The organism is Acinetobacter sp. YH12120, from assembly GCF_013418795.1.
In the GTDB taxonomy this organism is placed as follows: Bacteria; Pseudomonadota; Gammaproteobacteria; order Pseudomonadales; family Moraxellaceae; genus Acinetobacter; species Acinetobacter towneri.
Window position 1 is genome coordinate 57,672 of the sequence record NZ_VPBI01000003.1, and the last position, 57,671, is coordinate 115,342.

General features: G+C 43.0%; 56 protein-coding genes and 1 riboswitch (2 of these 57 cut by a window edge). Of the genes, 23 read left to right on the forward strand and 33 right to left on the reverse strand.

Going from position 1 to position 57,671, the window contains the following annotated elements:
- The 13 genes from FTU58_RS03245 to FTU58_RS03305 form a co-directional block, all read right to left on the reverse strand.
- Window positions 1-100 carry the 5' portion of a phosphoglycolate phosphatase gene (locus tag FTU58_RS03245; protein WP_180062038.1) on the reverse strand. The gene continues 572 nt to the left of window position 1, outside the view, so the window shows 100 of its 672 coding nt (coding positions 1-100); its start codon is at window positions 98-100; its stop codon lies beyond the left edge, outside the window.
- A 61-nt stretch (window positions 101-161) separates the two neighbouring features.
- A complete protein-coding gene (locus FTU58_RS03250; RefSeq protein WP_179994906.1) occupies window positions 162-812 on the reverse strand; it encodes an FHA domain-containing protein in 651 nt (216 codons plus the stop codon).
- Between the two features lie 69 nt (window positions 813-881).
- Window positions 882-3,137, reverse strand: coding sequence for a type II secretion system secretin GspD (gene gspD / locus FTU58_RS03255; protein WP_131260972.1), 2,256 nt, complete (start codon window positions 3,135-3,137; stop codon window positions 882-884).
- 60 nt (window positions 3,138-3,197) lie between these two features.
- A complete protein-coding gene (locus FTU58_RS03260; RefSeq protein ID WP_004975757.1) occupies window positions 3,198-4,037 on the reverse strand; it encodes a type II secretion system protein N in 840 nt (279 codons plus the stop codon).
- The gene (gene gspN / locus FTU58_RS03265) at window positions 4,037-4,777 is read right to left on the reverse strand and encodes a type II secretion system protein N (RefSeq protein ID WP_180062039.1); all 741 of its coding nucleotides are present in this window, start codon (window positions 4,775-4,777) and stop codon (window positions 4,037-4,039) included. The genes FTU58_RS03260 and gspN overlap by 1 nt, the downstream gene beginning before the upstream one ends.
- A 162-nt stretch (window positions 4,778-4,939) precedes the next feature.
- Window positions 4,940-5,266, reverse strand: a complete 327-nt coding sequence (locus FTU58_RS03270; RefSeq protein WP_004975751.1) for an H-NS family nucleoid-associated regulatory protein — start codon at window positions 5,264-5,266, stop codon at window positions 4,940-4,942.
- Window positions 5,267-5,411: 145 nt separating this feature from the next.
- A complete protein-coding gene (locus tag FTU58_RS03275) occupies window positions 5,412-5,843 on the reverse strand; it encodes a thioesterase family protein (RefSeq protein ID WP_004975749.1) in 432 nt (143 codons plus the stop codon).
- A 9-nt stretch (window positions 5,844-5,852) separates the two neighbouring features.
- The gene (locus FTU58_RS03280; RefSeq protein WP_180037701.1) at window positions 5,853-7,046 is read right to left on the reverse strand and encodes a heme biosynthesis protein HemY; all 1,194 of its coding nucleotides are present in this window, start codon (window positions 7,044-7,046) and stop codon (window positions 5,853-5,855) included.
- A complete protein-coding gene (locus FTU58_RS03285) occupies window positions 7,047-7,883 on the reverse strand; it encodes a hypothetical protein (RefSeq protein ID WP_004975747.1) in 837 nt (278 codons plus the stop codon).
- Window positions 7,880-8,659, reverse strand: coding sequence for a uroporphyrinogen-III synthase (locus tag FTU58_RS03290; RefSeq protein ID WP_004975746.1), 780 nt, complete (start codon window positions 8,657-8,659; stop codon window positions 7,880-7,882). The genes FTU58_RS03285 and FTU58_RS03290 overlap by 4 nt, the downstream gene beginning before the upstream one ends.
- Before the next feature lie 21 nt (window positions 8,660-8,680).
- Window positions 8,681-9,601, reverse strand: a complete 921-nt coding sequence (hemC, locus tag FTU58_RS03295) for a hydroxymethylbilane synthase (RefSeq protein WP_096901970.1) — start codon at window positions 9,599-9,601, stop codon at window positions 8,681-8,683.
- A 122-nt stretch (window positions 9,602-9,723) separates the two neighbouring features.
- A complete protein-coding gene (locus tag FTU58_RS03300) occupies window positions 9,724-10,464 on the reverse strand; it encodes a LytTR family DNA-binding domain-containing protein (protein WP_004975743.1) in 741 nt (246 codons plus the stop codon).
- A 70-nt stretch (window positions 10,465-10,534) separates the two neighbouring features.
- On the reverse strand, window positions 10,535-11,689 hold the full coding sequence (locus tag FTU58_RS03305; RefSeq protein WP_180062040.1) for a sensor histidine kinase: 1,155 nt from the start codon (window positions 11,687-11,689) through the stop codon (window positions 10,535-10,537).
- Between FTU58_RS03305 and argH the strand changes: the two genes are divergently transcribed.
- Together argH and FTU58_RS03315 are read left to right on the forward strand one after the other, a co-directional pair.
- The gene (gene argH, locus FTU58_RS03310; protein WP_180060483.1) at window positions 11,680-13,110 is read left to right on the forward strand and encodes an argininosuccinate lyase; all 1,431 of its coding nucleotides are present in this window, start codon (window positions 11,680-11,682) and stop codon (window positions 13,108-13,110) included. The genes FTU58_RS03305 and argH overlap by 10 nt on opposite strands.
- A gap of 14 nt (window positions 13,111-13,124) precedes the next feature.
- Window positions 13,125-13,397, forward strand: a complete 273-nt coding sequence (locus FTU58_RS03315; RefSeq protein WP_004975738.1) for an oxidative damage protection protein — start codon at window positions 13,125-13,127, stop codon at window positions 13,395-13,397.
- A 527-nt stretch (window positions 13,398-13,924) separates the two neighbouring features.
- On the opposite strand, the gene phoU is transcribed toward FTU58_RS03315, so the two are convergent.
- Entirely contained in the window at window positions 13,925-14,647 is a 723-nt protein-coding gene (gene phoU / locus FTU58_RS03320; protein ID WP_004975736.1) for a phosphate signaling complex protein PhoU, read from the reverse strand.
- A 450-nt stretch (window positions 14,648-15,097) separates the two neighbouring features.
- Complete coding sequence (locus tag FTU58_RS03325; protein WP_180062041.1) at window positions 15,098-16,435, reverse strand: TolC family outer membrane protein; 1,338 nt, start codon at window positions 16,433-16,435, stop codon at window positions 15,098-15,100.
- Between the two features lie 432 nt (window positions 16,436-16,867).
- Between FTU58_RS03325 and FTU58_RS03330 the strand changes: the two genes are divergently transcribed.
- From FTU58_RS03330 to FTU58_RS03360, 7 genes are all read left to right on the forward strand, one after another.
- On the forward strand, window positions 16,868-17,932 hold the full coding sequence (locus FTU58_RS03330; protein WP_004975731.1) for a hypothetical protein: 1,065 nt from the start codon (window positions 16,868-16,870) through the stop codon (window positions 17,930-17,932).
- A 99-nt stretch (window positions 17,933-18,031) separates the two neighbouring features.
- Window positions 18,032-18,179, forward strand: a riboswitch (TPP riboswitch).
- 102 nt (window positions 18,180-18,281) lie between these two features.
- The gene (gene thiC / locus FTU58_RS03335; protein WP_179988993.1) at window positions 18,282-20,177 is read left to right on the forward strand and encodes a phosphomethylpyrimidine synthase ThiC; all 1,896 of its coding nucleotides are present in this window, start codon (window positions 18,282-18,284) and stop codon (window positions 20,175-20,177) included.
- A gap of 77 nt (window positions 20,178-20,254) precedes the next feature.
- Window positions 20,255-20,875, forward strand: a complete 621-nt coding sequence (locus FTU58_RS03340) for an NUDIX domain-containing protein (protein WP_004975729.1) — start codon at window positions 20,255-20,257, stop codon at window positions 20,873-20,875.
- A gap of 10 nt (window positions 20,876-20,885) precedes the next feature.
- Window positions 20,886-21,692, forward strand: coding sequence for a 3',5'-cyclic-AMP phosphodiesterase (gene cpdA, locus FTU58_RS03345; protein ID WP_004975727.1), 807 nt, complete (start codon window positions 20,886-20,888; stop codon window positions 21,690-21,692).
- 213 nt (window positions 21,693-21,905) lie between these two features.
- Window positions 21,906-22,433, forward strand: a complete 528-nt coding sequence (dksA, locus tag FTU58_RS03350) for an RNA polymerase-binding protein DksA (RefSeq protein ID WP_004975725.1) — start codon at window positions 21,906-21,908, stop codon at window positions 22,431-22,433.
- 2 nt (window positions 22,434-22,435) lie between these two features.
- Complete coding sequence (gluQRS, locus tag FTU58_RS03355; RefSeq protein ID WP_004975723.1) at window positions 22,436-23,365, forward strand: tRNA glutamyl-Q(34) synthetase GluQRS; 930 nt, start codon at window positions 22,436-22,438, stop codon at window positions 23,363-23,365.
- Between the two features lie 52 nt (window positions 23,366-23,417).
- Window positions 23,418-23,657 (forward strand): zinc-ribbon domain-containing protein, encoded by a 240-nt coding sequence (locus tag FTU58_RS03360; RefSeq protein WP_104852920.1) that lies wholly within the window; start codon window positions 23,418-23,420, stop codon window positions 23,655-23,657.
- Between the two features lie 11 nt (window positions 23,658-23,668).
- Here the strand turns inward: FTU58_RS03360 and ftsW are convergent, their stop codons facing one another.
- From ftsW to FTU58_RS03385, 5 genes are all read right to left on the reverse strand, one after another.
- On the reverse strand, window positions 23,669-24,865 hold the full coding sequence (gene ftsW / locus FTU58_RS03365) for a putative lipid II flippase FtsW (RefSeq protein ID WP_004975720.1): 1,197 nt from the start codon (window positions 24,863-24,865) through the stop codon (window positions 23,669-23,671).
- Window positions 24,866-24,884: 19 nt separating this feature from the next.
- Window positions 24,885-26,231 carry a UDP-N-acetylmuramoyl-L-alanine--D-glutamate ligase gene (gene murD, locus FTU58_RS03370; protein ID WP_026438396.1) on the reverse strand — a complete coding sequence of 449 codons (1,347 nt, stop codon included), beginning with the start codon at window positions 26,229-26,231 and terminating at the stop codon, window positions 24,885-24,887.
- A 171-nt stretch (window positions 26,232-26,402) separates the two neighbouring features.
- Window positions 26,403-26,654 carry a DUF6587 family protein gene (locus tag FTU58_RS03375; protein WP_180062042.1) on the reverse strand — a complete coding sequence of 84 codons (252 nt, stop codon included), beginning with the start codon at window positions 26,652-26,654 and terminating at the stop codon, window positions 26,403-26,405.
- 32 nt (window positions 26,655-26,686) lie between these two features.
- Window positions 26,687-28,543: a ferrous iron transporter B gene (locus tag FTU58_RS03380; protein ID WP_180062043.1), complete on the reverse strand. Its 1,857-nt coding sequence runs from the start codon at window positions 28,541-28,543 to the stop codon at window positions 26,687-26,689.
- Window positions 28,540-28,800 (reverse strand): FeoA family protein, encoded by a 261-nt coding sequence (locus FTU58_RS03385; RefSeq protein ID WP_004975713.1) that lies wholly within the window; start codon window positions 28,798-28,800, stop codon window positions 28,540-28,542. The genes FTU58_RS03380 and FTU58_RS03385 overlap by 4 nt, the downstream gene beginning before the upstream one ends.
- A gap of 185 nt (window positions 28,801-28,985) precedes the next feature.
- Between FTU58_RS03385 and xerD the strand changes: the two genes are divergently transcribed.
- The 4 genes from xerD (at window position 28,986) to thrC (ending at window position 33,570) form a co-directional block, all read left to right on the forward strand.
- Window positions 28,986-29,903, forward strand: a complete 918-nt coding sequence (gene xerD, locus FTU58_RS03390; RefSeq protein WP_004975712.1) for a site-specific tyrosine recombinase XerD — start codon at window positions 28,986-28,988, stop codon at window positions 29,901-29,903.
- Window positions 29,904-30,053: 150 nt separating this feature from the next.
- Entirely contained in the window at window positions 30,054-30,869 is an 816-nt protein-coding gene (locus tag FTU58_RS03395; RefSeq protein WP_004975709.1) for a DsbC family protein, read from the forward strand.
- Window positions 30,870-31,068: 199 nt separating this feature from the next.
- Window positions 31,069-32,373 carry a homoserine dehydrogenase gene (locus FTU58_RS03400; protein WP_004975708.1) on the forward strand — a complete coding sequence of 435 codons (1,305 nt, stop codon included), beginning with the start codon at window positions 31,069-31,071 and terminating at the stop codon, window positions 32,371-32,373.
- Between the two features lie 57 nt (window positions 32,374-32,430).
- Complete coding sequence (gene thrC / locus FTU58_RS03405) at window positions 32,431-33,570, forward strand: threonine synthase (protein ID WP_004975706.1); 1,140 nt, start codon at window positions 32,431-32,433, stop codon at window positions 33,568-33,570.
- A gap of 120 nt (window positions 33,571-33,690) precedes the next feature.
- On the opposite strand, the gene FTU58_RS03410 is transcribed toward thrC, so the two are convergent.
- Complete coding sequence (locus FTU58_RS03410; protein ID WP_131260992.1) at window positions 33,691-34,782, reverse strand: serine hydrolase; 1,092 nt, start codon at window positions 34,780-34,782, stop codon at window positions 33,691-33,693.
- 215 nt (window positions 34,783-34,997) lie between these two features.
- Here FTU58_RS03410 and FTU58_RS03415 point away from each other — a divergent pair, with 215 nt between their 5' ends.
- From FTU58_RS03415 to FTU58_RS03425, 3 genes are all read left to right on the forward strand, one after another.
- Window positions 34,998-35,633 carry a response regulator gene (locus FTU58_RS03415; protein ID WP_004975702.1) on the forward strand — a complete coding sequence of 212 codons (636 nt, stop codon included), beginning with the start codon at window positions 34,998-35,000 and terminating at the stop codon, window positions 35,631-35,633.
- 40 nt (window positions 35,634-35,673) lie between these two features.
- On the forward strand, window positions 35,674-37,236 hold the full coding sequence (locus FTU58_RS03420; RefSeq protein WP_004975700.1) for a PAS domain-containing sensor histidine kinase: 1,563 nt from the start codon (window positions 35,674-35,676) through the stop codon (window positions 37,234-37,236).
- A gap of 69 nt (window positions 37,237-37,305) precedes the next feature.
- A complete protein-coding gene (locus FTU58_RS03425) occupies window positions 37,306-38,739 on the forward strand; it encodes a sigma-54 dependent transcriptional regulator (RefSeq protein WP_179988997.1) in 1,434 nt (477 codons plus the stop codon).
- Window positions 38,740-38,788: 49 nt separating this feature from the next.
- Here FTU58_RS03425 and FTU58_RS03430 read toward each other — a convergent pair whose 3' ends face one another.
- The 4 genes from FTU58_RS03430 to lptF form a co-directional block, all read right to left on the reverse strand.
- On the reverse strand, window positions 38,789-39,952 hold the full coding sequence (locus tag FTU58_RS03430; protein ID WP_004975690.1) for a S41 family peptidase: 1,164 nt from the start codon (window positions 39,950-39,952) through the stop codon (window positions 38,789-38,791).
- A 24-nt stretch (window positions 39,953-39,976) separates the two neighbouring features.
- A complete protein-coding gene (gpmI, locus tag FTU58_RS03435; protein WP_004975686.1) occupies window positions 39,977-41,524 on the reverse strand; it encodes a 2,3-bisphosphoglycerate-independent phosphoglycerate mutase in 1,548 nt (515 codons plus the stop codon).
- Window positions 41,525-41,669: 145 nt separating this feature from the next.
- Window positions 41,670-42,740: an LPS export ABC transporter permease LptG gene (lptG, locus tag FTU58_RS03440; protein ID WP_004975683.1), complete on the reverse strand. Its 1,071-nt coding sequence runs from the start codon at window positions 42,738-42,740 to the stop codon at window positions 41,670-41,672.
- Between the two features lies 1 nt (window position 42,741).
- Window positions 42,742-43,842 (reverse strand): LPS export ABC transporter permease LptF, encoded by a 1,101-nt coding sequence (lptF, locus tag FTU58_RS03445; protein ID WP_004975682.1) that lies wholly within the window; start codon window positions 43,840-43,842, stop codon window positions 42,742-42,744.
- 158 nt (window positions 43,843-44,000) lie between these two features.
- On the opposite strand from lptF, the gene FTU58_RS03450 reads away from it, so the two are divergent.
- The 4 genes from FTU58_RS03450 to FTU58_RS03465 all read left to right on the forward strand — a co-directional run bounded on the left by FTU58_RS03450 (window position 44,001) and on the right by FTU58_RS03465 (window position 46,882).
- Window positions 44,001-45,449 carry a leucyl aminopeptidase gene (locus FTU58_RS03450; protein WP_180037725.1) on the forward strand — a complete coding sequence of 483 codons (1,449 nt, stop codon included), beginning with the start codon at window positions 44,001-44,003 and terminating at the stop codon, window positions 45,447-45,449.
- On the forward strand, window positions 45,442-45,849 hold the full coding sequence (locus FTU58_RS03455; protein ID WP_131260997.1) for a DNA polymerase III subunit chi: 408 nt from the start codon (window positions 45,442-45,444) through the stop codon (window positions 45,847-45,849). Before FTU58_RS03450 ends, FTU58_RS03455 begins: the two co-directional genes overlap by 8 nt.
- 48 nt (window positions 45,850-45,897) lie before the next feature.
- Entirely contained in the window at window positions 45,898-46,518 is a 621-nt protein-coding gene (locus FTU58_RS03460) for a hypothetical protein (RefSeq protein WP_004975677.1), read from the forward strand.
- Window positions 46,519-46,663: 145 nt separating this feature from the next.
- Window positions 46,664-46,882, forward strand: coding sequence for a hypothetical protein (locus tag FTU58_RS03465; protein WP_096901968.1), 219 nt, complete (start codon window positions 46,664-46,666; stop codon window positions 46,880-46,882).
- 108 nt (window positions 46,883-46,990) lie between these two features.
- On the opposite strand, the gene FTU58_RS03470 is transcribed toward FTU58_RS03465, so the two are convergent.
- The 7 genes from FTU58_RS03470 to glnK form a co-directional block, all read right to left on the reverse strand.
- On the reverse strand, window positions 46,991-47,536 hold the full coding sequence (locus tag FTU58_RS03470; RefSeq protein WP_004975673.1) for a VTT domain-containing protein: 546 nt from the start codon (window positions 47,534-47,536) through the stop codon (window positions 46,991-46,993).
- A 123-nt stretch (window positions 47,537-47,659) separates the two neighbouring features.
- On the reverse strand, window positions 47,660-48,319 hold the full coding sequence (locus FTU58_RS03475) for a riboflavin synthase (protein ID WP_104852910.1): 660 nt from the start codon (window positions 48,317-48,319) through the stop codon (window positions 47,660-47,662).
- 34 nt (window positions 48,320-48,353) lie between these two features.
- The gene (locus FTU58_RS03480; RefSeq protein WP_004975669.1) at window positions 48,354-49,646 is read right to left on the reverse strand and encodes a DNA adenine methylase; all 1,293 of its coding nucleotides are present in this window, start codon (window positions 49,644-49,646) and stop codon (window positions 48,354-48,356) included.
- Window positions 49,643-50,746, reverse strand: coding sequence for a bifunctional diaminohydroxyphosphoribosylaminopyrimidine deaminase/5-amino-6-(5-phosphoribosylamino)uracil reductase RibD (ribD, locus tag FTU58_RS03485; RefSeq protein ID WP_154321290.1), 1,104 nt, complete (start codon window positions 50,744-50,746; stop codon window positions 49,643-49,645). The genes FTU58_RS03480 and ribD overlap by 4 nt, the downstream gene beginning before the upstream one ends.
- 36 nt (window positions 50,747-50,782) lie before the next feature.
- Window positions 50,783-51,241 (reverse strand): transcriptional regulator NrdR, encoded by a 459-nt coding sequence (gene nrdR / locus FTU58_RS03490; RefSeq protein WP_096902237.1) that lies wholly within the window; start codon window positions 51,239-51,241, stop codon window positions 50,783-50,785.
- A gap of 139 nt (window positions 51,242-51,380) precedes the next feature.
- Window positions 51,381-52,790: an ammonium transporter gene (locus FTU58_RS03495; protein WP_167845702.1), complete on the reverse strand. Its 1,410-nt coding sequence runs from the start codon at window positions 52,788-52,790 to the stop codon at window positions 51,381-51,383.
- Between the two features lie 62 nt (window positions 52,791-52,852).
- Window positions 52,853-53,191 carry a P-II family nitrogen regulator gene (gene glnK / locus FTU58_RS03500; protein WP_004650081.1) on the reverse strand — a complete coding sequence of 113 codons (339 nt, stop codon included), beginning with the start codon at window positions 53,189-53,191 and terminating at the stop codon, window positions 52,853-52,855.
- A 276-nt stretch (window positions 53,192-53,467) separates the two neighbouring features.
- Between glnK and FTU58_RS03505 the strand changes: the two genes are divergently transcribed.
- Both FTU58_RS03505 and FTU58_RS03510 read left to right on the forward strand, forming a co-directional pair.
- The gene (locus tag FTU58_RS03505; protein WP_180062044.1) at window positions 53,468-53,695 is read left to right on the forward strand and encodes an accessory factor UbiK family protein; all 228 of its coding nucleotides are present in this window, start codon (window positions 53,468-53,470) and stop codon (window positions 53,693-53,695) included.
- 73 nt (window positions 53,696-53,768) lie between these two features.
- Entirely contained in the window at window positions 53,769-55,256 is a 1,488-nt protein-coding gene (locus FTU58_RS03510; protein ID WP_004975658.1) for a YifB family Mg chelatase-like AAA ATPase, read from the forward strand.
- Window positions 55,257-55,410: 154 nt separating this feature from the next.
- On the opposite strand, the gene FTU58_RS03515 is transcribed toward FTU58_RS03510, so the two are convergent.
- A complete protein-coding gene (locus FTU58_RS03515; protein WP_026438393.1) occupies window positions 55,411-56,163 on the reverse strand; it encodes a TorF family putative porin in 753 nt (250 codons plus the stop codon).
- 1,125 nt (window positions 56,164-57,288) lie between these two features.
- Between FTU58_RS03515 and FTU58_RS03520 the strand changes: the two genes are divergently transcribed.
- Window positions 57,289-57,671, forward strand: partial view of an OprD family outer membrane porin gene (locus FTU58_RS03520; protein WP_180062045.1) — the start only. 931 nt of this gene lie beyond the right edge of the window; only the first 383 of its 1,314 coding nucleotides appear in the window; the start codon lies at window positions 57,289-57,291; the stop codon falls past the right edge of the window.

A 57,671-nucleotide genomic window follows, 5' to 3' on the forward strand; every position in this document is an offset into this window, starting at 1 on the left:
TCATGTTCATGGCGCGGTATAAATCTGTCGCAGAATCGACCAAAGTGCCATCTAAATCAAATAAAATGACTTGACGTGTATCAAGCTGAGCAATAGACATTCTTCCCCCTAAATGAACAAAGGCATGCGATCGCATGCCTTGATTGTAAAGCAAAGGCTGCTTATTTAAACAATAGCCAAGCCAAAACTGCCAAAACCACCAAGACAATCAGTGAAATCAAGCCAACAGAAGCATTTTTTTGCTGTTCTTTCTCTTGTTCCACACGAGAAACAGGCTGCTCGACAGACACAGGTGTTGGCTCTGCTGGAACTGCATGAATATCCACGCCTTCTGGAATAGGTGCTGGTTTTGGTACTGCCACGCCTTGCGGCATACCATCACGGTTTAATTGCACAGAACTGTCACGTTGATTCAATTCAGGCATTCCCTGCTCGTTCATTTGCTGTGCAGGTGTTTTTTCTGTTTGTGCTGTGACTTTTTCAGCAGTTTCGGCGACATCTGCCGCATGTTCCAATTCAACCGCAGGCGCAAATACTGAAAACTTTAAGCTGGCAAATTGGACGATATCACCTTCTTTAAGTAAGGTTTCATCGGCAATGCGTAAATCATTTACAAAAGTGCCGTTGGAAGAATTTAAATCTTGCACATACAGCGCTTGTTCTTTAAGTAAAAAAGCCGCATGTTTACGTGAAATTTCTGCCGATTGCAGCATCAAATCTGCACTTTGATGACGCCCCACCAACATATCACGGTCGATACTAATTTCTTGGCCAGTAAATTCACCGCTAATTGCTTGTATTTTCCAAGTCATAAATAACTTCTCTCGTGTGATTTGGCGACATCATAACATGCCCTCAACCACAATCTGCGCAGGATACGATTAAGGTGTAGCGCGAATTGTGGTCGTAGTGACTGTATTTTTAGTTTTGCTGACTTCCTGCTGCGGCAAAACTACGTTTTGGCGCTGTACCGCAGGCTCAATCGCAACAGGGGTGCTCACCACCGTTGCTGTGCGGTTTGCAGACACTGCTGATGGTAAGGTTTGATAAGTTCCTGTTTGCGGCGCAACTCGAGATACAGGCAAACGCTGCTGATAAACATCGCTAACATTCTCAGGCAGTTTAGCAAAGCTACCATCGGCATCCATTGCCAACTGAAGGCTATACAATTGGCTATAACGCTGCTGCGAAATACGGCGAATATCCTGACTATCTCCCACAATGGTTGGGTGAATAAAAATCAATAAATTACGTTTTTGATTAGATTGACCATCGGAACGGAATAAACGCCCCAACCCTGGAATAGCACCCAAACCTGGCACAGCCTGACGACTATAAACCGAGTTATCAGAAATTAAGCCACCTAAGACAATGGTTTGTCCGTGCTCGGCCAAAATAGAAGTTTTAATAGCGCGTTTGCTGGTGACTAAATCCTGCGCCTGACCTTTATTGGCTTTGACATCTGACACTTCTTGTTCAACTTCCAAGCGTAGTGTTCCGCCTTCACCAATATGTGGCACGACTTTTAAAGTAACCCCGACATCTTTACGTTCAATAGTGGTATACGGATTTGCCACACCACCATTGGTAGATAATGAACCTGTTACAAAAGGAACGTTTTCACCAACCACAATATAGGCTTCTTCATTGTCCATGGTCACAATAGATGGCGTAGACAATAAATTGGATTTGGTTTTTTCCTTCAAGGCCTGAATCATCGCACCATATAGCTTGCGTGAACCATCACGACCTTCACGATAATCACCCAACACCAATGACGTACCTGCACCAATCGCACTGCCTGCGCCTGCTGCACCACCAGTTAAATAGCCTGCAGCAACATTTTTTAAACTTGCACCAATATTGTCAAAATTAATTAGACCAATACCGCTGCTTAAATCACCCAATGCCCACTGCACACCCAATTGGTCGGCATCGGTACCTTCCACTTCTATAATCGCAGCTTCAATCAACACTTGTTGACGACGGGTATCTAGTTGCTGAATGGCCGATTCAATTTCACGCATCAACTGCGGATCGGCTTTGACCACCAAAGCATTTTGCGAGCCATCGGCAATAATACTGACACCATTACCATTAAAACTGGTGATGTTGTTTTGATTGTTGCTATTCGAGCTGCCACCCAAATTAATACTTGGGGTGGAAATAGTCGATGAATTACCTGTGTTGTTATTGGTGCTGCTTAAATTACTAGCACTGTTGTTGTTACTGTTGCTATTTGCATTAGAGCTGCTGCTCACCGCCTGTCCTGAAACCAGACCTTGCAATATTTCTGCTAAATTCTGTGCACTGGCATATTTCAAGCGAAAAACCTTCAAACCACCCAAACGATCTGCCGCAGGCACATCCATCATTTCAATCATTTGACGAATGCGTTTACGTGTTGCGGTATCGCCTTTGATGATAATACGATTGGTACGGTTGTCCGCCACAATACGCACACGCGAACCTTTAACATCTTTCGCTGCCCCTGTCGAACTCATCGACTCAAGCAAGCCAATGACTTCTTCGGCTTGACTGGATTGCAGGCTAATCGCTTCAATGTCATTTTGCCCCGTACCATCTAGGTTACGAATAATGCTTTCTAACTGATAAATGTTACTGGCACGATCAGACACGATTAGAGCATTGGTGCCCCCGACCGCAGACAAATGCGCAAACTGCGGCATGAGCGGACGTAAAGCAGGAATCAGGTCATTGGCATTGGTATTTTCTAGCCAAATCACTCGCGTTACAATTTGGTCACCACGCGCATTTTGACGACCATCATAGGGAATGCCTGAGCTTTTTACATTGCTGTCAGGTACAAGGCGAATGGTATTGCCTGATGGTATTGCCACCACACCATTCACATTCAATACGCCTAAAAACAGGTCATAGACTTCATTTTTATTCAGGGCTTTGTTGGAAATCACCGTGACATTGCCACGCACACGCGGATCGACTGCAAAGTTCTTGCCCGTAATATCGGCCACTTCATTAATAAATGCAGTTAAGTCCGCATCACGTAAATTAATTTTCCAGGTTTGCGCATGACTTGCAGTACTCACCATTGCAACAAGCGGTGCAGCAGCCAGTAATGCCCAAAATGGACGCTCATAATTCAATAAAGCCATAATCTACTGTGTTTCCTAACCCTAAATATGTCTCTGCATGTAGTTACGATGCCGATCCATTTAAAAATTTTGTTGTATGGTCATCACTTGATCACCACGTTTTATTTCTAATTTCACTTGACCTTCACGACGTGCCTGTTCAAGCAATTGTGCATCGCTTTGTCCTTGCCCGACGTTTTGCCCATTTAAAGACAAAATACGGTCACCTGGCTGTAAACCCAGTTTATTTCTTAAAGCGGCTGGCGTACGTGTAGTCACTTCATAACCATTGCCCGTATTTGCTTCAACACCCATCTCTTTTAAGTATTGTTCGCGATCTTCCTGTATGCGCTGCACTGCCTGTCCAATGGCATTATTCGGTTGTGCGGACTGCGTAGGTGCAGTTACAGGAGCTTGATTACCACTTGGAATTAAAGGTGCGATAGGTTGATTTAAACCATTTTCAATACCTTTAAACAATACTTCACGCGTCGCGCCACTGCTATGACGTAAAATCACCCGATCCCAGTAGACTTCTGCCAATTGGTACTGACTCAAATCAATCACATCACCCACACGGTAACGCTCTGCCACCTCATTCACTTTAATGACCGCAGAAGAAAACTGACTCGGCTGCCCAACCACTACACCTTGCAAAGTCATATTTAATTGATCATCGGCAGTGTTGCTGCGCCCAAGTTCTTGAAACAATGCAAAGGAGGTAATATTCGGGATTTGTGGTTGCTGTGAACCCAACTCCACCCGATCAATTTGCATGACTTGGGGCGGCGCAACAACCCACCAAAATAAACTCGCCAGTTTCCAACACAGATACAAAATCAAAAAAGCTAAAAATACTGGCGCAGCACGATCAAACTGCTTCCAGTGCAAATTCCCCAATCGTTCAGAGAGTGTACGCATTAGAAACCTCCTTTTAATAGAGGTTGGCGAGTGCTGATCACATAGGTATCTAAGCCCGCTTTGCCTTCATAAGAGGCGATATTCATCAATAAGCGTTGCGTGAGTTGCACATCTAGCATCAAGCTTTGATCAAGCGCAATATTCAGCATTTTTTGTTCACGTTGATCGCGAATATCAAATAACAGTTTGCCATTTTCATCGGACAAACTGCCTTTTAACGCAGGGATATTCATACGGTCTTGGCGTTGAGCAAAACGATACAGCAATTCGCCACCCGCCCACTGCAGTTGTCCTTTGGCTTTGGTGAAGCCTTGCTGTTTTTTAAAATTCAAATGAATGTCTTTGAGTTGAATCGCATTACTTGGCCACTGCCAATCCACAATACTTTTTAAGGTTTCTGGCGCAACTTGCCCATCTAAAGATTGCACCAAGACGCTACCAAAACGATAGCCAACAATGCCTTCGAGTTTAGTATTACCACTGTGTACTTCAACATCGGCAGCGACACGCAATAAAACTAAATCTAAAGGACGTGTATTCCAACTTAAAGAACCACGTAACTGTCCCTTATGCCAATCGGCTTGCCCCTTCCAGATATTGCCACTCACATTATGTAAGGTCTGATTATTTTTATAAAATTTTGAAATTAACCACGCTGCTGGAATTTGTAATAACACAAAAAACAAAGATGCAATGAGGGCGAAAATCCACCACGTGATGTATTTGGGTTTCTTTATCATGCCACCACGACCAACCTTACTAATTTTTCTATGAATGACTTTTTATAACACTCACACATTATGCACACTTTTTCGGCGTCGCCAATTGATACAGATAAAAAAACCAAGCCGTATTGCTTGGTTTTTGAACTCTAAGTCAAATCAATGACAAATTGATGAAGCTTAGATTAGAAAATCTTCAAGTTTTGCACCTTTTTCTAATTCAGCGACTAACCAGCGTGGTTTTTTACCACGACCAGTCCAAGTATCTGTAGAATTGATTTTGCTACGATAACGTGGCGCTACAGTTTTACGTGGGCTTTTCTTACGCTTGCTTTCGCCAACTTCCAAAATCTGCTCAATGCTTAAACCCAAATTGTCTGCAATCGCTAAAATTTGATTATAGGCATCTTCAATTGCTTGATCTTTTTTCGTGGCAATTAATGCTTCCGCTTCAGCTTGTAAACGCTTTAACTGTTCTACAGACAAATTGCTAATATCAGGCATCATACTTACTCCAAAAACTATGCTTTTTATATTCAGTTATTAAATTAAGCAGATTCATTCTATTTTTATCAAACCGAAGCGTCAATAAAAAATCTACTACTCTACATATAAATAACAGTCGGACATATTATGAACTGATTATTAAGATTTAATCAAGAATATGCGGTACGGTTTTTTCTATTTTATGAATACCCGCGCGTACATTTTCAGGGATTAAGGTTTTTTGCATATTGACGCGATCTACACATACAATCACCGCATCTGCCTCTGCCACCACCATTTGCTGTGCTTCACTGTGGATTAAATAATGCATACGCATGGCACTATTACGCAATTCTTCTACCCGAACGCCAATTTTTAAAATATCAGGATAAACCACAGGACGTATATATTTGCACTGATTTGAGGCAATCACAGTCAAAACATCTTGCTGTAAAATTTTTAAATGGTCTAAATAATATAAACGCGCACTTTCAATATAACGGTAATAGATCACATTATTGACATGCCCAAAAGCATCCATATCTCCCCATGCAACACGCTGCTCAAAAACAATTGGATAATCTGCTAGTGTTAACACAACTCACCCTTAAATTTTAATTTCGACAAAATTAGAATTATTTTCAAAGATTAAATTTAACTGTTTTAATAATTCAGGCTGATCTTTTAAATTAGATTTAACTCTTAAATAACTCATTAATACGTGTTCAGGATATAAATCCAGTAATTGCTCGGCTTCTGAATAACGCGCTGTTGCTGTAAAAATATGCCATTTGGCAAAACTAAATACAGGTAATGCAGGGTATTTCTGTTCCCACAGATTTATTTGCTTTTCAATTTTGGCATAATCAGGTTGTTGTTTTAACAACTGCTGTTGGAACCATAAATAAAACACTTCCTGATTAAACTGTTCACTCAACATCTGTACCGCAAGACGTTCATGTTGTGCGGCCAAATCAGGCAGACGCGACAATAACTTCAACCACAACACCTGAATGGCATAAGACTGACTGAAAATCTGCTCACTTAAATCACTATAACGCTGCTGCAAAGCCTGTAAATTTTCTGCATCAGCCTGCTCAAATTGGGTTAATAACTCAGTCAGCCACTTTTGCTTGGTGTCTGCATCTAAATGCCCGTATTTGGTCGAACGTAAATAATGCCAAGGATATTGCGTGGCAAATTCGCCCCACAAGGCAATTAAACGTTTTTGATAAGCCGTTTTGACTTTAAATAACCACGGCGATAATTCGTGCTGATTCAAAAACTCTAAATGCGTCAAAGCTTGTTCAGGTTGTTGCTGCGCTAAATAAATTTCAATACGCTGTATTTCTGCCAACTCAAACGCCATGGCACTGCTTTGATTTAAGGCAGCCAACGCTTGCGGATATTGCTGTTGGATGGAGTGCATACGTGCTTCCATCACTCCTTTGAGCAAACCTGACTGGGCAAACACCTGTCGAATAAACTGGTGTTGATCTTCTGCAGCATCTAGCAACCAAATGACCGCCAATTGCTCATAAGGATGCAGATTTTTAAAGTTAAATACTGTTTCAACCTTACGCTGTTCACGGCTAAAATAGCGCTTTAACAACAACCATAAAATTTGTAGCGAAACACTGATCGACAAGAAAAAGAACAACAACAACCAAATATTGGTTTGTAATTGCCATTCGCGCCAATACACATAAACATAGCCTGAACCATACCCATAACTCAGTACGCTCAGCAAAGCGACCAGTACAATACTGACCACCACATAGGCGAGTAAAATCTGTTTCATTTATACCGCCCCCAATAAAGCACGTGTTTTTAAACTCGGCGTTGGAACGATATTTAAGTTTTTAATTTTTTCTAATTGCTGAACCAATTGTTGTGCTTTCTGATCAGGCAATTGTTGTAATAACTGAATAATGTCATTCACTTCTTGTTGATATTGCACATATTGACCTTGTATAAAGATTTGTCGAGCCAGCAATAGACGCAATTGTGCTTCTTTTAAAATAATCTGGCGCTGCATCAACTGTGTCGCAGGTTGCTTGGCAGATTCAATACTCAGCCATTTTTGCCAAAAATAACGATCATCGACATCGGCAGGGTTCAGCTCAGGTTGTTGAGCTTGCTGTTTTAATTGTTGATCTAATTGCTGCAATAACTGACTTACTTGTTGATATTGCGCATCACGTGTTGTTATAAATTGTTGAATTTGTTTCTGATCTTGCTGAACAACTTGGTGCAAACTTTGTTTCAAAGCAGGAGCTAAAGCATATTCGTTTAACTCACGGTCTAAATGAGCTAGCTTTTCAGTCGCATAGTGAAACTGTTGTTGTTGTAAGGAAAATTCCACCAAGTCCAATTGCTGCGCCACCATATCTACTGGTTGAATCGCATCTTCTTGCTGCACAGCGCTGGATACTGCGGACTGTTCTGGCGCATCTTGGGTATAATTACGGCGCTGCAAAGCCACCAACTGATCATTTAAATTGGCATTGGTTTTTTCTGCAAGATGCAAACTTTGACTGAGTTGCTGTTGTTGCGCTGAAATTTGCATCACATCAAAACTTAATTTGACGATCCAGACCAAAGCGATCAACACCACTATCACAACCAGTTTTTTCATAGTTTTCCTTGCATGCGCATCATTTGCTGCAATATTAATTCTGTTTTTAAATGGGTCAACTTGAATACGTTATATTTTGTATGATGCTGCGTTTGATAATCGAGCAAAATTTTCTCTAAACGATCACCCAATACCCAATAATGACCTTTGTTCAGTAGATCGAAATCCCGCTGAATTAAGCTTAGCCAGTTTAACCAACTGGCTTCACTGCTAATCATCATGATAAATTCTGAAGATTGTATTAAACGTGCGCGTACTGCCTGCATTTTTTCAATAGAACTGGCAGGACACTCCCGCCGATACAATACAAAATTATGGATCTGCATCCCCTGATCAAGCAGTGTTTGCATCATAAATTGCCGTCCGCCCTCGCCACGCCAAAAGGCAATGTGTGTGCCGACTTTCAAATTTTGCAAACACGGCAAACTCAGCATCCCTTCGGAAGTTTCAACCTGCGGGACTTCGCTGTAAAGACCATATCCACGTAAAACTTCTGCAGTTTTTTCGCCCACAGCCACCCAACGTATATGCTGCAAATCCTGCAATGATATTTGGCTTCGGGCTAAATATTGCATCCCAATATCGACAGCAGTCGGACTAACCACCACAATAATATGCGTGTGAGGCAACTGGGCATATAAATTAGCCAGTTGCTCCGACCACGGCTGTGCAGAAAGCTGCAACAAGGGCAAATCAATGACCTCAATATGCTGTTGTTGCAAAGCCTGAGTTAAGGCCTCTGCACGATCTTGAGGTCGGGTATTAATGAAGAGCATGGGCTTCTGGTGCAATATGAATTATTGATACAGGGCTTTGAGTAATTCGCCCGCACCCTGTGCCAATAAAGCTTTTGCCAATTCTTCACCTAGCATTTCAGCCTGTTCAGGTGCGCCAAATTGCACAGCTTTAAGAATGGTTTGCCCATCGACACTACCAACACGACCTTCAATCTGCAACTGACCATTCTGCAAAGTTGCGTAGCCTGCAATTGGCACCTGACAACCGCCTTCCAAGTAGGCATTAAAAGCACGTTCGGCACGTACACAGACATTGGTTTCGGCATGCATTAACGGCAAAATTAAATCCAACACCGCCTGATCTTGGCTACGACATTCCAGACCCAAAGCCCCTTGCCCAACGGCAGGTAAGCTCACATCAGGCTGAATGGTATGACGAATACGCTCTGCCAAGCCCAAACGCTTTAATCCTGCACTGGCTAAAATAATCGCGTCATACTGACCATCATCTAGCTTAGACAAGCGCGTACCCACATTGCCACGTAAATCAATAATCTCTAAATCTGGACGTGCTTTTAAAATTTGGCATTTACGGCGCAAGCTTGAGGTTCCAACTTTAGCGCCCTGTGGTAAATCTGCAAAACTGGCATAGTGATTCGACACAAAGGCATCGAGTGGGTCTTCACGCTCACAAATGACCGCCAAGCTCAGACCTTCAGGCAATGCCATGGGTACATCTTTCATAGAATGTACGGCTAAATCGGCACGCCCATCCATTAAAGCGGCTTCTAATTCTTTGACAAATAAGCCCTTCCCCCCAATTTTTGCCAATGGGGTATCTAAAATTTTATCGCCCTGTGTGACAAAGGTCACCAACTCAACAGTTAAATCGGCATGCATCGCCTCTAAACGGGCACGAATGTGTTCAGCCTGCCATAACGCAAGCGGGCTTTGTCGAGTTGCAATTTTCAGGGTTTTCATCATAGTGGCTAAGCAAGATAAATAAGTTCATCTAAACTTAACCTGATCCCCTAAAAATGCAAGTCTATTTCTTTGCCGATTTATCAATCTGTTGCGTATTCATCTGCGATGAGGCTGATCAATTAGAGTTTTTGGATGCGTTCTCGCAATAAAGGCAAATGTCGTCGACTAACAGCCAAACGCTCATCTAGCTCGCGGCAACGTACCTGATACTGTCCTGAATTGACCACTTCTAGCCCCTCCAAAAACTGAATCGAGACCAAGGCATTTCGGTGAATCCGAATAAACTGATCACCAAATTCGGTTTCTAAATCTTTCAGCGTTTCATCAATCAAGACACTGCCATTTTTATGACGCACCGTGACATATTTCTGATCGGCTAAAAAATAATAGATATTTTCTATAGGCACCAACTCTACACCACGATAAGTTTTCGCAGCAATTTGGTGACGTTTTATTTTTAATTCGTCCATATTTTCTTTTTGTTTTAAATGACTCATCTGCGCTTGCGTGAGTTTTGTTAAATGATCTAAAACCTGTTGCAATTCCTGTTGCATAATAGGTTTTAACAAATAGCCTTCCGCATTGGACTTAAATGCCTCGAGTGCATGTTCATCGTAGGCGGTACAAAACACAATGGCTGGCATTGGGTCAAGCTCACGCAAATGTTGAGCGCAACTTAAACCATCCATTCCCGGCATTTGAATATCTAATAATATGACATCCGGCTGATGTTCATCCGCCAGTTCAATCGCCTGTTGCCCATGAGCTGCCGTTGCCACCACATGATGCCCCAGTTGAGTGACCAAACGTGATAATCGCTCTCTTGCCAGAGGCTCATCATCACAAATTAGGATGTCCATTTCCCCTCCTTTTCAGTTGAATACTTTATTTTTATCAAGTTAAGAAAAATCAGAACAATCACAAGTTTTTTTATTTATAGCGATATTGCAACACCGTCGTGTACATACCATTCCCCGCATAATTTTTGAAAGTAACACTGCGCCCATAATACGCTTTTAAGCGCTGTTCCACGTTTTGCAGTGCAATCCCATGTCCAGATCTTAAATTTATTTTATCGCTGACATACGGATTTGTAATGACAATATTGACTTGGTTTTGCAATATTTCGATCAATATACTTATCGTACTCTTTGCTAAAACTTTTTCAACTCCATGAAAAATACTATTTTCTAGCAAGGGTTGTAAAGTTAATAACGGAATTTGTACCTGACTGAGCAGTTGCGGTTGTTCAATTTTCCATTCTACCGCCAACCGATCACCCAAACGAATTTGTTCTATGTCTAAATATCGCTGGCAAAGTTCGATCTCATCTTTCAGGCTAACCAGTTTTAATTCTTGCAAACTGGCACGAAATAAACGCGACAAATTGAGCAACATTTGCTCGGCTTTATCGGGATCTATGGCAATGAGACTAATCACATTATTGAGGCTGTTGAATAAAAAATGTGGGTGAATACGCGCCTGCATGGCATGTACCCGCGCTTGTAATTCACTATGCCGCTGCTGAATAGCTTGTTCTCGGACATAGATATAACGAAAGCAAAACGCACCCAATAGCACGCCATAACTCAAATGCAGTCCGACACCTTGTAACAGATCATCTATACCAAACTGCTGTAGATGAAAGTTTTGCCCAAAATGCAACAAGGTATTTAAACTGAGCGTGGTCAGCAACACGATGCCTTGCAGCAGCAAAAAACTGACCAAAAAAGATAAACTCAAGCCCATGCGTAAAAAACGCGCCTGAAAAAACTCCACCAAGGCCGCAAAACACAACACCACCCAATTGATATAGAGCACGTATTGCAGCACCCGAGCAAAACTTAAGCCGTGCCAACCTTGTGCTTCAGCCAGTGCCAAAACCATTGCCAAGGCATTACTGCCAATAAATAATTCAATTAGATATTGCCAACGTCCTATTTTCGTAAAAAAATACAGCTCATGTTGCTCTGCCTGCGTATCAGCATAAGTTTGATTGGCTTGTTCTTCGGCAAGTGAATCTGAATTTGTTATACTCTTGTCCAAATCACCGCTTTTTACTTTATTGAGCCGATATGACCACATCTTCTAATTCCTCAAATCCGTCACAAGCCCAAACTTCGGGTATGTGGGGCGGTCGTTTCTCTGAAGCGACTGATGCTTTTGTTGCTGAATTTACAGCATCTGTTCAATTTGACCAACGCTTTTATAAACAAGATATTGCTGGCTCAATTGCACATGCAACGATGCTTGCCAAAGTAGGCGTACTTACGACTGAAGAGCGTGACGATATTATCCAAGGTTTAAATACCATTCAGGCTGAAATTGAAGCAGGTCAATTTGAATGGCGTATTGACCTTGAAGATGTCCACATGAACATCGAATCACGCCTTACTCAACGTATTGGCATTACAGGTAAAAAATTACATACAGGTCGTAGCCGTAACGACCAGGTGGCAACCGATATTCGTTTGTATGTCCGTGACGAAATTGATGCCATTTTAGAATTATTAAAAAAATTACAACACGGCATTTTAAGCTTGGCAGCCAAAAACACCCACACCATTATGCCTGGTTTTACTCATTTACAAACCGCACAGCCTGTGACTTTTGGTCATCACCTTATGGCGTGGTTTGAAATGTTGGTACGTGACTCTGAGCGTTTAATTGACTGCCGCAAACGTGTTAATCGTATGCCTTTAGGTTCTGCCGCTTTGGCAGGTACCACTTACCCAATTGACCGCGCTTTTACCGCAGAATTATTGGGCTTTGAAGCCGTATCTGAAAACTCGCTAGATGCTGTATCAGACCGTGATTTCGGAATTGAGTTTAACGCTGCTGCATCGTTAATTATGATGCACTTGTCACGCATGTCTGAAGAGCTGATTTTATGGACATCGGCACAATTTAAGTTTGTGAATATTCCAGACCGTTTCTGCACAGGCTCATCCATTATGCCGCAGAAGAAAAACCCAGACGTACCTGAATTGGTGCGTGGTAAAACTGGTCGTGTCTATGGCGATTTAATGAGCCTATTAACCCTAATGAAAGGTCAGCCTTTGGCTTACAACAAAGACAACCAAGAAGACAAAGAACCTTTATTTGATGCAATTGATACCGTACGTGGCTCACTCATGGCATTTGCCGACATGATTCCTGCCTTAGTACCAAATATTGCAGAAATGCGTGAAGCAGCATTGCGTGGTTTCTCTACCGCAACCGACCTTGCCGATTACTTGGTAAAAAATGGCGTGGCCTTCCGTGATGCGCATGAAATTGTAGGTAAAGCCGTAGCCTTGGGTGTTCAAGAAGGTAAAGACCTGTCTGAACTGAGCTTAGCGCAATTACAACAATTCTCAGATTTAATTCAAGCTGATGTATTTGAAAAAGCACTGACCCTTGAAGCCTCTGTAAATGCACGTGATCATATTGGCGGTACAGCGCCTGCACAAGTTGCAGCGGCAATTGAACGTGCTCAAACACGTCTTGCTCAACTTTATGCATAATCAGGAAGTGAGAGATGTCTAAACAAGTATTTTGTCGTAAATATCAAACCGACATGGAAGCGATGGATTTCGCTCCTTTTCCGGGTGCCAAAGGTCAAGAATTACTTGAAACGGTATCTAAACAGGCTTGGCAGGAATGGCTCAAACACCAAACTACGCTCATTAATGAAAAGCGTTTAAATGTGTTTGAACCTGAAGCGAAAAAGTTTTTGGAAGAACAACGTGAGAAGTTTCTCAACAATGATGCCAGTTTGGAAGTCGCAGAAGGCTTAAAACCTCAAAACTAATCCAAGTACTGTTTTTTCATTTTGGAAAATTCAAACCTTGTTTATTTTACAATTAAAAGAGTCTTTATGAAGGCTCTTTTTTTATGCCATTTGTGATTATGAGTTGCCGCAACAATGTTTTAAATAAATGAAAATAGATTCAAAAAATTAAGCTAATTTCCTATTTTTATTTTTCGACTGAAGTCATATAACTCATAGTCACAGTAAAGCACTCAAAAATATATTAATTATTGATTTTAAAGACAATAGTTTTAAAAATAATCACACTAAAAATAATGTAATTTAAAAATACATTTGTATATAAAACGCTACATTCCACTACAATAAACCACATGATTCTTGAGTGTGATTTTCCTATACTTATTTTCAAGGAGATAAGCAATTATCTCTCACTATAATAAATATCCCCGATTTCAATCTCAGATTTCCCCCAAAGTCTGAGATTTTTTTTATCCAAAATTTCGGCTGTTTCAAGCCATAAAAAAGCCCCATCATTAGATGAGGCTGAATATTCAAAAAAGCTGAACTTAGCGTTCCTGTACTTTTTCTTCAATTTCTTTGACGCTGGTATGACGTACGTCAAAACCTTTGACCATATAAATCACTTGTTCTGAAATATTTCGTGCGTGGTCACCAATACGCTCTAATGAACGTAACACCCACATCACATTAATCACACGTGAAATATGACGCGGATCTTCAATCATATACGTCATTAGAGTACGTGTTGCAGATTGATATTCACGGTCAATATCGGCATCGGCAAGTAAAACACGCAGTGCTTGATCGACATCTAAACGTGCAAAAGCATCCAGTGCATCGTGAATCATGACACGCACTTGGTTACCAATATGACGTGTTTCCATATAGCCGCGTGGCGAACCACCTTCTTCACATAAGTTTTGGGCAATACGGGCAATTTTTGCAGCTTCATCACCAATACGCTCTAAGTCAGTATTGGCTTTAGACATGGCAATCACCATACGCAAATCAATTGCGGCTGGATGACGACGCGCCAAAATCAACGTTAAGGCTTCATCAATTTCGGTTTCCATGCGATTGACAACATTGTCTTGGAACTGAACTTCTACCGCCAAGGCTGCATCGGTATCCAAGAGTGCGTGAATCGAGTTGGCAACCTGCTGCTCTACCAAACCACCCATGGCCATAAATTTGGTATTTACATCCTGCAAATCTTCATTGAACTGAGAAGAAATATGGTGACTTAACACAGGATTATTCGTACTCAAGGAATACACTCCACAACAAAAGGATAGACTGACGCAATGATTGAATATTAAAGCACAGCAATGATGACGTTTTTATGACATTTTCTCACCAAACTCTCAAGTCTGATCGTTTCTGTCTTTAAACAGCATAAGCCATTCAGATGACAAAATGACTTGGGTCTGTTGACATTTCGTCTATGTTTGCGGCAACGCATATTTTTTAGCTGATATAAGGCATGGGACAGGAAATTTAGTCATTCTAAATGACTGACTCATAAAGCAATAGTAGCAAAAATATGCTCGCCCCCTTGCGCAGCAAACAAAGCAACGCTTTGTTCTTGCTCATGTGGCTAAAACTTTCTCAGATTGCGTTATGAAACTTGGCAATAGTCTCGCTATTCCCTGCGTTTCATGCCTGATCTGCTCAGTTTTAGCCTACAGCGCAAGCCATTTATGAAATGTCAACAGACCCTATATGGCTTTCCGAATCAACCAAGCATTCATTTCCTGCACATCTTGTTCAGTCAATTGCCCAACGGCTGCTTTCAACTGTAACACATGCTTCAAATAGTCATACTGTGCATTGAGATAATCCTGCTTGGCAGAAAAGGCGTTACGCTGTGCCAACAGTACATCCACCATGGTTTTTAAACCTTCCTGATATTGCGCTTTGGATGCTCGTGCCACTAAATCTGCTGAACTCATTGCAGCCTGTCGCGCCTGCAATTTGGCTTGATCAGTTTCGACTTGTAAATATGCCTGTTTCACATCGGTATTGGCTTTACGGATTGCTGCATCTAGCTCGGCTTCAGATTTTTGTACCAAAACCACTGCTTTTTGCACATTTTTATTGACCCGCCCACCGCTAAACACATTCCAGTTCATTTCAATCCCGACCTGGTCGAACTGACCATCGGGCGACATGATACTTTCTGGGCTTTGTTTGGCATAACCATAACTGCCCACAGCTTCTACCTGCGGATAACGTGCTGCTTGTTCAACCCGACGTGCATCTTCGGCATATTGTCGCTGCAAACGTGCCTGTTGAATAGCCAAATTTTGAGTTTGTGCCAATTGCGACCATGCCTCTAAACTTTCAGGCACAGGTTTTTGAAATTGAAAGTCATCTCGCAAAACTGCCAAACTTTCTTGATATGGCCCAATCAATTGTGCCAACTGCTCTTGTGCCAAAACCAACTGCACATGTGTTCCAATCCTGTTCGCTCGTGCATTTTGATATTGCGCATTGGCTTCACTGACTTCACTTTTAGCCACCAAACCTTCACGCAGTTTGGCATTCATCATATTGAGCTGTTCCAACAAAGCTTTTTCTTCTTGTAAATATGCTGTTGTTAAAGACTGCTGTCTCAGCACATTAAAATACGCTTCTGATACATTCAAAATATGTTGCTGTTGTTGTAAACGTAAGGTGACTTCACTCAGGCTTAACGAGGTTTTGACTTGTTTCAGGGCTTGCCAAGCATCCCAACGAAATAAAGGCTGACGTGCTGTTAACGCGACTTGACGTGAAGTTGAAGATGAACTGCTTAAAAGCTCTGGCGAGGAACTGGCAATATTGACTCGACTCATTTCCTGACTTTTACGGGTGATATTGCCCGACAGAGTCACAGTTGGCAGTAAATTGCCTTGCGCAAGCCCTAAATTTAATTGATCGGCCTGATATTGTAATTGCTGTGCGCGCCAAGTCGGATCGCTATTTTGAGCACGCTGATAGGCTTGCATTAAATCCAAAGCAAAAGCGCTTGAACTCATCCAACATAAGCATGTCACTAACATCATTTTTTTCATTATTTTTCGATCAACCCACTCTGTAATTTCGTCAATCCTACTGCAATGTATTTTTACACCGCCCATACTAAAGCGAATTTGCATTTTTTTCGTATGATTTTCATTAATTTTGATAATTTTTCATATTATTTCAATTCATTGCAATAATTAAGCAAAGCCATACACGTGCTAACAATCGCTGCATAAAGTGGTACTTACTCACAGGCATGTAACCAAACTCTAGCAGAATACTACAATTTACTCCGTGGCTTTGACTTTACAATGCAAGCTCTCCCCTCGTCCTTCGACCCAAGCTTCTAAAACCGTGTGCCTCACAGCGGATATTTTAAATTTAGAATTTTGGTATGAATGACTCATTTTGAATTTTTGGAATCCATAGTGCCTAAATGAAGGCACTAGATGATGAATGAATACTCATGTTGAATTGCTGTAATGGTTAAATTTCTTCGCGCCAGTAAACTTGCCCTACTGCTTGGCAGTTGTCTGTATTTGCTCGCCTGCCAAAATTCAGATACGCCTCCCGTAGCTGAACCACCAAAGGTACAGGCCAGTGCCAGCGAACCTGTAGATTTGACCCAAATGTGTGAAAACATTCAGCACAATATGCAGCAAATTGACAATACCCGCACCACGTTTGCGCTAGAACAAATTAATCAGGATTTAAAAGTTTGCCTACCGTTGCTACCTTTAAATGAGCAATTAAATTTACTCAATCTTTCGACCCAAATGTATCAACGCTTTTTGCATGTAGAACGCAGCGCTGCAGAACAAGCTGCCTTTGACCAACACGCTTTTGATATGGCACAGCATCCGACCATTCAGCAAAGTCATTTTGAAAACTTTGCCTTGCGTGATCAATATTTATTGAAACATAAGGGACAAGCCTATTTAGAGCTATACGATGCAGGTGAAGCACAGTTGGTTTATCGTCGTAGCCCACAATACTTAGCCATTATTTTTGCGCCTTACATGCCCGATGCCGAGCAGATTTTTATTGAAAGAATGGCCAATGACAATATGCAGCACAGCTTGCGTGATGGTGGACTCACCCTTGATGCTGCCGATTTGGCAGAACGCGCCTTATTTTGGGAAGATTACGTGCAGCGTTATCCTAAAAGTCACTTTATACGGGATGCACGTTATCTAGCCGAAGTGTATGCCTTGCTGCTGTTTAAAGGCACAGTCAACAGTCCTGTTTCTCAGGATTATGTCGATGAATACAGTATCCAACCTGCCGTATTATTTGAAATTAAAAAACTGGCAAAGTTGCAAAAATCTCCCTTAGCACAGCAAGCGCGTAAATTCCTTGCCTTTTTACACATGAGCAGTGAACAACGACTCACTGAAATTGCAGCACAGCCCACTGCACGTGAACAGCGTGAATATGGCGATGATGCTTTAGTACATGCACAGTTGCATCAATATTTAAATTTAAAGAACATCTCCATCCATGCAAAACGCGATTGTTTTAGTGATGCCGTTTGTATTACTCGCTAATTATCCAAAGTCGCTTAAAGCTCAAATACTTGTCATTAGGCATCAAAGAATAAAAGCCGCGCGAAGCCTGCTTTTATACCAACAACGTGCTACTATTTATACAGCTTGACGGAGCGCGAGTAATTCCTCGCTGAGATTGTGTCCATTCTTTGTTGTTTGCCCAAAGGTCTGCAACACAGATTTAAACCCAAGTACCGTTGAACCTGATCAGGTTAAAACCTGCGTAGGAATCAAGCCACCTAAAAACCCCGCCACACGGTTAATGTTGAACTATTAAAGTTTCAACAACTCAATTGCAATGTTTTTGGTCGTGCTTGATTCGTTGATTTCATTCTTCAGGATCATTGCAATGAACCAATTAACGAATCTATCCCCTGCTGACATTTCTGCTCAACACGAGCAAGATGCCAAAGATTTAACCCGCATTTTGCCTGCATCGAAAAAAGTCTATATTCAAGGCTCACGCCCAGACATTCAGGTGCCAATGCGTGAAATTGAACTGACCGACACTCCAACAGGTTTAGGCGGTGAGCACAATCCACCGCTCATGGTGTATGACACTTCAGGTGTATATACCGATCCAAATGTTGAAATTAATCTGAACAAAGGCTTGCCGAACATCCGCGACAGCTGGATTGAAGAGCGCCAAGACACCGAAAAACTAGAAACCCTCAGCTCAGCCTTTGGTCAAGAGCGTTTACGCGATATTCGTACTGCAGAGATTCGTTTTGCCCATATTCAAAAGCCGCGTCGTGCCAAAGCGGGTAAAAACGTCACCCAAATGCACTATGCCAAACAAGGCATCATTACCCCTGAAATGGAATATATCGCCATTCGTGAAAACCAACGCCAACGCGAAGGTGTCGATATGCGTCAGCATCCAGGGCAAAACTTTGGGGCTAAAAACTTAACTGAAATCACGCCTGAATTTGTACGTCAGGAAGTGGCTGAAGGCCGTGCAATTATTCCTGCCAACATTAACCACCCAGAATGTGAGCCAATGATTATTGGTCGCAACTTCTTGGTCAAAATCAATGCCAATATTGGTAACTCGGCACTGGGTTCAAGTATTGATGAAGAAGTCGCGAAAATGACTTGGGCGACCCGTTGGGGCGCAGATACCATCATGGATTTATCGACAGGTAAAAACATCCATGAAACCCGTGAATGGATTATCCGCAACTCGCCTGTGCCAATTGGTACTGTACCTATTTATCAGGCACTAGAAAAAGTAAACGGCATTGCCGAAGACCTCACTTGGGAAATCTTTAAAGACACGCTGATTGAACAGGCTGAACAAGGTGTGGATTACTTCACCATTCACGCAGGCGTGTTATTGCGTTATGTACCACTCACGGCCAATCGCTTAACAGGTATTGTATCGCGTGGCGGTTCAATCATGGCGCAATGGTGTTTGGCGCATCATGAAGAAAACTTCCTTTACACACACTTTGATGAAATCTGCGAAATCATGAAAGCTTACGATGTATCGTTCAGCTTAGGTGATGGTTTACGTCCGGGTTGTATTCAAGATGCCAACGATGAAGCACAATTCAGCGAACTGCGAACTTTGGGTGAATTGACTCACCGCGCTTGGGAACATGATGTGCAAGTGATGATTGAAGGCCCGGGGCACGTACCAATGCACATGGTCAAAGAAAATATGGACTTGCAACTTGAAGTCTGTAAAGAAGCACCATTCTATACACTCGGCCCATTAACCACGGATATTGCACCAGGTTATGACCATATTACTTCTGCAATTGGTGCAGCGATGATTGGTTGGTACGGTACTGCAATGTTGTGCTATGTGACACCTAAAGAGCACTTAGGCTTACCGAACAAAAAAGACGTCAAAGACGGCATCATCACCTATAAAATTGCAGCACATGCGGCTGACCTTGCCAAAGGACATCCGGGCGCGCAAGCACGTGACAATGCCTTATCTAAAGCACGTTTTGAATTCCGCTGGGAAGATCAGTTTAACCTGAGCCTTGACCCAGATACCGCACGCAGCATGCATGATGAAACCATGCCAAAAGAAGCGCATAAATCTGCACACTTCTGTTCAATGTGCGGACCAAAGTTCTGTTCGATGAAAATCACGCAAAACGTGAGAGATTATGCACAAAATCAAAATGCTGCGAACAAAACGGAGCAAGTAGATGCAGAGGTCGAATCAGGTCTCAAAGCCATGAAAACCGCTTATCAGGAACATGGTCAAAAATTATACCATAAGCTCTAATTTGTTTAAAAAGCGTTTGTATTCAATAAAATCTCAGTTAGGATGAAATTATGCTTTGCTCATCCTGATGAGAATTTATGAAGATTATTCAACAAGCAACTTATGGACAACACGATGCACAGATTCACCAACGTGAATACCTGTATCGTGGTTTTATTCAGGTTGAAAAAGTCAGCCTGAGCCATCGCTTGTTTAATCAAACTACATATACCCCAGTCCTTCAGCGTGAACTCATTCAACGCCCTGAAGCGGCTGGGGTACTCATTTATGATGCACCACAACAAAAATTTGCCCTGATTGAACAATTCCGTATTGGTGCAATTGATGATTGCGACTCGCCTTGGCAACTCGAAGTGATTGCAGGCGTGCTAGATGGCAATGAATCACCTGAAAGTTGCATTCGTCGTGAAGCTTTGGAAGAATCGGGCTGTGAATTAAAAGAATTACAACATTTATTCAGTTTTTATCCATCTGCGGGTGCATGCGCAGAATTGTTCCACTTATATAGTGCGAGCACCACGTTACCACAGGAAGGTGGCGTGTTTGGTATGCCAGATGAAGGAGAGAATATTCAATTACACATTCTTGATTATCAGGAAATTCCAAACTTGCTGACCAATGGTCGGCTAAAAAACGCACCTGTCATCATGGCATTGCAATGGTTACAACAACAAATTAAAACCGTGAAGGATGTCTAAGGGGTCAGGCATGACTTTATTCTCAAACAATCACCAGCAACGCTGGACAATTGTACAAATTTCAGATACGCACCTCATGAATCAGGAAGATTTAGAGTTTGTGCACATGAATCCTGAACGCAGCTTTCACGCGGTAATGCACGATATTCAACAGCAATATCCGCAGCTCGATGCTATTTTCCATACAGGCGATTTAGCACAAATCCCTGTTGCTGAAACCTATCAGCGTTATTTGCAGTTTATGCAGACTTTGAATACGCCGCATTTCCAGATTCCGGGCAATCATGATGATGCCGCGGTTTTTCCATTCCATTTACAGTCCAATCAAGTTCATGCAATTGAGTTGGGCAATTGGAGTGTCATTTTACTGAATACTGCGGTTAAAGGTCGGATTGATGGCTGGATGGACGCAGCACAATTACAGCAGTTAGATCAGCTTTTACAGCAACATGCGCAGCAGCAGGTGATTATTGCCTGTCATCACCATCCTTTTGATATGCAATCGCACTGGATAGATCAGCACAAACTTAAAAATACCGAAGCCTTAATTGATGTATTGGCACGCCACAACAATGTCAAATTGGTGCTGTGTGGGCATGTGCATCAAGACTCATTAAATGAATGGCAAGGGATTCAATTTTACTCTACGCCTTCGACCTGCGTGCAATTTAAACCACATAGCCAGCACTTTGCGCTTGGGCCTGAGGCACCGGGTTACCGTGTGTTACATTTGAATGCAGATGGCAGTTTTAGCACCCAAGTGCATCGGGTTGAGCATGTCACACAACAAATAAATTTTGAAATTTCAGGTTATTAACTTTCCATTTTATTTTTTTTGCTTTACTTTATGCCTTCAACGAAAAAATGCGATAACACATCCAAACATCAAAGACTATCCATAATCAAAAAAAGTCTATATGATGACGTCCCCCGAAGATCGAATATTGTTCTTTGGGAGTGGATAAAAACACTTGCATATCACCATATTTTTCGCGTATGAATCTTACGCATATGATGAGGAATGCCCTACATGGCGAATGACAACCAAAATCAAGTCTTGGACGAACAAACAGATCTTGTAGAAGAAAAAGCTACAAAACGCGTGCGTAAGGCAAAGCCAAAGGCTTTAGAGGGTGGTTCTACAGCTAGCTTATTTGGTATTGCACCTTATCAGCCTAAAAAAAATGAAGAATACATGTCTGAAGGACAACTCGAACATTTCCGTCAAATTTTAATGGCGTGGAAAGAAGAGTTAATGTCAGAAGTAGATCGTACACTCAACACCATGCAAGACGAAAATACCGCTTTGCCTGATGTGAATGACCGCGCGACACAAGAAGAAGAATTTGCGATTGAATTACGTACCCGTGACCGTGAACGTAAATTGATTCGTAAAATTGAACAATCCATTGAAGCGATTAAAAACGATGACTATGGTTTCTGTGAAACTTGTGGTATCGAAATTGGTCTGCGTCGTTTAGAAGCACGCCCAACGGCAACGTTATGTATTGACTGCAAAACTTTGGCAGAGATCAAAGAGAAGCAAAATAACGGTTAATTGTGACTGTTGAAAATTCTTTAGCGGAGCATGCTCCCCATGCGCAGCAGCGAGATCATATTTCGCTGACGCGCTACTCAGGTCGGTTTGCGCCATCGCCAACCGGCCCTTTGCATTTTGGCTCTCTCATTACTGCCGTTGCCAGTTATTGCGATGCCAAAGCCCAGCACGGCACTTGGCTGGTACGTATTGAAGATACTGACATCCCACGCATTTACCCTGGCAGTGAAAATCATATCTTGCGTTGTATTGATGCCTTTCAATTTGAGCCGGATGCCGAAATTATTTTCCAGAAAGATCGCCTCGATCTCTATGCAGCCGTGTTGCAACAATTGCAGCAACGCGACTTGGTCTATGCCTGTCAATGCACCCGCAAAATGCTTGGCTCCAATCATATTTATGCAGGGACTTGCCGCAATTTAGGTTTAGATTTTGCCAATCAAGCGATTCGAGTCAAAGTCACAGACCAAGAGATTTGCTTTCAAGACCGCCTGCAAGACAAACAATGTTCCAACCTTGCGCAGGACTTGGGCGATTTTGTCCTAAAACGGCGTGATGGCATTATCAATTATCAACTGGCAGTGGTGGTGGATGATTATTTGCAAGGCATTACCCATGTGGTTCGCGGCGCAGATTTACTCGACAACACCGCACGGCAAATCTATTTGGGGCAACTGTTAGGCTACCCTAAACTCAGCTACACGCACCTGCCTTTAGCCATGAATGCACAAGGGCAAAAACTGTCTAAACAGAACTTGGCACAAGCTTTAGATTTAGCCCAAGCACCGAAGCTGCTACAAGCCGCTTTAACTGCCTTAAATCAAGCCACTGTCGAATTAGACACCCCTGCACGCATGCTTACGCAAGCCATTCAGCAATGGGATCTTTCACGTATTCCTGCAGGCACAGCTTTACACGGCTATTATTTATAAAATTTAAAATTCAGTTATGCTCAAATTGAAATGGATCATTTGAGATTGTGTCATGTTTTTTATTTTTGGTGTTGGACCGAAAACCAAAGTGGTCGAGAAAAGTCAATTTAGCTGCCCCGTTTGCCGCACTCGCAGTAGCTATGAACTCAGACAGCAACGACAATATTTTTCCTTATTTTTTATTCCCTTGTTTCCTATGTCTAAACAAAAAAATACTACAGTCAAGTGCTTACACTGCGGAACAGTCATGCCAAGCATGGTCTTGCACCATGCTCAGCCAGAAGCGAAATAGAAGGATAAATTCTAGAAGCTGGATTCTTCACGGCTAGGGTTAATCTCATGCGTGCTGGCTTCAATTTTCAGAATCAAACTCACCATCACTGCACACATAATTAACGATGAACCACCATAACTAATAAAAGGTAGAGTCAAACCTTTGGTAGGCAACATACCCATATTCATGCCTGCATTCACCATAATCTGTAATAAGAAGATAATGCTGATGCCATAAGCCAAATATCCTGCACGTAAGTACTGGTTTTTCAGGGCGCGATGACCAATTTTAATGCAGGCAATCAGCATAGCAAAAGACAAGCTCAACACCACAAAAATGCCTAAAAAGCCAAACTCTTCACCTAAGACAGCCAACATAAAGTCCGTATGTGCTTCAGGTAAATAGGACATTTTCTGGATACTATGCCCCAAGCCTACGCCTGCCCATTCACCGCGTCCAAATGCCATTAAGGCGTTAGACAACTGATAACCGACACCCAAAGGGTCATTCCACGGGTTTGAGAACGACATTAAACGCTCAAAACGATAAGGCTCAAATACCACCAAAAACACAAAGGCGGCAATAATCGCGCCAAAGGCAATACCAAACTGAATTAATGGCGCACCAGCTAAAAAGAAGACCCCTAACATGGTCAAGGCAATCACCACGGTCGCCCCCAAGTCAGGCTCTGCAATCACCAAACCTACCGTGACTGCCATAATCACTGCAAGACGAATCAGACCTTTAATGTTATTACGCACTTCTTCGGCACGGCGCACCACATAGTCAGCGGTAAAAATGGCCATCATCACTTTAGCGACTTCGGAAGCTTGCAGGGTAAAACCTGCGACCCGAATCCAGCGTTTAGAACCATTGACTTCAGTACCCACCAGCAACACTGCAGCCAACAAGGCAATGGTCACAATCCACAGAAAGAAGGTGTTGTTAAACCAGGTATTCAGCGGCACTCTATAGGCAATCACGGCAGCGATTAATGCCACCACAATAGAAATGCCATGACGCAATACATAGTGAAAGGCATTTTCATGCATGCGCTCGGCATAAGGCATAGAAGCCGATGCCACCATGATTGAACCAATACATAACAGCGCCAGTACGCTAAAAATCAGTACATTGCGTACATTCACTTCCGCTGGCAGTTTGGGTAACCAGCGCTCATAGACCTGATTGAGTTTATTGATTGTTGTCTGAGCAAAGCCAGCCATATCTCACACCTTATTGTTGTTATACCAGTGCGTTGACATAAGCAACGAACTTGTGACCACGTTCTGGATAGCCCGAGAACATATCAAAACTTGCACATGCAGGTGACAATAACACCACATCATGCGCTTGTGTATGTTGTTGGCAGATTTCAACTGCTTGTTGCAAGGTATCTGCAGTTAAGAGTTGGGTTGTTCCCGCAACTGCTGTTTCAATTTTCGTAGCATCCTCACCAATCAACACTGCCAGTTTGGCATATTGTTGCAATGATTGGCGTAGCGCAGTGAAGTCCTGCCCTTTGCCTTGCCCACCTAAAATAATCGCAACCTTACCGCCTTGTGCCTGAATTGCTGCACCCAAGCCATCTAAAGCTGCCAAAGTTGCACCGATGTTGGTTCCTTTGGAGTCATTATAATAACGCACCCCATGTAATTCTTTGACGAATTCACAACGATGCTCCAAACCTTTAAAGGTTTTCAGCGTTTCCAGCATGCTGTGCATAGATAAACCAATGGCTTCACCCAATGCCAAACACGCTAATGCATTAGCAATATTGTGTGTGCCTTGAATATACATCTCGGTGCTTTTTAATAAACGCTCACGCCCACGTGCCAACCACATGCTGCCATCATCATCTTTTAATAAGCCGTATTGGTTTAGGTCAGGCGCATTTAAGCCAAAACTTTGCATAGGAGTCTGATCTGGCACCAACGGACGACTCAAAGCATCATCACGGTTAAACACCACTTTTTTCACACCCTGAAAAATACGATGTTTGGCGGTGTGATAACCGAGCATATCGCCATGACGGTCTAAATGGTCTTCACTCATGTTCAGCACTACCGCCACTTCTGCATTTAAATTCGAGGTGGTTTCTAGCTGAAAACTGGAGAGTTCTAAAATATACAGTTCAGGATCATCTTTGATCAGATCCAGCGCAGGGCGTCCCAAATTGCCACCTACCGCGACTTTTTTGCCTGCCTGCTCTGCCATTAAACCAATCAGTGTGGTAACGGTACTTTTCGCATTAGACCCTGTAATTGCCACAATAGGTTTGTCGGTCGCACGACGTAAAATCTGAATTTCACTCACCACAGGAATGCCCTGCGCCATCGCAGCCTGAATTTCAGGGAGTTTTGGATCTAGCCCTGGGCTAATCACAATTTCTTCTGCAGACAACAATAAATCCTGATCAAACTGACCAAAACGGGTTTCCACTTCGGCAGGAATTTGGTCATGCCCTGGGGGTGTGGGGCGAGAATCTGTCACAGCAACGCGGTAACCCTGATGATGTAAAAAATTAACGGCTGCAACACCAGAAATACCAAGTCCTGCAACGACTTTTAATCCACCACGTTGTATTAACATTTTTGCCCCATTTTGTGCGCTAATTTTGAAACAGACAAAATAGTAGCACTTTGCTGTTTTGAATGCTTTTTCTGTTTGCAGTTCCTGCAGTTTTTTTGTGTCAGTGCGTAAAAAAACCGTCATATTGCAGACGGTTTTTAAAAAGAATATTGCTAAAGTGAATAAACAAGCCTATTTCCACTTCACCGCTTGAACTTCAACTTTCTTTTCTGCGGGTTGATCTTGAGAATCACACCCACAATTGCCGCCACAGCCTGCCGCGGCTGCAGGTTTTAGCCATTTGGCCAAGCCATGCCAGCCTTTTTCAGTACAGAAATTGGAGAGTTTTAGAAAAACTGCGCCAGAAGTCTTGGGAAAGACTTTTTTAAAGACTACTACAGCACTCCACAGTACCAATGCAGCAACAATTAAAATTTCAACCATGTTCATCTACTCCTGTAGGTCAGGCATGTGCCTTAACCCAACAAATACGATGCCGTTTGATAAGTCAGGAATGACATGAAATAAGCCAAACCAAATAGATAGCAGGTCATAATACTGACCGTACGCCATGATCCTGTTTCGCGTTTTACCGTTGCTAAAGTTGCCAAACAATGCGGTGCATAAATAAACCACACCAATAACGATAAACCCGTTGCCAATGACCAGCCCAGTTCACCACCACCACTAATTAAAGCAGCCAAACCTTGGGACATGGCATCTTCATCCACTGCAGATAAGGCATAGACTGTGCCTAATGCAGCCACCACCACTTCACGCGCTGCCATCGCAGGAATCAAGGCAATCACGATCTGCCAGTTAAAGCCCACAGGAGCAAAAATTGGCTGTAATACATGCCCCAGCATCCCTGCAAAACTATAGTCAATTGCAGGCATGGTCGCGCCTTCAGGCGGTTGCGGGAACGTACACAAGAACCACAATAAAATCGACAGTGCAAAAATAATGCCACCGACACGCTTTAAGAAAATTTTGGCGCGATCTAGTAAACCAATCCAAACACTTTTTAGGTCTGGAAAACGGTAGCTAGGCAACTCCATCAACAAGACATGCTCAGATTTATCTTTTTGTAAAAATTTAAGCACAAAAGATACGCCCAAGGCACTCACAATGCCTGCCATATACAGACCGAACAAGACCAGACCTTGTAAATTAAACATGCCCCATACGGTTTGATTGGGAATGAATGCTGCGATGAGTAAGGCATATACAGGCAAGCGCGCAGAACAAGTCATTAACGGCGCAACCATAATCGTGGTTAAACGATCACGTGGGTCAGCAATACTACGTGTTGCCATAATGCCTGGCACTGCACAGGCAAAACTAGACAGCAATGGAATAAAGGCACGACCACTCAAACCTGCGCTAAACATCAGCTTATCGAGCAAGAATGCGGCACGTGGCAAATAACCCGATTCCTCTAAAATTAAAATAAACAGGAACAGAATTAAAATTTGCGGCAAGAACACCACCACACCGCCTGCGCCCGCAATAATGCCATCCACAATCAAGCTGTTCAGCAAGGGATGGCTAATGTTTTCGCCAATCACTTCACCTAGCCAGCCAAATAAACTTTCGATGCCATCCATAAACGGTGCAGCCCAAGCAAATACCGCTTGGAAGACAACAAACATCATCACCGCAAGGCTGACTAAACCGAATACAGGATGTAAAAAAATTTTATCGAGGAAGTCGGAGCGTTTGTCTTCTTGATCTACAAAGTGCACCACATCATGCAAAATGGTTTGAATCCGTTGATGCTGACTGCCTGTTAAGCCTGTCAATTCTGTCTGCGGAACAGCAAATTTGCCCTGATCTAAGGCATGCATTAAGTTTTGAATACCTGAATCACGCACTGCCACGGTTTCCACCACAGGTACACCCAAACGCTCAGACAATTTTTGCGTGTTGATTTGCATGCCACGACGACGCGCCTCATCCATCATGTTGAGTACCAACAAAATCGGACGACCCAGTGCAATCATTTCCAAAACCAAGCCCAAATGCAATTTCAGGTTGGTGGCATCCACGACACAAAGAAAGGCATCTTGCTGACCTTCTTCGGCTATTTTGCCTTGTACCACATCTCGAGTAATGGCTTCGTCGGGACTGGTGGCTTCTAAACTATAAGTTCCGGGCAAATCCAACACCAGCACCGCCTGTCCCGAAGGCAAGGTGAATTGCCCGACTTTACGCTCTACGGTCACGCCTGCGTAGTTGCCAACTTTTTGACGTGTCCCTGTCAAATGGTTAAATAAAGATGTTTTACCGCAGTTTGGATTCCCTACAAGTGCGATACGTAAGGCATCGCTCATGCGGACACCCCTTGTTCAATTTCAATGCGTTCAGCTTCTACTTTGCGCAAAGCAAAACGGGTAAATCCCACTTGAATCAAGATTGGATCACCACCAAAAATACCTTTGGTAATCACCTGCACCTGCGTACCCGGCACAAAACCCAGTGTTTCTAAGCGGTTTGCCACTAAGTCACTAAGGGATGTTCCACCATCGGCAGTACGTAATACCTGACGGATGATGGCTGTTTGTTTTGCTTTAAGTTCTGACAAACGCACCGTGAAATTCCTATACCATTTTGCATATTATAACATGCAAATGAGAACAATTAACAAATAAGGTCGACTTACATTTAAATGCTTTATATCACATCGACAGCCTTGCTGAATTGGATTAGAGTAGAAAATAACGCTGCTTATTATCGAATTTCTCAATTAATTTTGTGATTTCGTCTGTGATTCCTATGCTGAACAAAAAACCTCGTATTCCTGCTGCAATACAAATTCCAGAAGCTTTGAGCTTTTTGGAAGGCTATCGCAACGATTTAATCGCGCAAAGTGTCAGCCCGCATACCCGCAATGCCTATCTGTCCGATTTAATTCAATGCAGTGACTATGTCAGCAAACCCATGCCTGAATGGAATCATGACGATATTTCAGATGTACTCATCGAACTCACCAAACAACAAAAAAGCCCCCGCTCTATTGCACGCTGCCTGTCTGCACTACGTTCTTTTTATAAATTTTTAAGAGAGCACAAACTGCGCTCTGACAACCCTGTTGCTGCGCATAAAACCCCAAAATTAGGTCGTGCCTTACCCAAAGATTTATCTGAAGCCGATGTTGAAGCCTTAATTCACGCTCCTGACATCAACACTGCACTCGGATTACGAGATCGTGCCATGCTTGAAGTCTTATATGCTTGCGGTTTACGAGTGACGGAATTGCTGAATTTACGTTTAGAATTAATCAACCTAAAACAAGGCTATTTACGAATTGTAGGTAAAGGCAATAAAGAGCGTTTGGTGCCTATGGGACAAGTCGCTTGTGAATGGATAGAAAAATATTTAACCGAGTCGCGTCCGCAACTGTATAAAAGTGCCACCGATTATCTATTTTTAACGGTGCATGGCGGCATTATGAGCCGACAAAATTTTTGGTATGCCATTAAACGCTATGCCCTGCAAGCAGGCATTCAAGCCGAGTTATCGCCACACACGTTAAGACATGCCTTTGCCACACACTTACTCAATCATGGGGCAGATTTACGTGTGGTACAAATGCTGCTCGGGCACAGCGATTTATCCACTACACAAATTTATACCCACGTTGCACAAATCCGTATGCAGCAATTGCATGCCCAACATCATCCACGGGCTTAAAAAAACAAAAACGACGTAGAAGCATAGGGTCTGTTGACACTTCATCTATGAACGTAAGCCATTTATGAAATGGCAACAGACCCTAACGATCACGAATATTTTTTGTTATGCTAACGCTCTATTTTTTATGCCAACAAGAAAGGGTTGTTTATGACATTTACCCGCTCGACACTTTTGATTGCCTGTTCACTGGCAAGTGCTTTTGCAATCACCGCATGTTCAAATGCAAACAATGAAGATAAAAAGCAAACCACACTCACCGCCAGTGCGCCTGCAACGGGTGAAGCATCAACCCTAATTGAACGCAATGCACAACAGCGTTTAAGTACAACCTTGCAGCAACATTTTAAAACTGCAGGTATCAACGCCAAAATTACCGACATTAAAGCCACTGAAGTTCCAAATTTATTTTGGGTGAGTCTTGAAGGCATGTCATCGGTCTATGCCACCAGTGATGGCAAATACATTATTCAGGGCGATGTGATCCGTTTAGGTGACAAAGAACTACATAACGTCAGTGAAAACCTGCAAGCAGGCGTGAACAAGAAAATTTTTGCTGAATTAAAACAGGAAGATTTATTGGTATTCCCTGCCAAAGGCAAAACCAAACACGTCATTTATGTATTTACCGATGTCAGCTGTCCATATTGCCATCGTCTACATGAACAAATGGATGAAATGAATGGTAAAGGCATTGAAGTCCGTTACATTGCTTGGCCGCGTGGTGAACAGCACATGCCTGCTATGGAAGCAATTTGGTGTAGCGAAGATCGTCACGCTGCCTTTAATCAGGTCATGAATGGCGCACAAATTGCACCTGCCAACTGTAAAAACCCTGTTCGTGCTCAGTATCAATTGGGCTTAAATATGGGCGTCAATGGCACACCTGCGATTTATAATGCCGAAGGCGTATATTTAGGCGGCTATCTGTCTACCGCTGAATTGATCAAGCGCTTAGACAAATAAAAATAGCGGATCTGTGGATGCTGCATCATCCCAATACACCAAGACGTAGCATCTATGAAGCCAATATAAATAACGATTTTTTATGCGTTATTTTACTTTTTTTCATACTGTGAAGATAAGTGAGATCTGCCCTAGAGTCAGCGCGTTTTTTTAGCTATGATCTAGGCTTGCTTAAAGTTATTAAAATATGGAGTGTGACGTGAAACCAGTTCGTCTGGCAATCCTCGGTCTTGGTACTGTGGGTGGTGGTGCCCTTAAACTATTAAAAGAAAATGCTGCTGAGATTAGACGTCGCACCGGTCGTGAAATTGAAATCACTTATGTGGGAACACGTCGTCCGCGTCCTGACCTAAACTTGCCTGAATCGGTCAAGCAAAGCTCCGACTTGATGGACATTGTCCGTCAACCCGATGTAGACGTGGTGGTTGAAGTGATGGGCGGTATTCACCCTGCTTATGACGTGATCATGGAAGCCATGAAGCACGGCAAACAAGTAGTGACAGCCAACAAAGCCCTACTTGCAGAACACGGCAATGAGCTATTTAAAGCAGCTGAAGACAATGCCGTACAAATTGCCTATGAAGCTGCGGTTGCAGGTGGTATTCCAATTATTAAAGTCATCCGTGAAGGTTTGGCTGCCAACAAAATTGAATGGTTGGCAGGCATCATCAACGGTACAGGCAACTTCATTTTAAGTGAAATGCGTGAAAAAGGTCGTGCATTTGAAGATGTACTGAAAGAAGCGCAAGAGTTAGGCTATGCCGAAGCCGATCCGACTTTTGACGTCGAAGGTATTGATGCTGCACACAAACTGACTATTTTGGCTTCATGTGCATTTGGTATTCCACTACAGTTTGACAAAGTCTTTACCGAAGGTATTGGCAAAGTGACCGCACAAGATGTGAAATATGCCGAAGAACTCGGTTTCCGCATCAAACACTTGGGGATTGCCCGTCGTACCGATAAAGGTATTGAATTGCGTGTTCACCCAACTTTAATTCCTGAAGAAGAATTGATTGCCAATGTTAATGGCGTGAAAAACGCGGTCTTGGTACAAGCCAATGCGGTTGGTCCAACGCTCTATTATGGCGCAGGTGCAGGTGCAGGCCCAACAGCCTCTGCAGTAGTTGCAGATGTCGTTGATATTGTCCGTGACATTTCTTATACCGAAGATGGCGCAGGTACAATTCCGCAATTGGCATTTGAAGCCTTAACCGACTTGCCAATTTTAAGCCGTGAAGAAATGACCACGGGTTACTACATTCGCATTAATGCCGAAGACCAAACTGGCGTACTTGCCGATGTAACCACCATTTTAAGCCGTGCGGGAATCAGTATTGATGCCATCATGCAGCAATCACGCTTAAAAGACCTTATTCCTATCGTGATTCTGACTGACCCAGTCCTAGAATCGAAAATGGATGAAGCGTTACAACAAATTCAAGCATTGCCAACCATTCATGGCGAAATTGTACGAATTCGTTTAGAATCGCTTGATAATTAATCGGGTGAAGGGGAGTATTTCCCCTTGCCAAGCTCTACACACAATTGGAACATCATCATGTCGAATGCCAATCGTTATACTGGTTTAGTTGACCGTTATCGTGACCGTTTACCAGTGTCTGCAACCACACGTGCAATCTCTCTAGGCGAAGGAAACACGCCACTGATTAAGCTTGAGAATATTCCACGCATTATTGGTAAAGATGTTGAAATTTATGTGAAGTATGAAGGCTTAAACCCGACAGGTTCATTTAAAGACCGTGGTATGACCATGGCAGTTACTAAAGCAGTTGAAGAAGGTTCAAAAGCCATTATCTGTGCATCTACAGGTAATACTTCTGCTGCTGCTGCTGCCTATGCTGCACGTGCAGGCATCAAAGCATTCGTTTTAATTCCTGAAGGCAAAATTGCCATGGGTAAAATGGCACAAGCGATGATGTACGGTGCCATCACCATGCAAATCCGCGGTAACTTTGACGATGGTATGCGTCTAGTTAAAGAAGTTGCTGACCAAGCACCTGTGACCATTGTGAACTCGATCAACCCTTACCGCCTACAAGGTCAAAAGACCATTGCGTATGAAATTGTAGATGAGTTAGGTCGTGCACCAGATTACCACTGCTTACCTGTAGGTAACGCAGGCAACATTACTGCACACTGGATGGGTTATACCGAAGCGGTTGCCAACCAATCTGCCGATCAATTCGAGCAAGTGGTCTATGACGCAGCAACGGACAAATTCACAGGTCCAAACCCTGAAGGCCGCCCAATCATGGTGGGTTATCAAGCGTCTGGCGCTGCGCCATTCTTACGTGGTGCGCCTGTAGAAAACCCTGAAACTGTTGCAACTGCAATTCGTATTGGTAACCCACAAAGCTGGAACCATGCCAAAGCCGTTGTACGCGATTCAGAAGGTTGGTTTGATGAGCTAACTGATGCTGAAATCTTAGAAGCACAACGCATGCTTTCAATGTATGAAGGCGTATTTGTTGAGCCTGCATCTGCTGCGTCTATTGGTGGTGCAATGCGCGACATCAAAGCAGGTAAAATCAAAGAAGGTTCTGTGATTGTATGTACCGTAACAGGTAACGGTCTGAAAGATCCTGACACTGCAATGAAACAATGTGCAGATGCGGTGATGCTCTCTATTGATGCTACAATGCAACAAGTAAAAGACTCTATCCTTTCAAACATGTAAGTTTTGAATCGTGATCAAAAAAACCTGCATTAGCAGGTTTTTTTGTATTTGGAATCATGCAACTTTAACGGAAGTTGAGTCATACGATTGATAACTCAACGCTCCAAGCTGAATGTGCTCTTAAATACGTTTAGGTAACTGGCTTGCCCAACTCATTAAGCGAGTTGCATCATTGGTACGTGCTTGTGAAGTATCTGCACCCAAAAGCACCACCACTGCAGGACGGTTATTCAAAGTGGTATGCATCACCACACAACGCCCTGCTTCATTGATATAGCCTGTTTTAGACAGATTAATATTCCAACCACCATTACGTACCAGTGCATTGGTATTGTTAGATTTTAAAACACGATAACCCAAGTTAAAGTCATAGGTTGGCGTGGTTGAGAATTGGCGAATCAAACCATATTGCGAAGCGGTGCTGACCAAAATACCCAAATCACGCGCAGAAGATACATTACGTGGGTCTAAGCCTGTTGCTTCGGTAAAACGGGTAGAATGCATGCCCAATTCACGCGCTTTAGCATTCATTGCGGCTACAAAGGCATTTTTCCCACCTGGATAAGTACGTGCCAACGCTGCTGCTGCAGGATTTTCAGATTTCATTAATGCAAACAGTAACGCTTCGGCACGGTTTAACTTGTCGCCCACACGCAAAGTTGAGCTTGAGTTTTTACCTGCTGCACCTGCAAAATCAATCGATTGCAAAGTGATTTGTTCAGACATATTCAAACGTGCATCAGAAGTCACCACGGCAGTCATCACCTTGGTCACAGATGCAATAGGTAATGCCACATTGGTATTTTTGCTATACAGCACTTCACCTGTTTGCGCATCCATCACCAAAGCCGCACGTGCATTAACTGATGGTTGGTTGCTATAAGCAGAGGTATCTAAAATACGGACTGTTTTAGGCGCAGTGGAAGCAGGTGCAACACCATTGCTACTACGCACTGTAGTGGTAATTTTCGTTGAACCTGGCGGAGTAGGTTCAGCAACATAGCTCTCTGGCGCAGCCTGAGCGCTCGCACTGGTACTTTCCAGATCACCATTTAAGAATTGATCGGCTTGCTCCGAAGACCAACTTAAGGTCGCCTGACCGTCGCTCCCAGAGGAAGGATTGATGACAAGTTCAGCAAAGCTGACAGAACTTAGGCTGAACATCATAGATGCGACCAGCACATGCATGAACGACTTCTTAGAATTTTTCACGACTGCTTACTCAACTCAGGGAGGTAAGATACATTTGCGTATTACCTCAAATATGCCTTACATTTAAAAATACAACAATGAATCGTTTTTGACACCATATTGTGCAGAACTTTTCATTCTAGATTAAGAATAGCATTGCTAATTTTGTCGTTTCATTGCAAGCTAATTTTGCTTTATGTAACAAAAAAGATGATTTTTTCAAAGGGAGAGTGTAGGTGATCACAGTTTTAGTAGTCGACGATCATGAATTGGTACGTACTGGGATTTGCCGTATGCTCGAAGACCATGCCGATGTGCAGGTGATTGGACAAGCTGAATCGGGTGAAGAAGCGATTACCTTAGTGCGTCAGCATCATCCCAATGTGGTGTTGTTAGATGTGAACATGCCTGGGATTGGAGGCGTAGAAACCACACGTCGTCTATTGCAAACTGCACCAGACACTAAGGTCTTGGCGGTGAGTGGTTTGGCAGAAGAACCCTACCCTTCTTTATTGCTGAAAGCAGGTGCAAAAGGCTATATCACCAAAGGCGCACCTGTCAGTGAAATGGTACGTGCCATTAAAAAAGTCATGCAGGGCGGTAAATACTTCAGTGCCGACATTGCCGAACAACTGGCAAGTTCATACTTATCTGACACACAACAATCGCCTTTTGATAGTCTTTCAGAACGTGAAATGCAAGTGGCGATGATGGTGGTGAATTGTATTAGCGCACAGGAAATTGCCGATAAGTTGTTTGTCAGTGTAAAAACCGTAAATACCTATCGTTACCGTATTTTTGAAAAATTAAATATTGATAGTGATGTCAAACTGACTCACCTTGCCATTCGTTATGGACTGATTAAACCCTAAATTTTCAACGCTGTTGATGCACAAATAAGACCTTTACGATATGCCAGATTTAAAACAACATTCTGAGTTAAATCAGTATCATCTTGGCATGTGGTATGGTACTTACCGACTGCTGATTGCCTTTTGTTTGCTGCTGATTACCCTACTCACCTTTCAGCAGCTTGGCACACAATATCAGCACCCGGGTTTATATCTATACACCTTGGTCTGCTATTTTATTTTTAGCTGCCTGCAACTGATCAGCTATAAATATATTCCTTTTAAAAGCACGCAACAACTGACCCTGTTTTTTGCAGTCGATATTATCGCGCTCAGTAGCCTGACTTTTGCCAGCGATGGCCCTAATTTATATTTAAGTCTGCTGTTTGCGATCACGATTTTTGCAGCATCACTCTTGCTGCAAAAGCGTAAAGCCTTAGCCATTACCCTCATCGCGATGATTATGGTGATTTACCAACACTTTGTTGGGAGTTTGCTGGACTTTTCATCGCTAAATAATATTGGTCAAAGTGCGCTATTGGCATTTTTATTTTGGGTGGTTTATGGCAGTGGACGTATTGCAGTACGGCGTTTCCAAATTTTAGAAAATCTAAATTTTTCGCAATCTTTGGAATTAAACCGCCTACAAAATATCAACCGTTATATTTTAGAACAAACCGAAATGGGCTATTTGGTTTTAGATGAAAATTGCTATGTCGTCCTCAGCAACCCTGCAGCCTGTCATCTGTTGGGGATTCATCCTAAATATGCGCACGCGACCTATCCATTGTATAAAATTCAGCCCGATTTATTTGATCTGTTCAAATTTGATCAATTGCAAGATGGAGAAAAATTTCAATTCGAGTCGCAACTAAGTCATTTTCATGTGCATATTCAGGTACAAAAACTCAAAGTGCCACATCAAACGCTGACTTTATTGGCGCTGCAGGATGGACGTAAAATCAATCAGCAAGTCCAGCAACTCAAATTAGCCGCCTTAGGACAACTCTCTGCCAGTATTGCGCACGAAATTCGCAACCCGTTGGCAGCCATTGTACAAGCCAACAATTTATTTACAGGCAGTGATGCTGCACAGCAACAATTGCTGTCGGACATGATCAGCAAACAAGCGACACGGATTGATAAGATTATTCACGACACGCTGAGTATGGTCAAAAATAAACAAACCACGCCTGTCGCGATTCAGCTCAATCAATTTTTGCCACAATTCATTCAGGAAGATTTACCTGATGCAGCGAGTCAAATTCAGCTTACACTGACCGAACCACTGAGCATCCAGTTTGATGAATCACAGTTTCGCCAAGTGCTGATTAACCTGATTCGTAACGCCATTCGACACAATGCTGCACAGCAGCCCATTGAGATTACGGTCTACCCGCAAACAACTTATATTTATATTGATGTGCGGGATTTTGGTGCAGGTGTCGCCAGTCAAGATCTCCTCTATCTGTTCCAGCCATTTTTCAGTACCGAAATCAATGGAACTGGTTTAGGATTGTATCTATCGCATAGTTTTTGCGAGGCGAATCAAGCCAAGCTGAGCTATGTAGAACAAGAACAAGGCGCATGTTTCAGGATGAAATGTCTACGTGCCATTGAATAAACGCGATTGATATTGGATCAATCTTGTTGCTGTGGTTTTGATTTAATTTTGTGTGGTTTTGGGGAAAATATGCACGCTGTTCAACCTTTGGTTTTATTGGTCGATGACGAAGAAGACCTTTGTACCCTCATGCAGATGACTTTGGCACGTATGGGGATTCAAACCCATGTCGCGTATCGTTTAGTGCAAGCCAAGCAGTTATTAGCAGAACATCAGTACGATGCTTGCTTAACCGACTTAAACCTGCCCGATGGCAATGGCTTGCAACTGGTTGAATGGATTTCCGAACAATATCCGAATGTGCCTGTTGCCGTATTGACCGCTTACGGCAATATGGATATTGCGATTGCTGCTTTAAAAGCAGGTGCATTTGACTTTGTCAGCAAGCCTGTCAATCAAATACATTTACAGCAACTCCTTGAAAAAGCACTGAATAAACCTTTCGACACCACCGATCATCACAGCCAAGATCAGCTTGAATATAAAATGTTGATTGGGCAATCTTTGCCTATTCAGCAATTGCGCAGCACCATCAAAAAAATTGCGCGCTCGCAAGCGCCTGTATTTATTACAGGCGAATCAGGTACGGGGAAAGAAGTTGTCGCCAATTTGGTTCACCGTTTAAGTAATCGCAACGAAGGACCATTTATTGCAATTAACTGTGGTGCAATCCCCACCGAACTCATGGAAAGCGAGCTATTTGGACACAAAAAAGGTAGCTTTACAGGAGCGACTCAAGACAAACAAGGTCTGATTCAATCTGCACATGGTGGCAGCTTATTTTTAGATGAAATTGCCGAACTGCCACTGAGCATGCAAGTCAAACTGCTGCGTGCCGTTCAGGAAAAGCGCATCCGTCCTGTGGGTTCAGATAGTGAAATTGATGTCGATTTTCGAGTGATCAGCGCCAGTCATCAGGACTTAGAAAGTTTGGTTCAGCAAGGACGTTTCCGTCAGGATTTATTCTTCCGTATTCACGTGATGGATTTGGTCTTGCCTGCCTTGCGTGAACGTGGACAAGATATTCTGTTATTGGCAGACCACTTCATTCAAAAAGTTGCACAAGAATGGGACATTCCTGCCAAACAACTGACACCTCGTGCCCAGCAATTTTTATTAGAACAGTACTATCCAGGTAATGTGCGTGAGTTACGCAATATTATTGAACGTGCCATTACCCTGAGTGATGATGATGTTATTGATCTCAAACACTTACAAACCGCACCCTTGCGCCAATTCAGTATGAGCAATACAGCAACCACTGAACCACAACCTACAGCAGAAACACCACAGCAGATCGTGACAGATGTATTGCTGACAGGACGCAAACTGCCTGAAGAAGGTTTAGAAGCCTACTTGGAAAAAGTAGAAAAAGACATTTTACTGAATGCGCTGCACCTGACCCACTGGAACCGTACGTTGGCAGCAAAAAAATTGGGCATGTCTTTCCGTTCTTTGCGCTATCGTCTGAAAAAGTTTGGATTAGATACTGAAGATGAGTAAACGCTAAACAATGAAGACTGTCTAAAAATACGTGTTACTCAGATGAGACTTAACGGCGGCTCAGCAGTAAATCTGCCACATGCTCAAGATAAGCCTCTTCTTTCATTTCAGGACTTTGAATATATTGCTGATTCGGCTGAATCCCAACCCCTTCAATCATTTGCTCGCGTGGGGTGTAATAATGCGAAACCGTCATTTGTAAGGCAGCACCATCGCTAAGTGGGAACAGCTTTTGCACCACCCCCTTGCCATAACTTTTTTCGCCCATCACCCAAGCGCGTGAATGGTCTTTTAAAGCACCGGTAAAGACTTCTGCCGCAGATGCAGAGCGATGATTAATCAGTACTCCGACTTTTAAATTTTGAAATTCAAAGCTAGGTAACGCCTGAAATTGTTGATCGCCTTCAGAACGACTTTTGGTCGATACAATCACACCCTGATTTAAAAATAAATCGGCAGATTCCACCGCAGCAGACAGTAAGCCTCCTGGGTTATTACGCAGATCAATCAATACGGCTTTTAAGCGTGGCGTGCTATGTTCTTCAATTAAGCGTTTAATTTCATTGGCGGTGTCTTGCTGAAACACACGTACTTTTAACAACAAGACCTGATTAGAAAGCATCTGCGCCTGAATATCGGTTTCTACTTTTTTGTTGCGTACCAACATAATTTCAGGCTGATTGGCTGCACGTTGTACGCTTACAGTCGATCCCACTGAGCCTGTGAGCAGGTTATTGACCTGATCTGCACTCAGCTTTTTCAGTTCTTGGTTATCAATTTTAAATAGGCTGTCGCCATTCTTCAGCCCTTGTTTAGCCGAGTCGGCATTGGCACTTAAATTTTGAATGACCCAATGTTGCTGGGCAGCGTCATAGCGCAAAGTAAAATCAACCGAGGCCAAGTCGCCTTCGGTATATTGTAAAAGTTGTTTATATTCTTCAGCAGTTAAATAGCGTGAATAACGGTCTAAACCGCTCACCAAGCCACGAATGGCTTGCTGAAACAAGGCATCATCACTTTTTTCAGTCACATAGTTGTCTTTGACAATGCCATAGATTTGTACAAATTCCTGTATCGACTCTACAGGCACATCGACATAGTCCTGTTGTAGTGTAGGGCCATCTAACTCCCAATCTGGCGCAGCCCAAACACTCGAATGACTGGCACACAACACGCTTGCCAACACAACCGCATAAATTTTGTGAGCCGTCATTCCATCATCTACCTGTATCGAGGGTTATGCCTGTAAGCGAATTAAGTTGCGACCTTGCATATCTGCTGGCACTGGCAATTGCATCAAATTCAATAAAGTTGGTGCAACATCTGCCAACACACCACCTTCCAAAATGGTGGCCTGAGTTGGGCCTACATAAATGAATGGCACCAATTCAGTGGTGTGCTGAGTATGTACCTGACCACTGTCATAGTCTTGCATTTGCTCGACGTTACCATGATCAGCTGTAATAATCATGTGACCTTGTTTCGCCATCACCGCTTCATAAACGCGACCTAAGCAGGTATCTACCGCTTCAACTGCTTTGACAGCTGCATCAAACACACCAGTATGACCGACCATATCGCCATTGGCATAGTTCACCACCAACAAGTCATATTCACCTGAGTTAATGGCTGCAACCAGTTCATCAGTCACTTCATAAGCGCTCATTTCAGGTTTTAAGTCATAGGTTGCTACATTTGGCGATGGGATCAGGATGCGTTTTTCACCCGGATATTCATCTTCACGGCCACCACTAAAGAAGAACGTCACGTGTGCGTATTTTTCAGTTTCAGCAATACGCAATTGCGTTTTGCCCAAGTCTGATAAATATTCACCAATGGAGTTTTTCAAATCTTCTGGCATGTACGCCACTGGTGCAGCAATGCTGGCTTGATAACGGGTTAGCATCACAAATTTAGACAATTGCGGCACAACTTTACGTTCAAAACCAGCAAAGTCTTGTTCCACAAAAGCTTTGGTCAATTCACGCGCACGGTCAGCACGGAAGTTCATAAACACCACGCTGTCGCCATCTTGAATTTTGGCAATTTCACCAATACGGGTGGCTTTAACAAACTCGTCGCTTTCATCTGCCGCATAAGCCGCTGCCAAGCCTTCAACCGCAGTTGCCGCAGTGCGTACTGCCTCACCTTCGGTAAGTAGACGATAGGCTTGTTCTACACGATCCCAACGGTTGTCACGATCCATCGCATAGTAGCGACCAATCAGGCTGGCAATACGACCTTGATTTGGATATTGTGCAAATAATGCGTCCAGTTTTTCCAAAGAAGGCTGCGCGCTTTTTGGTGGCGTATCACGGCCATCTAAAAAGGCATGTAGATAAACTTTTGCACCACGTTTTAATGCCAATTCTGCCATCGCCACGATATGATCTTCATGCGAATGCACACCGCCTTCAGACAATAAACCAAGCAGATGCACTGCACCGTTGGCTGCTTTGGCTTTTTCTACCGCATCGACCAACACTTCATGTTCAAAGAAAGCGCCTGTACGAATGTCTTTGGTAATACGGGTAAAGTCTTGGTACAACACACGTCCTGCACCCAAGTTCATGTGACCAACTTCAGAGTTACCCATTTGACCATCTGGCAAGCCCACATCTTCACCTGAACCAGAGATCAAACCATGCGGATGCTTTTCCTGCATAGCAGTCAAATTTGGTCGTTTCGCTGCTAAAAACGCGTTGTCTTCGACCGCTTCGCGATGACCCACACCATCCATAATCACCAATACGTGAGGGATTTTGCCAGCAGTTGCATCCGCCATAATCAATACTCTTTTTCGTCTACAAATTAATCATGCTATCTTAACGAATTTTGCGTCAAGACTCTATGTTCAGAAGATGGTTTCCGCCACTGATTCAGATAGGTTTACCCAATCATACGGAAAAAGCAGCAGCATCGGCCCGCACTTAACGCGCACGATGCAGTAAGTAACCGCCGATGACAAACATCAGAATAATAGGAATAAATACGAACCACGCAGGCGATGGTGCATAGACCAAGCTGGCATAGCCCAAGAAATCCTGTAAATAAAAGAAGGTTAAGCCGACAAATAAAGCAATCACCAAACGGAAACCCATAGATTGCTGACGTAACGGCCCAAAAATAAAGGAGCAAGCAATCACCACCAAAGCAATCAGCGCAAAGGGTGCACCAAGTTTTTGCCAGAACGCCAGTTGGTAGGTTTTGGGTACTTGGCTGTATTCATGCATATAACTCATGAAACTGACCAATTGACTTGGGGATAAATCTTCAGGGTCGATGGTGACCATGTGCACATATTTCGGTTGCAATGCTAAAGCCAAAGCCTGTTCGCTGTTTTTAGCTAAAGTCGCGTTGCCCGCCTGCAAAATATCCATCTGTTCAGTTTGATTGAGCAACCAACTACCGTCTTTAACAAACTGTCCCTGATCTGCAGACAATGTACCACGCAAGCGATAGTTATCATCAAAATCGACCACTTGTACATTTTTGAGCTGCCCTTGGGCATTGGCGTAGTCAATATAAATAAAACGATTGCCTTCGCGCGACCAATAGCCACGAACTTCACCCAGCTCAGCGACGCTACGGTGACTTTTAACACTTTTGGCTTGTTCATTGGTGTATGGAATCACCCATTCACTGAGCACAAAAGACAGCAGTACCAATACCATGGCGGAACGAATCACCCATCCCACAATACGCCACAGGCTAATCCCTGCAGAACGCATCACAATCAATTCGCTGTTGGATGCCAACGTACCCAAGCCTAACACTGCGCCAATCAAGGCAGAAATCGGCAAAATTTCATAGAGATAATTTGGCGCACCCCACAATACATACAGCAATGCCTGCCATGCACTATAGTTTTCATTGAGTGAACCCAATTCGCCTAAATAGGTAAACAACACCTGCAAACCAGACAAAATTGCCGTTGCACCAAACATAGCCAGTGCAGTGGTCTTGGTGACGTGTTTTGCAACTATACGACGTGCCAACATCTTAAGACCTCACTCGCTGAATTTGCTGCTTAATTTTAGGTGCTAGTTTTTGTTTACGTGAGAACAAGGCTGCCGCAATCGCATAAGCCAACAACACCAACGGATAAGCAATCATGCCCATTTCTTGTTTGCTGATACGGGTTTTAACCGCCATGAGCGCCACAATCAAACTGGCGAAAATTAACAAGGCAGGAAACAGTTTTAAATAACGCCCCTGACGCGGACTAACTTCTGACAATGCCACGGCTAAAAACAACGCCACCACAATCGCAAAAGGCACAAAAATACGCCATCCCAGTTCACTTGCGACCACAGGGTCTGCACGGTTTTTCCAAAGTTGCGAGGTGGTTAAGGCTTCTACTTCGGCACTTTCAAATTTAGCTTCTTTGTCATTCTCTAAACGTAAACGATAACTTTGGAATTCTGCCTGTGAATATTTGGCTGTGCCCGGAAATATTTCATAACGACGCCCTTCGACCAAATCCACCACATTGGCAGGATCATTTTCCAGCTCTACCCGTGTCGCTTCTTTTGCCAGAATCATGACATCAGGACGACCTGCTTTTTCTGCACGTTGATAAAAGAAAATATCTTTCAGGTTTTTACGATCTTCAGATAGATCACCTGCGTAAATGGTATATGGCCCTGAAGAAATAAATTCTTTGGGTCGCACCAAATCAAAACCTGTGCGTACTGCCTGACTGGTGGTCAATGCTTCAAACTGACGCAGTCCCCACGGTGATGCCCACAGCATTAAAAAGCCTTGGACAATTAGAAATACCAGCGTCATTGGCACCAATAAACGTGCCAATTGATGCCGACTCACGCCACTGCTGTTGAGCACTGCCATTTCATGGTCGACATATAAACGACCAAATACCAACATCAAGCCAATAAAGAAACCCAAAGGTAAGATCAGCGTCAAAAATTCAGGCAAGCGATAGCCAATGATGCTGAATAAAATACTCGCATCCAGACGCCCTTGTGCCGCCACGCCAAAATACTTGATCAAGCGACCACCCATCATGATCAAAGTCAGTAAGGCAATCACAACCAAGGATGTCGACACAACTTGCTTGACCAAATAACGCCGAATAATCAAATTATTTCTTCCAAAATGTGAGGGAATCCAATTCGCGTTAGTTTACCTGAATGTTGAAAATATAAAACCTATCGCCTTGTTATACATTGAAACTCGACGCATAAAAATGTTTCAATGGTTGCATAGTTTGCACATTTAGATAGGCATAAAATCCAGTGATTAAATTTAGCTTAAGTCCCGCATTCCAAGAACACAGCGCGAGTGAATCTTTGTCAATTTTAGTGGCTGCAGAACAGGTGCCACAGGCAACTGCTGCTTATCAAATCAAGGATTTAGACAGCATTATTCAAGCGACACAATTTAAAGCAGGCTTTAATGAAAGTTTAAGTTTGGTGGCTAGCGTTGCTGAATGCGCCAATAGCAACCTGATCGGTTTGGGTAAAACCGAAGAATTACCAGCCGCAAAGCTGGCAAAAATTGCACAAAGCATTATCAAATCTTCACAAAAAAAATTTAAACAGATCAGCATTGACTTGTCTGCCCTGCCTAGCGAGCTGCATTATGTATTTGCACTCAGCCTGACCCAAGCAGCCTATGCTTTTGATGAATACAAAAGCAAAAAGAATGAATTTCAGCTTGAACAAATCCATTTCATTGCCAATAACAGCCCACTCAGCGCAGATCAACTTCAATTGATTGAAGCCATGCAATCGGGGCAAAACATGGCACGCGACTTGGGCAACCGTCCGGGCAACATTTGTTTCCCTGAATATTTGGCAGAACAAGCCCAAGCACTTGCGGCAGAATATCCAGACCTACTCAAAGTCACCATTTTAGATGAAGCAGAAATAGCGGAATTGGGCATGGGTGCTTTCCTTGCAGTCAGTCAGGGTTCAGACCGTCCAGGACGCATCATTAGCCTCGAATACCAAGCACAGCGTGATGAAGCACCTGTGGTATTGGTTGGTAAAGGCATCACCTTTGATACAGGCGGCATTTCACTCAAACCCGGCTTAGGGATGGATGAAATGAAATTTGATATGTGTGGTTCTGCTTCAGTTTTAGGCACCATGCGCGCGCTGTGTGAAGCACGTTTACCTATCCATGTGGTCGGCACGATTGCCGCTGCAGAAAATATGCCGTCAGGCAAAGCCACTCGCCCGGGTGATATTGTGACCAGTATGAGCGGCCAAACCATCGAAATTTTAAATACCGATGCCGAAGGTCGTTTGGTGCTGTGCGATACCCTAACCTATGTGAAACGCTTCAACCCTGCTTTGGTGATTGATATTGCGACTTTAACAGGCGCTTGCGTGGTTGCACTCGGTTCGGTACTGACAGGCATGTTTACCCCAGATGATGAACTTGCGGCGGAATTGGATGCTGCGGGACACACTGCATTTGACCGTGTATGGCGTATGCCCGTGATTGACGATTACCAAGAACAACTGGATTCACCATTTGCCGATATTGGCAATATTGGTGGGCCTAAAGCAGGTTCAGTTACTGCAGCATGCTTCTTGCAACGCTTTACCCGTGACTATCGCTGGGCGCATCTAGACATTGCAGGCACTGCATGGAATTCAGGCAGCAATAAAGGTGCAACAGGTCGTCCTGTACCGTTATTGATGCAGTTCCTCGCACAACGTGCAAGCAATAATGGCTAAAGTTAGCTTTTATTTGTTTGAAAAAAGTCCTGAACGGCAAGTGGAAAGCACTTGCCGTTTATGCCGCAAAATTTTGCGGCAGCAGGCACGCATTTGGCTGCATTGCCCTGATCCAGAGTTACAGCAAATATTGGATGAGCGTCTGTGGAGTTTTGATGCCAGCAGCTTTATTCCACATGGCATTAACCAAACACAGGCCAGCGTATGTATTTCTGCCGAATTACCGCAGCAATCGGACTGGATTGTGTTTAATTTTAACAGTCAGGCACTTGAAGCCTATGCAAAATTTAGTCACATTATTGAGATTATTGAAAATCACGAAGCAGCTAAAGTGCTTGGACGTGAAAAATTTAAACAATATCGACGTTTGGGCATAGAACCACAGACGTTTAAGCTTTAATTTTAAAACGTTTTTTTAAAAATACTGCTCAAAATAAGGAGAGATGCGGTGACTTTAAATGTCGGCTCAGATTTTAAACAGCGCTGGTTAACCGCGCCTCAGGCTGTGCGCCAGACATTTATGGATGATCTGCATCGAATTTGTGAGGTCTTGCAACCTGAAACGCAATTACACAACTGGATTGCAGAAGATCAGCGCGCTCAGCAACAATCACAGGAAAAAATTGAACAAGCCTATGCTGACCTGAAAGCACGTTTGATTGAAGAAGCACGGCAACGTCGCCAATTGGCACTCGAACTCAAATTAGAACAGCAACGTGCAGAACAAGCCGCTTATGCTGCACAGCTACAGCAAGATGAAGCGCAACGCTTTGCAGAACAAACTCAAGCACTTGAGTTGATGCGTCAAAGTCTGGATCAGGAAATTTCAAACTATACTGCACGTTATGAGCAAAATCCTGAATTACCTGCAGTGACTTTTAATCAAGCCGCAACTGCGGTAAGTGATGATCAAATTGTTTCTGAACTTGAAAGTGTACGTTTGCGTTTAGAGCTAGAAGCCGAAACTCAAATTGAGCAGGCGGTAACGATCTTTCGTGCGCGACTACATGCTGCAGCCCAAGAAGAAATTGACTATATCTTAAAAAATTCAAATTTTTCTAAAGAATAATTTTACTTTTTATCCCCAATTAGCCCAAAGTCTTAAACCCAATGTCATCAAAATGAAATAATTTTGTCACATGATAATCATCCAGAAAAAGTTGAATTCTCAACTTTTATCTCCTTTAAATGACTTTTGTAATCATGGGTTTCAAATGGATATCTTGACGAAAATTTCAGGCAAAATCGACCATCTTAATGCGGGCGAACAGTGGAGTATTCGTGCTCAGGATTTATGGATCAGTCGTGCAGATTTCCAATCATTAAGCATGTACTTGTCTAAAGAAGCGGAAAAGGGTGAGTTTTCAATTCAAAGTAACGATACTTTTAGCCCGCGCTTGGGTGGCACAGAATTAATTGTCACCAAACACTAAAACTGAACAATATCAAAAGTCCACACGGTGGGCTTTTTTTGTGGCCATCAATCCACTTTTTTAGTTATCGCGGTGGATTTAGAAGAAGAAAATAGAAAAATGAGGAATTTAAATCCAATCACCCAACCAAGACAAAATATTACCCAAGCCATAACCTATTGCCATTAAAGAAAAAATCCATACGGCAGCACCCACCACATTATAAAAACTAAAGGTCGCCAAAGGCATGTGCCCTGACCCTGCAGCAAATGGTGCAAATGAACGAACAAACGGTATAAAACGCGCCATTAAAATAGTTTTGCCACCATGTTTCATAAAATAATGGTTGGTTTTGACAATATATTCAGGTTTGAAATAACGTGAATGTTGATGAAAATACTTCACCCCTAGAATTCGTCCAGTGTAATAGTTGACGCTATATCCCAAGACCGCAGCGACAAAAAGTAAAATCCCCATATAGTGCAAATGCACCACATCGGTGGTGGAACACAAGGCACCAATTGCGATCAGCAAACTATCGCCTGGTAAAAAGAACATGAACACAGAACCTGTTTCTGCAAAAATAATCAGAAACAAAATGGCATAGATCCACAGACCATAATTATCGAGTAATAATGGCAGCCAGTGTTCCAAATTCATTAAAAAATCAATCATCTACATTAAACCAAAGGGGTGTTTATGATGAAAAAAACATCTTTATCTTTTTAATTATCCCTAAAAACAAAAAAACAGTCTAATTTTTCAATCAGACTGTTTAAATTTCATTCGGCTCTGTGCTTATTTTAAAAAGCCATTTTCAGCCAAGAATTCCATGCTAATTTTAGATTGCTGCGTAGTTTCTGCAGCTTTATCACCCAAGAGCAAACGCTCAATATAACGCGCCAAGACATCCACTTCTAAATTGACCTTGCTGCCAACTTTCCATGTGCCAATATTGGTACGCTCTGCCGTGTGTGGAATTAAATTCAGACTGATAACACTGCCGCGTAAATGGTTAATGGTCAGGCTGATGCCATCGACGGTCACCGAACCTTTTTCTGCCAAATATTTGGCAATTTCTGCAGGTGCAGTCACTTCATAGTAAATTGAACGTGCATCTTCACGTACCAGCGTAATTTCACCGACTGCATCAACATGGCCACTTACGATATGTCCACCAAAACGTGTGGTCGGCAACATGGCTTTTTCGACATTGACAGGCTGACCCACTTTCCATGTGCCTAAAGTGGTACGGTTCAAACTTTCACGGGACACATCTGCGGCATACCAATTGTCGCCCCACTCGATCACAGTCAGGCAAATACCATTGGTGGCAATTGAATCCCCCAAATGCACATCTGACATATCTAAATCTGTCTGAATACGCAAACGTACATCACCGCCCACACTTTGCAGGCTTTCTACTTTACCTAAACTTTCAATAATGCCTGTAAACATAATCTTTTCTCTCATTCACTGAGGATTTGTGGATTTACCACAACGCCAATTGGGTACTCACACCTGAGGTATCTACACCACCCAATTCTGCAAAATGGTAAAGTTGCCCTAACAACTGGCGAATAGGTGGGCCTGACTTGGCATGCGTATCGGTAATCACAATAAATTCCAGCACGCGCGCACGCTCGGACTGACGCTGTTTACTCACGCGATAACGCGGAACATCTTGCGTCAATAACGTCACTCGACCGCGTTTTAAATTGGCTTGCAACAAGTCTGTGGCACTAATATTACCATCGGTAGAATAACTGGTCAGAATAAAACGTGCATTAATGGTGTCCAATAAGGTTTCATACGCCTCTTTGGCGTACTTAGATGAGTTGTATGGACTTGGACGTTCTTTGCGCCATGCACGGTCAATACCACTTTTAAAGCCTTTGGTGTCTGGGGTTGGTAAATCGACCTGATCCCACAAGGTTAAGGCATTTAAGACATGATAGTTACTGCTATAAGCATGTTGATTATACGGTGGGTCTAAATAAGCCACATCCACCTCAAAACCACTCATTTGATTGGCAAGATGCTGTGCATCGACACACCACATTTCTGCAGCAGGTTTATTTGGTTCACCAATGTCACAAAAACGACTTGGCGTGAGCCACAATAATGATTCTATTCGTTCGAGTGCAGTTTGAGTTTTGCCACCCCAGCCGTGGTGGAAGCTTTTAAACACCCCACTGGTATTACTGACAAAACTGGCAGAGTACAACAACGGCGCCAACAATGCCGACATCTCAACATCATCAATGGCACCCTGCGCTTGCCACGTAGCAATTTGCTGACGAATCGCATCTATGCGCATACCGTTACGACGTTTAAAGAATAAACGGTCACGACTTGGGTCATAAATTTCGTCATTGCGCGGACACAAATTATGCGTCACCCAGCCTTTGACTTCAGGCAAACGGTTCAAATAATCAATGGCTTTTTGATAGCCGCCTAATTCTTTAAACGCAGGTGCTTCAGTGCAGGCCAAAATCGCATGGTTTAAGGCATGGCTGTACGGTTCCCAGTCATTGGCAATCACCCGATAACCATTTTGACGCGCCAAACGTGATACCACTCCTGAACCTGCAAAAAAATCGGCAAAAATTGGTGCACGACCATTTTTAGGATGTAGCGTTCCTGTCTGTTCAAGTGCTTCTAAAATCAGATGCAGTAAACGGCGTTTATTGCCCAAATAAGGCACTAACTGATGGAATAAGTATTCATCAGTGGTGCGTGCCGCATGACGACGTTTGTGATAAACCGTTGACTCTGAACTCATAGTGTCTCTTGAGAAGGAATTAACCTAAGGCGCACGTCATCACCCAATTGAGTGACATCGCAAAGTTTAAATCGAAGTTGCTCTGCCATCTGTTCAAATTCTGCATTAAACATGGCACGAGCCGAGCGCCCTAACAATGTAGGTGCCACATAGCTGATCACTTCATCAACCCAACCTTCCTGTAAGAAAGCGGTCGATAAGGTTGCACCCGCTTCAACCAACACATCATAAATTTGATGTTGCTGTACCAATTGGGCAAGTAAGGTGGCTAAAGGTTGCGGTTCCAATTGTAACACGCCCAAAGCAGCCAACTCTGCACGATACGGTCCCATCACCATCACCGTTTCAGGCTGCTGCAAAATTTGTGCGCTCAAAGGCAAACGACCTTGGCGATCTAAAATAATCCGTTTGGGTTGTACTACGCTGTGGATGTCATCTACACCCTCTAAGTGGCGTACATTAAGCAGACAGTCATCGGCCAGTAACGTGTCGATCCCCGTTAATACTGCAGCAGAAATTGCCCGCCAATGCTGCACATCGGCACGTGCAGCCGTGCCTGTGATCCATTTGGATTCACCCGAAGCCATTGCCGTACGACCATCCAAACTAGAAGCAATTTTTAAACGCACATAAGGCATGCCTGTAGCCATGGCTTTTAAAAAGCCTGCATTTAACTGCGCTGCTTCAGCTTCTGCCACGCCCACGCTAACCTGAATACCTGCATCCTGTAAAATCTGAACGCCTTTACCTGCCACCAATGGATTCGGGTCTGGACAAGCCACAACCACTTTAGCCACGCCTGCATCGACCAAGGCTTTGGCACATGGTGGTGTGCGCCCATAGTGTGCACAAGGTTCCAAAGTCACATAAGCAGTTGCACCCTGCGCTTGTTCAGCGGCCTGACGCAAAGCAAAGACTTCGGCATGTGGCTGTCCTGCACGAGGATGGAAACCTTCGCCCAATAATTGGGCATCTTTAACAATAACGCAGCCCACGTTCGGATTTGGCTTAGTGCTGTATTGCCCCAAACGTGCCAGTTCAATGGCACGACGCATCCAAAAAAGATCATCGGGTTGCGCGTCAGTATTGAGTTCAATCATGGATGGTTGCTGTGGAATAGATGATGGCATTGCGCTTTATTGCTCACGCGACTGCATTTGTTCAATTTGGCGACGGAATGCTTCGACATCCTGAAAGTCTTGATACACCGAGGCAAAACGTACATAAGCAACATGATCCAATGCAAATAAAGCCTGCATAACAACCTCACCAATGGTACGTGATTTCACATCACGCTCTCCCAAACGGCGAATTTGTAATTGGATGTCGCTGAGTACCGTTTCAATTTGCTCTTGGGTCACGGGACGTTTTTGCAAAGCATGCATTAACGAACGACGTAACTTGGCTTCATCGAAAGGCTCACTTTTCCCATCGGATTTAATCACCCGTGGCATAACCACTTCATAACTTTCAAAGGTGGTAAAGCGTTCACCACAGCCAATACACTCACGACGTCGGCGAATTTGGCAGCCTTCTGCCGCCAAACGTGAGTCAATCACTTTACTGTCTGCAGTGTTGCAAAATGGACAATGCATAGCGGTTTAATTGCACAAATTTGAATGAAAATGCAGTGTAGCAAAAATTCCAAACTTTGTAGAGTTTTACGCAACATATAGAAAAAAAACAGCCCCGAAGGGCTGTTTTACACAATATATTGATTATGTACTGTCTAGATTATTCTACACGTTCACCATGTTGGCTTAAGTCGAGTCCCATACGCTCATCTTCTGCAGCCACACGAATACCAATGGTTAGATCAATTACTTTTAAGATGATGAAAGTCAGTACAGCAGAGTAAGCAATGGTCGCTAACACACCTTCAACTTGCACCCAAAGTTGGCTCATCAAGTTGCTTGGTGCAGCATCGCCCATAATAAACTCGCTGGCAAAGAAGGCTGTTAAAATTGCACCAACAATACCACCTACACCATGTAGTCCAAAGGCATCTAGAGAGTCATCAGCTTTCAGGGCGCGTTTTAAGGCAGTAATACCCCAGAAACATACCACACCACCAATTAAACCCATCGCTAATGCACCACCAACAGTCACAAAACCTGCTGCTGGAGTAATCACCACCAAACCTGCTACAGCACCCGATGCAGCACCTAATACAGAACCTTTACCACGTACCAGTTTTTCTGCTACAAGCCATGCAATTGCTGCGGCTGCGGCTGCCACTTGAGTCACAACTAAGGCATAACCCGCTGCACCATTGGCACCTAAAGCAGAACCACCGTTGAAACCAAACCAGCCCACCCAGAGTAAACTTGCACCCAGTACAGTCAAAGTCAGGTTGTGCGGAGCCATAGATTCACGGCCCAAGCCCATACGTTTGCCCAACATGTATGCAGCAACTAAACCTGCAACACCCGAGTTAATATGAACAACAGTACCACCAGCAAAGTCGAGAGCACCATCATTGCCTAACCAACCACCACCCCATACCCAGTGGGTAATTGGTGCGTAGACCACGACCACCCAAATCGCGATAAAGGCAACAAAGGCACCAAACTTCATTCGTTCTGCAATTGAACCACTGATAATTGCCACAGTAATGATGGCAAAGGTCATTTGAAATATCACAAATAGAATTTCAGGAATACTGCCACTGAGCGCATCGGTACCAATGCCTGCCAGCATGACTTTGTCTAGACCACCAATAAAGGCATTACCTTCACCAAAAGCCAAACTATAGCCCACTGCCACCCAGGCAATACTGACCACGGCTGCTGCTACAAAGCTATAAGCCATAGTATTGAGTACGTTTTTCTTGCGTACCATACCGCCATAAAATAGTGCCAAACCAGGAATGGTCATGAGTAAAACTAAAGCAGTCGAAACTAAAATCCAAGCGGTATCGCCTGTATCTAATACAGCTTCAGGTTCAGCAGCTTCGGGCGTGCTGACTTCTGCTACAGCTGCAACTTCTGTTGCATTTGTTGTTTCGATAGGAGATGTTTCGGCAGTTTCAAGCACTGCAACATCTGAAGTTGGTGCGGTGGCTGTTACGGCTTCTTCAGCCCAAGCAACAGAACCACCAAGAAGTGCGCCTGATAGACTCAGCGCGAGTAGCATTTTTTTCATTTGTGTCCCCCGACCTTTGTTTTTGTGAGTTATTAGGTACTCAGCAAACTTCGTGCCATCTTTTAAACAGCATCTGCACCCGTTTCACCTGTACGAATACGGATGACTTGTTCGAGGTTAGTAACAAAGATTTTGCCATCACCAATCTTGCCTGTACTAGCAACACGAGTGATTGACTCAATCACCGAATCCACCATTTCATCGCTAATTGCGATTTCAATTTTAACTTTAGGCAAAAAGTCAACGACGTATTCAGCGCCACGATAAAGTTCGGTGTGACCTTTTTGGCGACCGAAGCCTTTGACTTCTGTTACGGTGATCCCTTGAACACCAATTTCAGATAATGCTTCACGCACATCATCTAATTTAAAGGGTTTTACAATTGCAGTTACGAGCTTCATGTTTGTTTTCCTTCGGCTTAATTCACCAGTAAGGTTTTATGTTCAAATTCCATGCCAAAGTTCTAAGGTCGGGGGAAATTAGAAACCGTGACATGAGTTTTCTTTATACCTTATTTTATACATTTATATGGTTGTGATCTTCAAAAAATAGACATATTTACTAGAAGATTTACGATTTTACTCATCGAATAAATCCATATTTCGTCTGAAATGCTATAGTCTATTCAAGACCAGTGCTACACTGCCTCCATTTTCTCCATCTTTGTGGAAACAACAATGATTGAAACTTTATTACAAGCCATTTTGGAACAAGTTGAACAACCTAAAAAAGATTTAGAACATAATTTACGTGCTTTGCTCAATGAAGCGGTCACCAAAATGGATTTGGTCTCGCAAGATGAGCTAGACCGCCAACGTACTGCGCTTAATAATGCCAACTTACGTTTAAATGAATTGTTAAAACAAGTTGAAGCACTAGAACATAAAATTCAACTCAAAAAATAAGCACCAATTGAGTGCATAAAAAACAAAAACCAAACATTATAAAAATAACGCACCAAAACGGATCATCATAAAAATGTCTTTTGCCAAAGTGTATACGCGGGGGCTGCTCGGCTTGCACGCCCCTGCAATTGAAGTCGAAGTCCATCTGAGTCAAGGTTTACCTTCTTTAACCATTGTCGGTCTAGCCGAAGCTGCCGTACGTGAGAGTAAAGATCGGGTACGCTCTGCCATTATTAACAGTGGTTTTCAATTTCCGACCAAACGTCTGACCATTAATTTAGCGCCTGCCGACTTGCCCAAAGATGGTTCGCGTTTGGACTTAGCCATTGCTTTAGGCATTTTAATTGCTTCGGGACAATTGCCCGAACAAAGCACTGAAAGTTTAGAGTTTATTGGAGAATTGGCTTTAGATGGTCAATTGCGTCCCACCACAGGCACACTCAGTATTGCGATTGCCTGCCAACAGGCACAGCATCGTTTGGTTTTACCTGAACAAAATGCACAAGAAGCTGCTCAATTGCCTGACTTTGAAGTCTTTGCCGCCACACATTTAAAACAAGTTTGCGAACATTTGGCACAAAGCCAGCCTTTAAATAAAGTCACCGCGACTGCCCAACCACAGTTATCACATTCCGCCTTTGATTTAGTCGATGTTAAAGGACAGTTGCGCCCACGACGTGCTTTGGAAATTGCGGCTGCAGGTGGACATTCATTGCTATTCAAAGGCCCACCCGGTACAGGCAAAACCTTATTGGCATCTAGGCTTTCCAGTATTTTACCGCCATTGAATATGCAGGAAAATTTAGAGGTTGCCAGTATCTATTCAGTGGCCAATAGCCCGCATACGTTTGGACAGCGTCCTTTTCGCGCCCCACATCATACCGCTTCTGCTGTAGCCTTGGTCGGTGGAGGCTCATATCCCAAACCCGGTGAAATTACCTTGGCGCATTTAGGCGTTTTATTTTTAGATGAATTACCTGAATTTGATAAAAAAGTGTTAGAAGTGCTGCGCCAACCTTTAGAGTCCAAAGAAATTGTGATTTCCCGCGCTTCTCGGCAAATTACCTTTCCAGCCAACTTTCAACTAATTGCCGCCATGAATCCCTGTCCTTGTGGTTATGCTTTTAATCAGGATGTGCGCTGCCAATGTTCTGCAGAAAGTATTAAACGCTATCAAAACCGTATTTCAGGGCCGTTATTGGATCGTATCGACTTACACATTGATGTACCACCTCTGCAAGCACATGAATTACAGGACACCCGACCAGTGGAAAATTCTGAAACCGTGCGAAGCCGTGTCATTCAAGCATATACACGACAATTGCAACGCCAAGAGTGTTTAAACATGGCGCTCAGTCCCAAACAATTAGAGCAATTTGCACATTTAGATGATACTGCGCAAAATATTTTAGCCATTGCGCAGCAGCGTTTGAACTTATCGGCACGTGCGTATCATCGGGTGTTACGAGTGGCACGCACCATTGCAGATTTAGCCCAAAGTGAACAGATTCAAAGTCCACATTTGAGTGAAGCACTGTCTTATCGTGCCCATGAAGCCTGATTGAAAGTCTAATTAAGAGTTCGATTAAGAATCTGATTAAAAGTCTAAGAGATGAAAATAGCCCATTGCCATGCCTGTACAATGGGCGAGTTGTTTTTATTGTTTTAAGTTTCACTCCTAACTGGAGCTTTTATTTATCGTCGTAGCCGTATCTTTAGAAGGCTTTAGTTAAAGTAAATACAGCTCCTGTTTCAACGCCACGCTTTGCCGCATGCGAAAAACCATCGGTATCAATATCAGTTCCTACAGCAGCCAATTCAGCAGATAAACCTTCAACTGAAGCAAAGTTATAGCTTACACCGACTTTCCAATCTACATAGCTGTCTTTTCCACCGCCAAAATCAAAGTCATCTGCTTGGGTGTAACCTAATCCAGCAACCCCAGAAAAGCCGGTACTTCCAATGGGTGCGGTATAAGTGGCATTGAAATACCAAGCATCGGTGTCACCACCTAAGAAATCATTACTGTAGTTAATGGCTGTTAATAAGCTGGCATCTTTAAACAAAACATCACTAAAACCTAATTTTGCATAAGCTTCGAGCCAGTTTAAATCGCTCTCACTTGGGTAGGCGTAATACCAAAAACCCACATCCAAAATGGGTTTGCTGGCAAAATAATCTAGGCTTGTGGTATAGCCCATATAAGGGTCAAGCTCTAAATGTGCCGTACCACCAAAATCGACATTGGAACCCCACACGCCTGCATACACGCCAGAATCATGGCTGAGAGCAAAACCTGCTTGCACTGCGGGATCATTAAAGGTTTGAGTTAAACCACGATAGCGATAATCACTGGTTAAGGCTGCTGTCCCGCTAAACGACATGCCTGTCGCATTTTCTGCAGCAAAGCTGAGACTTGATGTGGCTGCGAACATCGCCAAAGAAAGTGTTTGAAGTACGAATTTCATTTTAGATTCCCCCTGCATCGGATGAGATGCCTTTGTCTATTTTTTTTGACTCAATGAAGGAATTGCAAACTCTATGCCAACGATGAAATTCAGAACAGCAATTTTACGTTTAAAAGCAATAGATATAAATTTAAACTATTGTTATACATCAATTATTTTTAGTGTGTTTTTTTTGATTGGAATGAATTTTGATTTGCATCAATACTCGTCTTATAACCACTGCACTTTAAACATGAATTTACACAGTGCTATGATTATTTTTTGCATCCTTGCATAGCAATAAAGCTAAATCACATACCTAAAAAAGTGCAGTCAAGAATCACAAGCCTATCCTGATCAAAAAATAGAAAGTCATGCCTATCCTCTGTTCATCCTTACGCCATCAACTATCAAAACTCAGTGAACAGACAGAAATCCTGTCCTAAACTGCACTAGATTTCTGCACCAAAATTTGACATCAATATACGACGCGACACTTCAATCTTCACATCAAAAATAATTCAATGACCAAAACGATAGATCAATTTTAATTTTCGCAAGCCAACGACCATATAAAAGTTATGTATAAAATATCTGCTTAAACAGTTCTGTTTTCATCGTAATGCCAAAACTAAACACCGATGTTTCACATGAAATCCGTAATAGCCAAAAGCTATTACTCAAAGCTTAAATAAAATGTAATTTTTATACTCTTAATTCAAATAAAGATTCATAAATTTATTTCCCCACTTATCTCTTGCCCAAAATTCGACTTCATAGATAACCATTTCACAGGAAAAACTTCACCCTATTTTAAAATTTATGCTGTGCCTTATGCGCTTTGATCACACACCAAGCTGTTGAAAAATTGAATAAACTGTATTTTTAATGTACAAGTTGCAGATGCGCTGTATTTGGCTATGTTTCAGTGACTCAGTAAGTTTTAAATATGTTTATGTTTTTACTAAAAAATAAAATATTTATTCAACTTTTGAAAAGTCGATATTTTTAATGACCCCACAGTTTATCGAAAAAATGCTTAACTTTAGTGTCATAAGTGCTTTAAAAGTGATATTTTCGCGCATAAATAGCGATACAATTCGCCTACGTTTCAACTACACATTTACTGCATGAGGCCATCTCCCAATGCTGCAATCTAAAAAATTAACACTTGCGTTGCTGATCAACGCAGCGCTTGTTTCAACTGCATTTGCTAGCGAACAAAGTGAATCTAAAGGCTTTGTAGAAGACGCAAACGGTTCGGTTTTATTCCGTACAGGTTATTTAACTCGTGACTATAAAGGTGTAGAACCTGGTGACGATACAAGTTCATTTGCGCAAACTGCAATCGTAAAATTAGATTCTGGCTTTACCAAAGGTGTAGTTGGTTTTGGTGCAGGTATCATAGGTGATGCTTCATTTAAACTAGGTGAAAACAAAAATACTGGCAACCAAATGATTCCAGTCCACAACGATGGTTCTGCTTATGACCACTGGGCACGTGGTGGTGCTTATGTAAAAGCACGCGT

Coding starts and splice junctions, on each gene's coding strand:
- hemC (WP_096901970.1), bottom strand. CDS start 9,601: ATGAAAACCCTGAAAATTGCAACTCGACAAAGCCCGCTTGCGTTATGG.
- FTU58_RS03300 (WP_004975743.1), bottom strand. CDS start 10,464: ATGGACATCCTAATTTGTGATGATGAGCCTCTGGCAAGAGAGCGATTA.
- FTU58_RS03470 (WP_004975673.1), bottom strand. CDS start 47,536: ATGATTGATTTTTTAATGAATTTGGAACACTGGCTGCCATTATTACTC.
- FTU58_RS03290 (WP_004975746.1), bottom strand. CDS start 8,659: ATGCTCTTCATTAATACCCGACCTCAAGATCGTGCAGAGGCCTTAACT.
- argH (WP_180060483.1), top strand. CDS start 11,680: ATGACCACATCTTCTAATTCCTCAAATCCGTCACAAGCCCAAACTTCG.
- xerD (WP_004975712.1), top strand. CDS start 28,986: ATGCTGAACAAAAAACCTCGTATTCCTGCTGCAATACAAATTCCAGAA.
- gspN (WP_180062039.1), bottom strand. CDS start 4,777: ATGATAAAGAAACCCAAATACATCACGTGGTGGATTTTCGCCCTCATT.
- FTU58_RS03330 (WP_004975731.1), top strand. CDS start 16,868: ATGGTTAAATTTCTTCGCGCCAGTAAACTTGCCCTACTGCTTGGCAGT.
- FTU58_RS03505 (WP_180062044.1), top strand. CDS start 53,468: ATGATTGAAACTTTATTACAAGCCATTTTGGAACAAGTTGAACAACCT.
- murD (WP_026438396.1), bottom strand. CDS start 26,231: ATGTTAATACAACGTGGTGGATTAAAAGTCGTTGCAGGACTTGGTATT.
- FTU58_RS03315 (WP_004975738.1), top strand. CDS start 13,125: ATGTCTAAACAAGTATTTTGTCGTAAATATCAAACCGACATGGAAGCG.
- FTU58_RS03270 (WP_004975751.1), bottom strand. CDS start 5,266: ATGATGCCTGATATTAGCAATTTGTCTGTAGAACAGTTAAAGCGTTTA.
- FTU58_RS03375 (WP_180062042.1), bottom strand. CDS start 26,654: ATGGTTGAAATTTTAATTGTTGCTGCATTGGTACTGTGGAGTGCTGTA.
- FTU58_RS03430 (WP_004975690.1), bottom strand. CDS start 39,952: ATGACGGCTCACAAAATTTATGCGGTTGTGTTGGCAAGCGTGTTGTGT.
- FTU58_RS03475 (WP_104852910.1), bottom strand. CDS start 48,319: ATGTTTACAGGCATTATTGAAAGTTTAGGTAAAGTAGAAAGCCTGCAA.
- glnK (WP_004650081.1), bottom strand. CDS start 53,191: ATGAAGCTCGTAACTGCAATTGTAAAACCCTTTAAATTAGATGATGTG.
- ftsW (WP_004975720.1), bottom strand. CDS start 24,865: ATGGCTGGCTTTGCTCAGACAACAATCAATAAACTCAATCAGGTCTAT.
- FTU58_RS03305 (WP_180062040.1), bottom strand. CDS start 11,689: ATGTGGTCATATCGGCTCAATAAAGTAAAAAGCGGTGATTTGGACAAG.
- FTU58_RS03515 (WP_026438393.1), bottom strand. CDS start 56,163: ATGAAATTCGTACTTCAAACACTTTCTTTGGCGATGTTCGCAGCCACA.
- FTU58_RS03260 (WP_004975757.1), bottom strand. CDS start 4,037: ATGCGTACACTCTCTGAACGATTGGGGAATTTGCACTGGAAGCAGTTT.
- ribD (WP_154321290.1), bottom strand. CDS start 50,746: ATGATTGAACTCAATACTGACGCGCAACCCGATGATCTTTTTTGGATG.
- FTU58_RS03340 (WP_004975729.1), top strand. CDS start 20,255: ATGAAGATTATTCAACAAGCAACTTATGGACAACACGATGCACAGATT.
- FTU58_RS03425 (WP_179988997.1), top strand. CDS start 37,306: ATGCACGCTGTTCAACCTTTGGTTTTATTGGTCGATGACGAAGAAGAC.
- FTU58_RS03510 (WP_004975658.1), top strand. CDS start 53,769: ATGTCTTTTGCCAAAGTGTATACGCGGGGGCTGCTCGGCTTGCACGCC.
- thrC (WP_004975706.1), top strand. CDS start 32,431: ATGTCGAATGCCAATCGTTATACTGGTTTAGTTGACCGTTATCGTGAC.
- FTU58_RS03325 (WP_180062041.1), bottom strand. CDS start 16,435: ATGAAAAAAATGATGTTAGTGACATGCTTATGTTGGATGAGTTCAAGC.
- gspD (WP_131260972.1), bottom strand. CDS start 3,137: ATGGCTTTATTGAATTATGAGCGTCCATTTTGGGCATTACTGGCTGCT.
- FTU58_RS03480 (WP_004975669.1), bottom strand. CDS start 49,646: ATGAGTTCAGAGTCAACGGTTTATCACAAACGTCGTCATGCGGCACGC.
- FTU58_RS03380 (WP_180062043.1), bottom strand. CDS start 28,543: ATGAGCGATGCCTTACGTATCGCACTTGTAGGGAATCCAAACTGCGGT.
- FTU58_RS03455 (WP_131260997.1), top strand. CDS start 45,442: ATGGCTAAAGTTAGCTTTTATTTGTTTGAAAAAAGTCCTGAACGGCAA.
- nrdR (WP_096902237.1), bottom strand. CDS start 51,241: ATGCATTGTCCATTTTGCAACACTGCAGACAGTAAAGTGATTGACTCA.
- dksA (WP_004975725.1), top strand. CDS start 21,906: ATGGCGAATGACAACCAAAATCAAGTCTTGGACGAACAAACAGATCTT.
- FTU58_RS03280 (WP_180037701.1), bottom strand. CDS start 7,046: ATGAAACAGATTTTACTCGCCTATGTGGTGGTCAGTATTGTACTGGTC.
- lptG (WP_004975683.1), bottom strand. CDS start 42,740: ATGTTGGCACGTCGTATAGTTGCAAAACACGTCACCAAGACCACTGCA.
- FTU58_RS03395 (WP_004975709.1), top strand. CDS start 30,054: ATGACATTTACCCGCTCGACACTTTTGATTGCCTGTTCACTGGCAAGT.
- FTU58_RS03495 (WP_167845702.1), bottom strand. CDS start 52,790: ATGAAAAAAATGCTACTCGCGCTGAGTCTATCAGGCGCACTTCTTGGT.
- FTU58_RS03250 (WP_179994906.1), bottom strand. CDS start 812: ATGACTTGGAAAATACAAGCAATTAGCGGTGAATTTACTGGCCAAGAA.
- thiC (WP_179988993.1), top strand. CDS start 18,282: ATGAACCAATTAACGAATCTATCCCCTGCTGACATTTCTGCTCAACAC.
- FTU58_RS03420 (WP_004975700.1), top strand. CDS start 35,674: ATGCCAGATTTAAAACAACATTCTGAGTTAAATCAGTATCATCTTGGC.
- gpmI (WP_004975686.1), bottom strand. CDS start 41,524: ATGGCGGATGCAACTGCTGGCAAAATCCCTCACGTATTGGTGATTATG.
- FTU58_RS03285 (WP_004975747.1), bottom strand. CDS start 7,883: ATGAAAAAACTGGTTGTGATAGTGGTGTTGATCGCTTTGGTCTGGATC.
- FTU58_RS03360 (WP_104852920.1), top strand. CDS start 23,418: ATGTTTTTTATTTTTGGTGTTGGACCGAAAACCAAAGTGGTCGAGAAA.
- FTU58_RS03465 (WP_096901968.1), top strand. CDS start 46,664: ATGGATATCTTGACGAAAATTTCAGGCAAAATCGACCATCTTAATGCG.
- cpdA (WP_004975727.1), top strand. CDS start 20,886: ATGACTTTATTCTCAAACAATCACCAGCAACGCTGGACAATTGTACAA.